Source organism: Bifidobacterium stellenboschense (genome assembly GCF_000741785.1).
GTDB classification, from domain to species: domain Bacteria; phylum Actinomycetota; class Actinomycetes; order Actinomycetales; family Bifidobacteriaceae; genus Bifidobacterium; species Bifidobacterium stellenboschense.
On the sequence record NZ_JGZP01000021.1, the window covers coordinates 1 to 56,323 of the forward strand.

Sequence of the window (56,323 nt, forward strand, 5' to 3'; positions counted from 1 at the left end):
TGCGGCGGGAGGCGGGGGCGCGGCGCACGGCACCGGTCGGCGCGGACGCGCCAACGGTGCCGTCGCCGGCGCTCGCCGACGTGGATGTCGCGACCGGGACCGTTGCGGAAGGCGCCTTGTCTTCCGTGCCGTGTTCCGCCCGTTCCAACGCGTCACGTAACTCCCGCACGGACTGCATGCGCGCGCTCGGTTCAAACGCGCACGCCTTGGCGACGATGGCGCGCAGCGCGGGCGGCACCGCCGAGACGTCGGCGAGCGAGCGCCCGTACGCCGTCGCGTCGGACGGGCTCACGCCGGTGAGCATGAAGCCGAGCACGCGCCCGATCGCGTACACGTCGGTGCGGGCGTCGGTGGGCGCGAACCCGTATTGTTCGGGAGCGGCGTACCCCCATGTGCCGAGCGTGGTCGTGTCGCGTGCGCGCGCCGTCGCGTCGCCTGTGGCGGCACCGACGTGTTCGCGGGCGATGCCGAAGTCGATGAGGTGCACGCCGTCCGTGGCGATGATGATGTTCGCGGGCGTCACGTCGCGGTGGATGATGCCGTGCGCGTGGAGTTCGCCGACCGCCTCGCACAGTTGGACGGCGATGCGCGTCGCCTCGGACGCGTCCAGCCGGCCTTTCCCGGTGACGTGCCGTTCGAGCGTGACGCCGGGCACGTAGTCGTAGACGACCACGAACCGGTCGGGCAACTCGTAGGTCGCCTCGACGCGGGGCAGGCGCGGCGACGTGCAGTCGGCGAGCGTGGACCAGAGGCGTCGGCGGGCGAGACGCAGCGGGATCTTCTTGCGTACGAACGGTCCGGTGCCGTCCAACGTCACGAGTTCGGTGACGCCGGACGGCCCGTCGGCGAGCGTGCGTTCGACGCGGTAGGCGTCGTCCAATCCCATGGCGTGCAGGGTCTGCGTGTCGTCCATATGACCGCTCCAGTCGCTCCCGTTCCCGTTCAGTCCCGCGGCGTGAGCGTCGGCTCGTCGAACCGGTAGAGCTCGTCGTCGGTGGCGGCGAGGCCGAGTCCGTTCGTGATGCACCAGATGACGATCGCGTCGCGGCGTTGCCGACACCACAGTTCCGATACGCCGGCGAGACGCAGCAGGCGTTGCGTCTCGCGCAGGTCACAGCCGAGGCCGAACGCGAGCCGGATCGCATGGTCGCGGCCGGGGCGGCTTTTGCCTGAGAACACGTCGTAGACGACGGTGGGGTTGATGCCGGAGGCGCGCGCCACGTCGGCGCGTTTGAAGCCGTGCCTGTCCAGCAGGAACTTCAGGTAGTCGACGAGGCGATAGTCCCGTGGGCGTTCCTCGTCGAGATACGCGTCGATGCTGCCGCTGGCGAGCAGACGGTCCAACAGTTCCTCGGTGAGCCGCCGCTCCCCTCCCGTTGCGTTCATTGCCATATCTCCTTTATACCGTGCGTGGTCATGCCCGCGGCGCATCGGCGCGGCCTGGCGGCAGCGTTGCTGCGCCATCATCCGATCGCGTCCAGACACGTCCAGACTCATCCGGCCACATTCAGTCGGCGACTGAGGACGGGCGACGAGCCGTCCGTGATGATGGCTTTGCGGGAATCGTACGCCCCACGTGGCGTAGACGGCGATTCACCGTCATCCACGTATGCCAATTTGATAACACTACGCCAATTTGATTACGTTTTCACATTGGATTACATTGAAGGGGACGCATGGACGCATCGCATGCACGAGAGAAGGAAGGGCAGTCATGAGCGAACGTTGGAGAACCGCCATCGCGGTCGGTTTGACGGTGACGGTCGCCGGGCTCGCCGCCTCCACCATCACCATGCTGCTGTTGAAGAAAAGGAACCGGATATGACCAACCCCACGGACCAGCCCACCCAGCCCATCGAGCCGACTCCGGCATCGCTGCCGGAGCAGCCGACGCAGCCCATCGAACCGGCCACGCAACCGCTGCAGGCCGCCGCGCCCGCGCGCCCGCGGCCGACCGCATCTACCAGGCCGCCCCGCAGCAGGTGTTCCAGGCGGCGCACGACCAGTTGTCCACGGGAGCGACGTTCACGTTGGATTCGGAGGACGCCCGCACCGGCACGATCACTTTCCATGACTACGAGGACGCGCGCTTCACGCTGACGTTGACGCCGACGCCGGAAGGCGGCACCGAGGCACGGCTGGTCACCGAAGGCGACGGCAACGGCAAACGCGCCGGCGAATTCTACACGGCGCTCGACGCGGCCGCGTCCGCGCTGCCCGCCCCGTCCCCCGTCTCCGCGGCAACGGACGCGTCCGGTGCCGCAGGCACCGGAGCCCCCGCGACGCCGGTCATCCCCGCCAAGGGGACCGCGCACGCGGGACCGGCGAAGAAGACCTCCAAGCTGGCGGTGTCCGGAATCGTCATCGGCGCGCTGTTCCTCATGGGCGCGTTCACGACCCTCAAGGAATGGTCGGACGTGGTGGCTTTCGCCGTGTTCAACGGCCTGCTGTCCGGTTTCGCCGTATACGCGACGCGCAAGGGCGGCAAGGTCCAGGGCCGGCTCCTCGCATGGGTCGCGGTCGGACTCACCGTCGCGGCGTTCGTCGTCGGCGGCGTGCATGTCCTGATCGCCGCGGGCCAGGAGAAGGCGGACCACGCCGCCCTGGAGCAGTCGTTCAAGGAATCCCAGAAGGTCACCTGCAAGGACTTCGCATGGCCGACGACGGGACTCGCCACGCAGCTGCCGAAGCCCGCTTCCGCGTCCGGAGAGGTCAACAACGAGAGCTCCAGCTCGTTCTCCGTCTCCGTGTGCGACACCGACGCCTCGCAGTACGCGTCCTACGTCACCTCCGTGCAGGAGAAGGGCTTCACCGTCGACTACTCCAAAACCGACACCGCGTTCAACGGCAAGAACGAAGCCGGCTACAGCGTGCACGTGTCCGTGAACGAATACAACAAGAACGTGATGGACATCGCCATCTACCCGCCGGACGACGCCACCGACGACTCCGCGACCACGGATTCCGGCTCCACTGACGGCACCGACGGTTCCACCGGCACGGATTCGGGCGCGGACACCTCCGGCCAGTCCTCCACGCAATCCGGCGCGTCCGACGATTTCAAGACCGCGATGGACAGCTACGAGCAGACCATGAACGGCTACGTCGACTTCATGAACAAGTACAATGCGGCCGGCCAGCCCGCCTCGATGCTCGTCGACTACACCAAGTGGCTGAAGCAGTACACGGACACCGCGCAGAAGCTCGACGCGATCGACGAGTCGACGCTCAGCCCGGAGGACCAGCAGTACTTCATCGAAGTGCAGACGCGCATCAACCAGAAGCTCGCCACAGTGCAGTGACGGCCGCATCGGACAGAACGGCAATCGAACAGGACAGGAGCGAAAGACCGATATGGGACTGATCGACATCGTCGGCAAAGGGCGGAAGCCCGGGTTCTCGCGCGCCATCCCCGGCGCCGAGGAACTGGGCAGCACGTTGAAGGACACGTTCGGCGCGTTCCGCACCGGTCTCGGCGTCCCCGAATCGAAGTCGACGGGCGTGTGCGAGGGATGCGGCGCGCCGCTGTCCGGCGCCCGCCACGAGACCGTGCAATGCCCGTACTGCGATCGGCAGACGCGCCTGCCCTGACCGGCTCTCCAACGACAAAAGGAACATCGAACATGGCAATCATCAGGGCGTTCTCTGGCGCGCTCGGCGGCACGTTCGCCGACCTGTGGAAGGACATCATCACCGCCGGCGGGTTCGCCGAGCATACGGTCGTCTTCCCCGGCGTGCCGCGCGGCACGAACAACGGCCGCGGCTCGAACGATTCGGGCTCGGACGGCGTGATCACCAACGGTTCGCGCATCTACGTGCCGGAGAACACGGCCGCGTTCATCTTCAGCCAGTCGGGCATCGAGAACGTGATCCGCGAACCCGGCGGCTACGAGTACCGCAACGGGGAGAAGAGCGTCCTCGCCGGCGACGGGTTCGGTTCGCTCATCGACCAGGTGGCCGACCGGTTCACGTTCGGCGGACAGCCGGGCGTCACCAAATACGTGGCGTTCATCAACCTGCGTGAGATTCGCGGCGTGAAGTTCGGCACCCCGTCGCCGCTCGTCTACCATGACCGCTTCTACGACACGGATCTGGAGATTCGCGCCCGCGGCGCCATGTCGCTCAAGGTCACCGATCCGGTGCGCTTCGTGCGCAATTTCGTACCGGCGAACGTCACCTCGTACTCGTTCGACGATCCGGGCGCGCGACGGCAGATCCTGTCCGAGTTCATCCAGTCGTTCAGCGTGGCCGTCAACTCGCTGTCCGACGACTACCGGATCTCCCAACTGCCGGCGCAGTCGAACGCGATCGCGCGCACCGTGCGCGCCGACCCGGCGAACGCGGGCACCTGGGGTCCGCGGTTCGGTTTCGAAGTGACCAACGTGGGCATCGAGAGCATCGAGTTCACGGACGAATCGCGCGAACTGGTGAAACGATTCTCATCGAACCGCATGGACGTGACCGCCTACGAGGGCGTGTCGGCGCAGGCGGGGAACATGGCCGCCCAGCAGCGCATCGCCGCGGGCATCGGCGAACACGGGTTCGGCGACGGCGGCATGCTGCTCGGCATGAACATGGCGCAGGCCATCAACCCGATGAACGCGGCACCTGCGGTACAGCCCGCGCCCGCGGCGCCCGCCGCCGCGCCGGCTCCGTCATCCGTTCCGCCGACGCCGTCCGCTCCCGCCGCACCGTCCGCAGCACCGTCCCCCTCCCCCGCACCGTCGCCGGCTCCGTCGCTGTCGTTGGACGAGCAGCTGGACGCGTTGAAGAAGCTCAAGGAGCTGCTGGACGCCGGCATCCTCTCGCAGGAGGAGTTCGAGGCGAAGAAGAAGGAGATCCTCGGGCTGTAGCCGATGCCGCCGCGTCAGCGCTTGCCGAGACCGCCGTCGGGGAACATGAGGAACGTGAGCGCGCCCGCCGCGGCGCCGCTGGCGAGCGCACCGGTCACGACGGTGAGGATGCGCATGGCGGCGCCGGGCGTCATGCGCCCGTTCTTCGCCGCGGCGCGTGACGTCACGCCGGCGGCGCCGCGCTTGTGCGACGTGTCCGGCGACGGCGCGCGTCCGACCGTGTCCGGAGCGTCGCCGCCGTCCGTCGTCGCACCGCCGTCGCGCGCATCGTCGCCACTTGTCTTCTCGTCTTCCGTCGCGTCGTCCGTGTCGTCGCCGTCCGTTTCGCCCTGCAGCGGATCGTCGACGAGCGTGGTGATGACGCGGGCGAGGTCGCGGTTGTCGTGTTCGGCGATCTCCGCGTTGAACACGGTGCGCAGGGCGAGGTATTGGAGTTTGCTCATCGGCGTCTTGCCGGTCTCGAGGTTGGAGACGGTCTGGCGGGCCACGCCGAGTTCGTCGGCGAGCTCCTGTGTGGTCCATCCGGCGACCTTGCGTATGATCGACAGGTTCTCCTGGAACTTGCCGATCCACCGGCGTTCGATTTCGGGTACCGCCATGACGTGTTCTCCTTCCGCGCTGCCACCCATCATACGCAATGGCCGCGTGCCGCCCCCGGTTCGGTGGGGCGGCACGCGGCCATTCGCGTTTCGGTCGGCTCCGGGCGCGGCGTTCGGATCGGCCGGAACGTCGGCGCGTCAGAAGCGGATGAGCGACTTGATGACCTCGCGCCGGTCCATCGCCTCGTACGCCTCCTGGATGTGGTCGAGGTCGTAGACCCCGGTGAACACGCGGCCGGGGTCGATCTCGTGGTTCACGACCGCGTCGAGCAGGCCGGACTTCAAGTCGTAGTGGCGCACGGGCGCGGGGCCTCCCTTGATGCCGATGTTGCCGTAGAACGTGCCTTCGGCGCTGATCTCCACGTCATGCGGGAGGCCGACGCGGCCGATGACGGCGCCGCGGCGGGCGAGGCCGATGGCCGTGTCGAACGACTGCTTGGAGCCGACGCATTCGAGCACCGCATCCGCACCGTAGCCGCCGGTCATCGAAAGCACCTTGTCGACGGCGGCCTGATCGCGTTCGGCGACGACGTCGGTCGCGCCGAATTCGCGGGCGAGGGCGGCGCGGTCCTCGTGACGGCTCATCGCGATGATGCGCGTCGCGCCGAGCATCCTCGCGGAGAGGACGCCGCACAGGCCGACGGCGCCGTCGCCCATGACGACGGCCGTGTCGCCGGGCTTGACCTCGGCGGAGACGGCGGCATGGTAGCCGGTGGACATCACGTCGGCGATGGTCAGGAGCGACGCGAGCGTCTCGTCGTCATAGTCCTCCGGGGAGCCGGGGACCTTCACACACGTGCCGTCCGCTTCGGGCACGCGCACGTATTCGGCCTGGCTGGCGCCGAAGTAGCCGCCGTGCGGGCACACGGATTCGAAACCGGCTTCGCACACCGGACACTTGCCGCAGCTGTACGGGAACGGCAGCACGACGAAGTCGCCGGGGGCGACGGTCGTGACGGACGCGCCCACCTGTTCGACCACGCCGATCGACTCATGGCCGATCTGGCTGTTTTCGGGATGCGGGGAGAGCCCGCGGAAGTACCACAGGTCGGAGCCGCACACGCAGGCGCGCACCACGCGCACCAAGGCGTCCGTGTCCTGTTCGACGCGCGCCTTCGGGACCTCGCGCACAGCCATCTCGCCGGGCTTCACGAAGATCGCGGCCTTCATCGTCTCGCTCATATTCGTCTCCTTCATCGTTGCCGTCGTCCGATACGCGGTTTCGCATCGTGCCGACGGCTCCCACCGTACGCGCCTGAAGCGCTTGAAGGGCAAACCGCGACACGCCGTCGGGGCGTGGCCGCAGGCCGGTCACCGGCCGCCACGTGATTCATTTCACCCGCGTGATGGCGTTCCCCTTGACCATGAACCCCTTGCGGGCCATGTCGATCATCGGCTGGTCGAACGCGCTGTCCGTGTAGAACTCGTCGATGACGGCGTCCGCGCCCAGCACCTCGCGCAGACGCTTCGGCTTGTTCGTGTTGAAGTTGAGGTACGTGACCTCGAAGGTCGCGGGATCGATGGTGGAGGCGATGAGACGCCTGACGCCGAGCCTGCGGCATGCCTCCCCCACGGTCACGTCGAACGAGGCGGTGAGGATCACGTCGTCGGGCCGCGGCTCGTACCACGGTTTGATCTTGCTCATGTTGCGGTCCCAGAACGCGCTGACCAGCGATCTCAGTCCGCCGGTCAGGTCGTCGGCGCCGACCACCGAGGCGTCGGCGGCGAGGATGTCGTCGCCGAGTCCCGCCTTCGCCGCGTCGTTCAGGGCGCTCACGCGCAACGCGTCGACGCCCTTCGACGAGGAGAGGTCGCTCAGGTATCTGCGCGCCACCTTGCCCACGCCGTGCTCCATCTGCTCGAGCGTCGCCTTGCCCAGCTTGTATTTGACGGCGTAGCGCAGCACGGGGGCGAGATGGCGGAACACCTTCATGTCGTATCGCGCGCTGAACAGGTAGAGGTCGAACAGGCTCTCCCCGTCGTAGATGGTCCCGTCGAAATCGAACACACGCATACGCCCCTCCGCAATCATCGTCCGGCTCCATGGTCCACTATAGACGTGACTGCCGCGGCCGCGGAGCCGGGAGCGGAGGGGATGTCACTGGTTGAGACTGGTGGTCACCTGCTGTTCGACGCGGTCGTACGCCTGTGAGAGCAGCATGTTGCCGGGCACGGTGGTCAGCAGGAACGCGAGCACGGCGGCGATGACCGACGCGATGATGCCTTTGATGAGCCTGACGACGATCCTGAACACCACGTAGGCGATGGCCGCGCCGACGGCGACGGTCAGGCAGGTGCGTACTTCGGCGGGCAGGCTCCCGTACCACAGGGCGATGCGGTCGAAGACGGACAGGTCGAGGCCGCTGAGGTCGATGTTCGTCAGGTCGATGGCTGGGAACATGGGTTTCCTTTCGAATGTCTGATGGATGCGCGGACGGACCGGGTGGTCCGTCCACGGGCTGGTCACGCCTTGTGCGGCATATCCGTCTCGGTGTCGATGACGATGGTGACCGGCCCGTCGTTGACGAGGCCGACGCGCATGTGCGCACCGAAACGGCCTTCGCGCACCGGCACGCCGCCGGAACGCAGCGCCTCGTTGAAGCGGATCCACATGAGGTCCGCGTGTTCGGGCTTGCCGGCCTTGATGAAGCTGGGGCGGTTGCCCTTGTGCACGTCCGCGTAGAGCGTGAACTGGGAGATGGACAGGATCTCGCCGCCGACGTCCTGGATGGACCGGTTCATCTTGCCGTGCTCGTCCTCGAAGACGCGCAGGTTCAATACCTTGTGGGCGAGCCAGGCGATCTCGGCGTCGCCGTCCGCGTCGGACACGCCGACGAGGATCATGTAGCCGTGGCCGATCTGCTGCGGCTCGAACGTGGGGTCGATGGTCCCGAGCTCGTTGACCACGTCGACGCTCGCCTGGGAGACTTTCTGGATGACGATTCGCATGCCCCCGATTATGCCACGTGTTTGTTCACCGGAACCTTGCGGCCGGCTGGGAGCCTGCGCGCGGAGGGAGCAGCGGCCGCCGCGTGGCATGCGCCGCGGATACGCGAAAGGCGGGAGGCCCCGGTCGTGGACCGGAGCCTCCCGCCTCGTCGTACGGCTGTCGGACAGCCGTCATACGGCCGTCACGCCATCGCCCGCGTCACTTGATGATGACGTCCTCGGGCTTGATGTCGGAGGTGAAGCTCGGGGCGAGCTCGCTCTCGTACGCCTTCTCGAAGAAGCCGTCGTCGGTGAGGGTCTTGATCTCATTGTTCATCCAGTCGAGCAGGCTCTTGTTGCCCTTCTTCACGGCCGGCGCGATCGTGGACTCGTCGCCCAGGGTCTTGATGCCGACGGTGTAGCCCGGGTTGTCCTTGGCCCACGCGTACAGGTACGTGTTGTCGTCGGCGAGGGCGGCGACGCGGCCGTCCTTGAACGCCTGGAACTGCTGGGTCTTGGAGTCGAACTTCTGCAGGTTCACGTCAGGGTAGTTCTGGGTGAAGTAGGTCTCGGCGGTCGTGCCCTTGGTCACGGCCAGATCCTTGCCCTTGAGGTCGTCGGCGCTGGTGATCTTCGCCTTGTCCGGGGAGACGACGCCGATGGAGACCTTCATGTACGGGCTGGCGAAGTCGACGACCTGCTTGCGCTCGTCGGTGACGGTGAAGTTGGCGAGCACGAGGTCGACCTTGTCGGACTTCAGGGAGTCGACGCGGCCGTCCGCGTTGACCTGCACCCATTCGACCTTCACGCCCAGGTCCTTGGCGACCTGGTTGCCGAGCGCCACGTCGTAGCCGGCGCGGGTGCCGTCGTTCTTCACGTAGCCGTACGGCGGCAGGTCGCCGAACGTGGCGATGCGGATCTTGCCGGCCTTCTTGATCTGCTCGACGGTCTGGCCCTGCTGGCCGGACGCGGACGAGCCGCCGGCCGCCGGGTCGGGGCCGTTGCCGCACGCGGCGACGGAGATCAGCGTGGCCGCGGCGAGCACGCCGGCGGCGATCTTCTTCAGGTTGAACATGATGGTTCCCCTCTCTCTGTTGGTTGATGGATTGGTAAATCTTGATGGTGAGGCACCGGCGGTCCGGGTCTTCCGGGAGCCGGCGCCCGGCATGTCACTCGTCGCCGACGGGCGACATGCTGTCGAGGAAGTTCCTCGCGCGGTCGGTCTCCGGGTTGGTGAAGAAGTCGGAGCCGGACTGGCGTTCGAGGATCACGCCGTTCTCGAGGAACATGACGGTGTCGGCGACGCGACGCGCGAACTCCATCTCGTGCGTGACGACGATCATCGTCATGTGGCGCTTGGCGAGACGCAGCATGAGCTCGAGCACCTCGCGCACCATCTCCGGGTCGAGCGAGGCGGTGACCTCGTCGAACAGCATGAGCTCCGGGTTCATGGCGAGCGCACGCACGATGGCGATGCGCTGCTTCTGGCCGCCGGACAGTTCGCGCGGGTACGCGTTCTTGTATTCGGAGAGCTGCACGTCCGCGAGGAGCCTGTCCATCTGCTCGTCGACCTCGGCCTTGGGGCGCTTCTGCACCTTGGTGGGGCCGAGTTCGATGTTCTTCGCGACCGTGAGGTTCGGGAACAGGTCGTAGCTCTGGAACACCATGCCGATCTCGGTGCGCAGGCGACGCCACGCCTTCTCGCTGTTGTTGGGCACGACCTCGCCCTTGAAGCGGATCTCGCCGCCCTGGATGGTCTCCAGACCGTTGAGGCAGCGAATCAGCGTGGACTTGCCGGAACCGGACGGGCCGAGCAGGACGAGCACCTGGCCGCGCCTCACATCGAAGCTCACGTCCTTGAGCACCTCGTGGTCGCCGTAGGATTTGCGCAGATGGCGCACGGAGAGCAGCGGCTCCTCGCCCTTGGCGGTGGTTTCGTTGTCGGCTTCAGCCATTGTTACGCTCCTTGGCTCGCTTCTCCAAGGCCTTGGCGATCATCGCCAGCGGCCAGCAGATGATGAAATACAGGAAGAAGATGAATCCGTACACCCAGAAGGCGGCGTCCGGATGGGTCATGCGGTTCGCCTCCATGATCTGCTGGCCGACGGTGATCACGTCGATGACGCTGATGAGCAGCAGCAGCGACGTGGTCATGATGACGCGGGCGGCCAGGTTGATGGTGGCGGGCACCATGAGGTTGACGGACTGCGGGATGCGCACGTACCACAGAATCTGCAGGCCGTTCATGCCGAGCGCCTTGCCCGCGTCGACCTGATGGTCGGACACGGAGATGAGGGCGCCGCGCACGATGTCGCTGATCTCCGCCGCCACCCACAGGCCGAAGGCGACCACGGCGACGGTCACGCCGTCCACCTGCACGCCGAGTTCGCGCGGCAGGATGTAGTAGGACAGGAACAGGATGACCAGCGTGGGCACGATGCGGAAGAATTCGAGGTAGAGGCGCAGGATGGCGCGCAGGAACGGATTGTGCAGGATGCGCAGCGCGCCGAGCACGATGCCCAGCGGGATGCCGACAATCAGCGCGAGGCCTGCGACGGTCACGGACGTGCCGAGACCGGAGAGCAGTCGCGTGAGATTGTCTCCCGTGAAGATGACGCCCGCGCCGGAGGCCACCGTGACGTATGCGGCGCCCGCGGCGTCAGTTATCGCCAAAGGTTCCACGACGGACCCTCCTTTCGATGAGCGTGAGGATGACGGACAGCGGGATCAGGATGATCGCGTAGGCGACGACCAGCATGAGCAGGTACTCGTCGCTGCGGTAGTACATGCCGATCAGGTCGCGCGCCGTGTTGGTGAGCTCCGGCACGGCGATCACCGTGAACACGGACGTCTCCTTGACCATGAAGATCACGTTCGCGGCAACGGCGGGCACGCTTCGCGTCAGGCCCTGCGGGAGGGTGACGTGGCGGATCATCTGCAGCGGCGACAGGCCGAGGGCGCGCGCCGATTCGTTCTGCACGCGCGGGATTCCGGTGAAGCCGCCCTCGAACGCGCCGCACATGTAGGCGGCGCCCAGGATGGACATGCCGACGACCGCACAGGTCTCGGCGCTCCACTTGACGCCGATGGACGGCAGTCCGTAGTACAGGAAGAACAATTGGATGAGCAGCGGGGTGTTGCGGAACAGCTCCTGGAACACGGTGCTGATCTGGGCGAGGACGGGCACGCGGTATTCGCGCAGCAGCGCGAGCACGAGCCCGAGCAGCGTGGCGAGCACGACGCTGACGGCGGAGAGCCTGAGCGTCAGGACGAACGCCTTCTCGAACAATGGGAGCGCACGTTGGATGACTTCCCAGCTCACTGCCGTCCTCCTTCCCTGGTCTTGGTTTGCTTTGATGTCATGGTCATTGTTGTTCGCGGGTGCGCGATTCTGTCTTGCGGTTTCTTCTTGTCTTGTTTTCGTCCCCGGCGGGCCCGACATGTCGTGCGGAACCGGATCCGATCCGCCCGGTCGGGGCGAATCCGTTTGCTACCCATAAGAATAACGGGTAACAGACCAGCCGATTCTACCAAATATCGAACATTTGCAACCATCATCTCACACTCGGTTTCGATTTGCGAGATGTCGGAACAATCACGAAAACCTAACATCACCTCTGGAAAACCAATGGTTCCAACACCTGAGGCAAGGTCACGACGTCACACGGACCACATCGGAAACCCTTGCGGCGGGAATGTCGCTATGAAGATTGCTTATACCCCGCTATCGGATAGTCGGAAATCGGAAATGGACATGCGTGCACAGACGGCGCTCCCCCGCCCCGCCACCCGGCTCGCGCGCGCCGCGGACGGACGCGCGCCGCTGCGCCGGCGTTGTCGCTTTCGCCCTTAGACTGGAGGGCATGTCTCTAACTATCGGAATCGTCGGACTGCCGAACGTCGGCAAGTCCACCATGTTCAACGCACTGACCCGCAACAACGTGCTCGCCGAGAACTACCCGTTCGCCACCATCGAGCCGAACACGGGCGTCGTGCCGCTGCCGGACGACCGCCTGCCGGTGCTCGCCAAACTCGCCCACACGGAGAAGATCGTGCCCGCCACCGTGACGTTCGTCGACATCGCCGGCATCGTCAAGGGCGCCTCCGAAGGCGAGGGCCTCGGCAACAAGTTCCTCGCCAACATCCGTGAGGCGGACGCGATCTGCGAGGTCGTGCGCGCCTTCGAGGACGACGACATCGTCCACGTCAACGGCAAGGTGGATCCGGCCGACGACATCGACACCATCAACACGGAGCTAATCCTCGCCGACCTGCAGACCATCGAGAACGCGCTGCCCAAGCTGGAGAAGGATCTGCGCGGCAAGAAGATCGAACAGGAGTACTTCGACGCGGTCAAGGAGGCAAAGACCATCCTCGAAGGCGGCGAGACGCTCGACAAGGCGGCGCGCGAGGGCCGCTTCGACAAGGACTCCGTCTACGACCTGCACCTGATGACCGCCAAGCCGTTCATCTACGTGTTCAACGTGGACGACAACGAGCTCGCCAACGACGAGCTCAAGACGAAGCTCGCCGCCTCCGTCGCCCCCGCGCCGGCCGTGTTCCTCAACGCCCAGTTCGAGGCCGACCTGACCGAGCTCGACGAGGCGGACGCCCGCGAGATGCTCGAGGACGCGGGTCTCAAGGAGTCCGGTCTCGACCAGCTGGCGCGCGTCGGCTTCGACGTGCTCGGCCTGCAGACGTTCCTGACCGCGGGCGAGAAGGAAGTGCGCGCCTGGCAGATCCACAAGGGCTTCACCGCCCCACAGGCCGCCGGCGTGATCCACACCGACTTCGAGAAGGGCTTCATCAAGGCCGACATCGTCTCCTACGACGACTTCGTCGCCGCCGACGGCTCGATGGCCGTCATCAAGGAGGAGGGCAAGCTCCGCCAGGAAGGCCGCGACTACGTCATGCAGGACGGCGACATCGTCGAGTTCAAATTTAACGTGAGCAAGTAGACGCTAAGCAGCATGCAGCAGTAAGGGTCTTGGGATCCCAGTGATTCCATGGCCCTTACTTATTTTGAATGATGTCATCGCTTGAGAGACACAACTCTCTTCGATTCGGTGTTGGCGAGATTGGATGTCGCCGTCAAGCACGATGCCGGTGCGCTTGATTGGAATATACTCGGAATACGGTCTTCCCCTGTATGGGATATCGGATTGGAGGTGCGGCATGCCGGAGCTGAGTCGGTTCTTCGGAATCATCATTCGCATGATGTATCAGGACGAGAGCGAGCATCACAAGCCGCACGTTCATGTGTATTAGGGCGACTTCAAAGCATCCATCGGCATCGACGGCGAGCTGCTGGCCGGCTCCCTTCCCGCCAAGCAATACAAACTGGTGGTCGCATGGCTGATCCTGCATGAGGATGAACTGTACAAGGCGTGGAACGAGGCCGTGTCCGGACGCCCGTTCGATCGCATCAAGCCGCTTTCGTGAGGATTCGTAAGGGAAAGGAGCCCGTCATGTTCGAAGTGAACGGCATCCTGTATGCGGATGAACCTGTTCGTGAGTTGGAGGTCCGGTCGGCCCGCGTCACGGATGACCATGTCATGCTGGTGACGTTCTCCACGGGTGAGACTCGTCTGTGTGATTTCACTGAAATGTACGACGATGTTCCCGCTTTCGCCCCGTTACAGGACGAGAAGGCGTTTGAGAACTTCCATATCGACCACGGAATCCTGACTTGGCGCAACGGTGCTATTGACATTTCTCCCACGTATCTATACGAGCACTCATATGAATATACCGTTCACGGTGAACTGGTTTCGGCTTGATGTCGTATAGCGACATCGTCGAGTTCAAGTTCAACAACGTGAGCAAGTAGTTGTCGAATAGGGCGTAGCGTCGAGGGCCTTGGAATCCCAGTGATTCCAAGGCCCTTACTGATTTTGGACGACGCCATCGTTTTGAGGGACAAGGCTTTCTTCGATTCGGTGTTGGCGAGATTGGATGTCGCCGTCAGGCACGTCACTTCAAATCAAATATTTGATACAATAATGATTCAAAAAGGTGCTGATCAGCAGTAAGGAGTGGCTATGAGCATGCAGATTGCCACGCGGGTTGATGACGAACAGGCGGCGTTGTTCAAGGAGACCACCCGACAGTTGGGTACCACTCCGGCCGATGCACTGCGCATGTTCATCATCGCGTTCAACGATTACCGCGGGTTCCCCTATGAGGTGCGGTTGCCGCGAAATGACGTGGAGCCGTTTGCGTCCGAACGGGAGGCCACCGAATACGCCGGCCGTCTCGCCTTGAGGATGTCCGATGAAACGAGGTGAGATTTGGACATTGCAGGCCGACGGCTACGCCAGTAAACCTCGACCGGTCGTCATCGTACAGAACGACGCCGTCGACCGGTTCGACTCCGTCATCACCTGCCTGCTGACCTCATACGATTCCTCCGACATCGACACGCGAGTCCGATTGGAACCAAGTCCGGAGAATGGCCTGAACAAGGTGAGCTACGTGATGACGGACAAAATCGTCACCGTCGACCGCAAACTGTTGGGATACAGAATCGGCGCGGTCGATGATGCAGCCATGACGAATATCGGACGCCAGCTCATGCGGGTTCTGGGTTTGCTGTGATGTTTTAACGGTGAGTGAACGTGCGTCTACTTGTGACAATCGTTTATGCGCCCTTGAGACCGTATGGCGACATCGTCGAGTTCAAGTTCTCCCCAACATCTAAGAAATGATTGTCAGGTAGCGTCGAGGGCCTTGGGATTCCAGTGATTCCAAGGCCCTTGGTGTTTGGGGCGACGTCATCGCCATGAAGACACAGCTTTCGATCTGAATATTTGGATTCGCACGAGTGGCTTTCGCGGGTCCTTTACCATTCGCGCCTTACGGGCCGGACATTCGCCCATGGCTTGCTGGCTCTCATTCATCCAAGCCCATTTGCAGCAGGTAGATTTCCTCACGTATGGCTTTCGCGGTCTTTTTGGCGATATCTCCCCGGGTTGCCGCCTGCCGAACCTCCTCCAACTCCATACGTAGCGCTTCGGCATACAGGTCAGAAGCTTGCGCCATCATGCGGCGGACCTCGTCCTTCGTCAAGCGAACGGGGCCTGTTGGCATCGTATTACGTCGTCCGAATCTCCGTTTGGATACATCGATGCCTTTTTCGGCCCGATTCCCACGGTCTCGCCACACGCGCATCTCACGGATGTTCGCGATGTGCATCTGGTTGTCGGAGATCTTCAAGTCCTTGAGAGCGGCGATTCGCGTATCGTAGCCGTGCAACACCAAGCCCAGCGCACGGGAGTCCCGCGAACCGACATATCGCTCCTCCATGCGATCGTGCACACGCTGAAGGATGGCGGCGTACGCGGCACGTTCGTGCCGCCCCTTCGACTCGTCCTTCTCGGGGGCAACCACGGGCATCAGGAAGTTGGCCAGCAGCAACGTGATGAGCACGACCACGGAAGCGATGCAGATGATCGTCTCACGATAGTCGGAGCCGTTCACCATCACCTGCGGAATCGTGAACATGATGGACAGGGTGACCGCGCCTTTGGGGCCGGCCAACGTGGTGACGAACGCATCGCGGGCGAGTGTCTTCGAGAATCCCTGTGGCTTGTGGGTGGTTTCGTCCCGATGGCAGGCTTCCATCAGCAGCACCCACATGAAACGCGCTGCAACAAGAACAGCCGCAATCGCGGCCGTGGCGCCGATGATCGCCGCATTGCCGACATCGTCGCCGCCCCGCCAGCCGGGCACGATGGCTTCGGGAAGCTGCATGCCGAGCATGACGAACACAGCGCCGTTGGCCACGAAATCAAGTACCTTCCACACGGCGGAGGAGGAAATCGACAGCTTGGTGGCGTATGCGCTGATCGGGCGTGGTGCCAGTGATATCAGGAGACCCGCCGCGACCGTGGCAAGAATGCCGCTGACTCGCAGATGCTCGGCTGTGAGAAACACCACGAACGGGGTGAACAGTTCGAAGGTGATGTGTGCGGTCAGGGTTTCCGTGCCGTGCTTGCGAATGACGTTCGTACACAGGAGAGCCGCCGCGCCCAGCACGAGACCGATGCCGATGCCACCGAAGAAGCTGACGGCAAAGGATCTGCCGGCATCGATCAGCGAGAACGTGCCTATGGTCACGGCGGCGATGGCGAACTGGAAGGAGACGACTCCGGATGCGTCGTTGAACAGGGATTCTCCGGAGAGCAGTGATTCCTGACGTTCGGAAAGCGACACCGATCTGGCCATCGAGGCAACGGCGGCCGCATCGGTGGGGCCAAGGGCCGCACCGAATGCGAACGCGATGGCAAGCGGAATCGATGGCTCGATGACACGCAACGTGAAGCCCACGGCCAGCACCAGCACCAATACCAAGCCTATCGCAAGCGAGAGAATCGATGCCCTATTCTTCCACAGGGCGACCTTGTCGGCGTTGCGGGATTCATCGAACAGCAGCGGGGCGATCAGTAAAACCAGAAACAGCTCGGAATCAATCACAAAACTACGGCCGCCCTGCATGCACAGGGCGATGACGACGCCGATTAGAATCTGCGTGAGCGGTAGGGATACGCGCGGCAGCAGCTGGGTGACGATGGTGGAAACAAGCACCGCGGCAAGCAGTACCAGAAACAGTTCAAGTAATTCCATAAGACGATCCTCCAATCGTGATTACATGGGCAAAACACGCCTTTGCCAAATACGAGGCGGGGGTGGAATCCGCAAGGCCACCGGCCATATCGTCCGAGCCGGGGACATGTCAATGGTGATCGCCAATCACACGTACCGTAGGCTATCCGTGGGAAGCGGCTTCCTGTAAAGCAACAGTTTCAACCCGTCATACGTGATCTCGGTGGGTTCCATGGGCGCATCATCGCCGCGAATCGCGCCACAGTGGACGATACGGCGATCGGGCCGGAAATTGAGTCTGTGATCCCCGATGACAATGGTCGCCGCAGTGCGTTCGTTGAGTTGTGCCAGAAGACGTCTCTTCCATGCCTTATCGTTCCATGCAACCAATAGAAAACTTAGGGAATGGATTATTATTCGCCCCATGGTCGACTCCGGATTCGCCCCTGCGGTCCCTCCTGCCGATGCGACCGTTTTCCTGATGTAGTGGAGGTCTCTTCTTATCGACAGGATCAAAGTGGAACCAGGCCTTCGCATGATTGTGCTTCGTCGTCATGCTATTCTCCTCGTGCATTACTTGGTCGTGAAACGGGTTCGGTACCATAGCGAGCTCCTTATTACGTACGTAAAATTCAATATCATGGTATTGAATTGCGCATACGAATGTTTTCATGCAATATGTCCACTGCTTTTGGCGCAAGATATCCTGCGCTGCATCATTGATTCATGCCGTCCCACACTTTATCGAGGAGGTGTTCCAGCTCCAGATGCTCGCCCGACGCAAGACCGGAGAGCATACGTTTCACGCAGGGCACCGTCACGAGCCGGGCTTCGCGAAGTATACGACGTCCCTCGTCGGTGATTGCGGCGATCTTCACACGAGCGTCATTCGGATCGCCATAGGTGAGAACAAGCCCCCGCTTTTCCAGCCGATTGACCAGACCAAGCGTCACCGACTGCGACGTATGACGCAGGCGCTCCAACTGCTTCATCGAAGCCCGCCCACCAGGCAGTTCATCAATGGCGGAAAGCGCACCCGCCATGGCGATGGTTATACCCAAAGGCTTCAGCGTGGCGTTTGCCGTGCGCGTATAGGCGTCGACAATATAGTGCATCGTCGCCAAGAAGTCGCCGGGCATTACCGCCCGTGGAGTCTTCGCATCTTGGCGCGCCGCGGTCGCCTTGTTTTCCATCACGTCTCCTTTCGAATGATTATTTAATACCATGATATTGAATTTGGCAAGCCTGATTCCTGAAGGAATCGTGAGACACCTGTCTATCCGCGCGTTGAAGTAACATCCGATCCCGGCCGAACGGCTCGTGATCTCGTCGTGCTGCTGCGGTGCGGGATAATCACTATGCAGTACCACTATTTTCCAGCGAAATGCGACGCAGCCCGGCGGCATAGTCGAGTTCAGGTTCTCCCCAACGCCTTGAAGTAGGGTCTTCAGGTCCTGTAAAACGGCTTGATTCCAAAGGTTCCTGGATGTCAAGGGAGGGGGCGGTCGCCTTCGGAGGAGGCGGCCGAGGTTCGACTACCGCTCTTCGACGGAATTCTCCGTTCCCGTCGCGAGGACGCTTCTCACCGATTCCGACACCCGTATCCTCAACGGGCGCTTCCCGGACTGGGTCACGAGTCCGGCTTCTAGAAGCTCCCCCACGTATTTCCTCGCGCTCTGCTTGGACAGTCCGATCTGGCTGGCGGCGTCCTCCAGCGACATGGACCTGGACGAATCGAACAGCTCCTCTTGGATCACACCGTATAGAATCGAAGACGCCTTCGCAGACAGGTCGTGTTCCCGTTCGAACCGTTCACAGACCGCGCCGCCCTTGTCGAACCGGTCGACCCTGACCTCGAGTTCGTCGATCAGTTCATCCTGGGCCTTCCTGATGAATCCGAGGATGGCGTTCACGAAGAACGTCAGTTCGCCACGGTTCAGCTTGTCCTCGGCTTCGGTGAACGCCTTGTAGTAGGCGTTCTTGTTGCAGGCGATGGTCCTGGACAGGGACAGTACCGTGGGCACGGTCAGATCGTGGTTCAGGTACAGGGCCAGAAGATACCTGCCGGTCCGGCCGTTGCCACCGTAGAACGGATGGATGTATTCGAACAGGAAATGCGACATGATAGCCGCCTGCAGGCGGGGCATCTCGTCGGACGTCGCGAGATGAATCATATCGGCAAGGAGCGCACCGATGGTGCCTTCGCCGCGGACGCCGTTGTGAATCGCGAGACCGTGCGGCCCCTGTATCTCCACGTCGTCTTTCCGGAACAGTTCGCCGTCGGGCCTGTCCTTGTCGTCGATCTCGTCAAGCACGACCTTGTCGTAGATGCCGCGGATGTCCGCGATTCCCGATGGCAGCGCGGTTTCCTTGTCGGTGAGGTTCAGATACAGTTTGGCGAACTCGCCGAACCGCGCTTTGGAAGCGTCTCCATCCTTCATCGCTTTGTCGGCGGCCTCCACAGCGTTACGCATTTCTCCGCGGGTGCTGCGCACGCCTTCCATCTCGTTAGTGGCGAACAGCTCCTCGCTGACGGCGTGCCGTATATAGTCCCAGCGCATAACGCCCGGAATCTGGTTCCAGAGCCGGGATACGCGCCGTTCGGCGAGGAGTATCTTCTCCGTGAGCATGGACGTCTCGCGTGGCGTGGCGATGAACAGCTCGCCCAGGGGCGTGACGATGCCGGTACGGAACGTGGAGTCGGCTTCAAGGCGTTGCCGGGCGAGTTTCTCATGGTTGGTGAAAGAGTCGGTCGACCGGTCGGCATGGAACACTCTTACCAGACTTCTATATTTCATATCCATTGATAATACCTATCGCATCAAATGCGTTCATAATGATAAAACCTATAAGATAGGATACGCAGTAAGTCAATACACGACTTCAAGAATATAGACTCCATAGGATTGTGTGACGCCGCACTCTATGCGATGTTGTCGTCGAATATTGTTCGCGGAAATGCAACTAGGCCGCATACCGCGCCCGCAAAACGGGCGGGAGGGTTCCGATGGCCAGGCCGAAGGCCATGCATCGGCTCCCGCCGCTGCCGGACGACAAGCGCCGGGAACTGGAGGCGACGCTGGGACGACTGACCAAGGGGTATCAGGATGATCTCGAGGCGCTCGCCGACGCGGCCTCCGCCCGCTACACCATGGAATACAACCTCTCCCACGATCCGACCGGCCCACGCTGGGCGCGAGTCACCGGAGGCGCGAGACCATGCGCGTTCTGCGTCATGCTCGCCGGACGCGGCTTCGTCTACCACAGTGAGGAGACCGCCAAGCTCGGCGGCTCGTTCCACGACGGACACTGCCATTGCACGGCGATCCCCGGATGGAAGGACGACGTGCTCACCCCGTCGCAGCGCGAGTCCAAAGCCATGTACGAGGCGGGCAAGGCCGCGGCCGGCGAGGACGCGCCACGCAACGCCGAACTCGCCGCCATGCGCCGCATCTACCCCGACAAGCTCAGCGACGGCGTCACCCCGACCCCGAACATCCGCTGGAGCCACAAGCCCATCCCCCCGACCGCCGACGAGTTGGAAAGGCTCTCGGACATGAGCATCACCAAACCCGGAGACCGGTACACGCCGGCAAGAAAGAAGGACGCGCTCGTCCACTGGTCCGGCGACGACTACACGCAGATCAACGGCCATCTGTTCGGCTTCCTCGACGAAACGCCGGAAATCCGCTCATGGATTGACCGCATCGACGAGGCCATGCACGACCACGAGACCCGACGCGTGTTCACCGTCGACCGCCTCATGCGAATCGACTTCTTCAAAATCAATTCCGTCGACGACCTCGTGAACGTCAAACGTGGTGATATATTCCCCCACGCCGGATATGCCGCGGGCACCACCAACATAGGCGGTGTGGCAGCCGGCGACGGCGACCGCATCGCCACCCGGATCCTTGTCCCGCCCGGCAGCCACGGCGTATACTTGGAACCGTTCACACAGCATCCGGGCGAGAACGAGGTCCTTCTGCCAAGAGACATGAAGTTCATGGTCGACGGTCTCGGCACGCTCCCGGATGGCTCGCCGCTGGTCTATCTAAGGATGGTGTGACATGCCGATCGCCCCCGACAGGTTGGACAAGTTCACGTTCCAAGGGGAATTCCATCCCATCACCGACCCGGAAGAAATTGCCGCCATCCATAAGAAAATCGGTTTTGTCCCACCGTCCGACGAGGAATGGGCATGGGTATCGGCCCAGTGGAAGAAACGCTGGCGCAACGAACCGGGCTTGTCCACGGACAAGCTGCAGGAAGAGTATGCGCGTAAGAAGGCCCTCGGACAGCTCTGATTTGGCCCTATAGCCATTTTTCATGTTCATAACCACCCGCACGGGTGGTTTTTTTATGCCCGCAACGGGCCCCAACCCCAAAAGGAGAACACCCATGTTCAACACGAGCCTGCCCTGGTATCTGCGCATGCCGAACCGCCTTCGAACAGTCGCCCCCGGCACGGACGCGGGCGGCACCGGCGGCGAGAACGGCGGACAGTCCGGAACGGACGACACCGACGACGGCACCGACTGGAAGGCCAAGTTCGAAGCGGAACGCGCCCACTCCCGCAAGTGGGAGCAACACGAAAGAAGCGGCCCAGACACCGGTGACATAACCCCGGTAGGAATCCGCTCCATTCAAAGAATATCACGATTCCCCGTTTCAGTGGGGTGAACATAGCTTTGCGGTGCTTGATGTGATTTAAGCCGGAATCAATGACTATCCGGCCAGCCAGTCTCGGCGATATGCACCATCTGCATTCTAGGGCGAGGCATGCTCCCGGATATTATGGTTCAAAGGACAGACCATATGCTCAGGTTTCGGAAGCCTTCGCCGAAATGCTGACAGCTCAGATTGCCGACGAGGAATCATGGACGTTGATTCAACGTTATTGCACCATTTCGGCAAACCTGTTTCCCAAAATGATTAAGGACGCGCACTGATGGTGGACAACAACAGCTCGGGAATCAAGCTTTCATCACTCACCGACAAGCAACTGGCCGACCTATATTACGATACATTCGGGACATGGTACCCCCCTTTACCCCAGACGCATTCCCCGTGTTCTTCAAATATGGCGGAATCGACTGCGACCCGCATTTTCGGGATAAGGCAATAACCGCCATCGCGACAAAGACCTCATTACCGGAAATCCCATTCAAGGATGATCCGTCGGTACTTTACTGACCTTTTCTGTTCTCAACCACACGCACGGGTGGTTTTTATGCCTGAAACGGGCCCATATCAGCATCCATAGGCGGAACACATGCCGAGGAAGCCACCGACACCACCATCCCACAGCAGGACGCGGGCGAGCCGCACGGGCGAAGCCACGCCCACGGACTGGGAAGCCAAATACCGCGAAGCCGTATCCCGCTCGCGCGAGTGGGAGAAACGCGCCAAGGACAACAAAGCCGCGGCCGACGAGCTGTAACAGCTCAAGGAATCGCAGAAGGCCGAAGCCAAAACCGCGAAACTCCAGAAGGAACTCGACTAACTCAAGACCGAGAAGCAAACCGCTGAAGGGCGCACGTTAGAGCCATCAACGCCTAATCCCCACCTGTACGGCCGATTCTATGCCTGTAACGGGAAACGCCGACGCAATCCGCCGATGCCTGACTCTCACCTCGACACCATGCGGGATATCAGTGCGACGGTTCCGAGAGTGACGATGATGATTGCCGTCGCGGCCGCGAAGCTGCCGGTCATCGCGGATTCATAGGCGCGGGAGGCCACCTGCCTCATCTGGTCGCCCATAGTCCCCACGGATCCGGCCGCCTGCCGGAAATCCAACGTCACGGAACCGGCGGACCGCAGGCCCAGTCCGACGGACCATGCGAGATCACGGAACCTCTCAGTCCGAGTTCCATCAGCGGGTTGCGGGATGCACGATTATGCAGCACGAACCCCGTTATCGGCATGATGCCGGCCGTCATCGGAATCCGGACGTCCACAGCCAAGACACCGTGCTGAACATCAGGCACGGGCCGCGGCCGGCAGGTAACGCATCGACGGGCATCCGGCGAGTCACGCGACTACAGTGGAACGGTATGGCGGATACGGTACGTGTGATCTTCGAATTCCCCGATGAGGAGGCGGCGCATGCGTGGCTCGACGCGCTCGCGCTGCTCGGATCGGGGACGCCGACTCCCCTGATCGACGGCGCCACCGTGACGGGCACGAAACGCAACGGCCCGCAGCTGGCCAAATGGCTGACCGCGAACCCCGGATGGCATCGCGTCGCCACGCCGGCGAACCGTGCCGCGGCGTTGAAGGCCGCGTACAAGATCAACCGGGGCGACCGACGCGGCTTCGAATCGGGAGAGTTCGAGGCGCGCGCCCGGCTGGTCGACGGGGCGTGGATCGTCGAGGCGCGCCTCATCCCGAAACGGCGCAGGGCGGCGACGCCCGAAGGCATGTCGCCGCTGTTCGGGGAATGACCAATCGGGGAACGGTCCGGCCGCTCCCCTACGCCATGATCGCGTCAACGCCGTCGATGACGGCGCCGCGGAACCCGTCCTTCTCCAGCTTCGCGACGCCGCGGATCGTGGTGCCGCCGGGTGAGCAGACCGCGTCCTTCATCACGCCCGGATGGTCGCCGGTGGCCATGTAGAGCGCTCCCACGCCTTCGACCATCTTCGCGGCGAGCCGGTAGGCGGTGGCGCGTTGCAGACCGTAGGTGACGCCGGCGTCGCCGAGCGCCTCGATGTACATGTCGGTGAACGCGGGAGCGCAACCGGCGATGACCATCGCGATGGTCATATGCGCGGTGTCGACGCGTTCGATGAGGCTGATCGGCGAGAACAGCGCCTCGAACGTCGCCGTCTCATCCTCGGTCAGCGTGTTCGCGGTCTCGGTGACGAGCACGCCCTTGCCGACGGCCATCGGCGTGTTCGGAATCGTGCACTGGACGTGCACGTCCGCGCCGCTCTCGCCATCCGCACTGCCGGCGAACAGGTTCCGGTACTTCTCCAGATCCCAGCCGGCGGCGATGGACACGACGATTCTGCCGGGCTTGGCGAGCTCCCCGGCGAGCGGTCCCACGACCTCCTCGATCTGGTACGGCTTGACCGCGACGACGACCACGTCGGCCGCGACGGCGACCTCGAGCGCGTTGTGCAACGGGCGCGCACCCAACTCCGCCGTGGTCCGCTCCAGCTTGTCCCAGTGGGCGGCGCAGGCGACGATCTGACCGCCGCGCACGACGCCCGCGTCGACGAGCCCCCGCGCGATGGCCTGTGCCATGTTGCCGTAGCCGATGAATCCGATGGTGATGTCGTTCAGATCGGTCATATCCGTCCGTGTCCTTTCCGTAAGTACCGCGCCATGGATGCCGTGCCGCAGGTATCATGCCGCATGCACGCCATCATAGCGCCGTCGATGTTTCGGGAGATCAGAACAACTCCTTGAGGTCTCCCCTGTCCAGCGCCTCGTTCCACAGGCGGCGGAACACGACCGGGCCGTGCAGACCGTCATGCTCGAACTCGTTCGTCGTCCAGTAGTGGCTGTTGCCGACGCGCGACAGCGTGTCGAGCTGGAGTCCTGAATCGACGTACATGTCGTCGAAGTAGACGGCCGCCTGCAGCGGCACCTCGTTGCGGGCGAGCTGCGCCTCGTCGTAGATCACACCGAAGCGCGTGTCCTCCATGAGCACATCCATCGCCGCCTTGAACGGGCGCAGCGCCGCCTCCTGTTCGAACATCCACGGGAACATCGCCTCGCCGGTGAACGTGAGCGGCCGCTCCCCCGCGCCGAATTCCGGCTTCGTGTCGCGTACGCGCTGCGCCGCCCAACGGATCGGCCGCTCCAATTCGCCGTTCGCGTAGATGAACTCCTGCAGCGGCCAGTAGAGCGGGCGCGACGAGGTGGCGTTCATCACCTTGGTGAGGAATTCGTCGGACAGCGTCTCGTCGCCGCCCGCCGACGTGGAGCCGTCGCCGTCGGCGAACGCGTCGTCGAGGATCCAGTGGACGCGTTCGAAGCTCGGCTTCATGCCGAAATCGGAGCCGAGGCATTGCAGCCGTTCGACGGTCAGCGGGTCGCCGTTGGGCAGCAGCGGGAACCCATGCGCGGCCATGCCGGCGATCATGCCGAGCCGTTGCCCGAGTCCGTCGGCCGCCATCGTCTCCGGCACGCTGTCGGCGAGATGCGTGGTGAAGCCCTTCACGTCGGCGACGGTGGGCAGCATGTCGGCGAGCGCGGCGACGCGTTCGCGGTCCTGCGGGTAGCGTTCGTAGAATTGCTGGGTTTTGCGCGCCATGCGCGGGAACGTGTGTTCGTAGACTTCGGTGGCGTCGGCGGGCACGTGCGGGATGCCGCCGGTGGTGAAGCTCGCGGTCACGCCCTGCGGGTAGAGGGACAGGTAGGTGAGGGTGAGGAATCCGCCGTAGCTCTGTCCCAATGTCACCCATTTGCGTCCGCCGAATGCGGTGCGGCGCAGGTGTTCGAAGTCGCGCACGATGGAGTCGGCGAGGAACTTCTTGAGGTAGTCGGCCTGTTCTCGTGCGATGGCGGTCTCGGCCCCAGCTCCGTCGCCGTCATGCGCGGCGGCGATGCGCGCCATCGTGTGCGTGTCGACGCGGTTGGAGCGCCCGGTGCCGCGCTGGTCGGGCAGGATGACGCGGAAGTGCTTCGTGGCCTCTTCGATCCATCCGTCGCTCGTCGGGTTCAACAGGCGCGGGCAGGCGCCGCCGGGGCCGCCTTGCAGGAAGACGAGCAGCGGCAGATCGTCGTGGATGTGCTCGGGGGTGGTGACGACGCGGTAGAAGAGTCTGATGCTCTCCCCGTCGAAGCCTTTGCCGGGTTCGTGGCCGGCCCAGTCGAGCGGCACGTCGATGGCATGGTCTTCGACGTGCAGTCCGGGCACGTAGTATTCGTTGAGCAGCGTCATGCGCAAGTGTCCTTTCCGATGTCCACCGTACCCGGAATGGCACGGCGGAGTTCCTTCTCTCATTCCACGTGTGCGGGCGGACAACGGTCTGAGAGACGATCCGACGCCATTACCGATTGCTTTCCATATGAGAGGAGGGCGATGAGGGCACCCTCGTGGCACGGTTTATCGTAGCGCTCGTTCAATCTCCTCGCGTAATGCGTAACGACGCGGGTATTTCGCCATGACCTCCTTCGCGAGCTTTTCGGCTCTGTGAAGACCGAATACGTGACGGTATCGTTCTATCCATACCGCGATGCCGCGGTATTCGGTACGGTTGCCTTGACGCAAATCGTGGGTCAGTGGGAGTCTTTCTCGCACGTATGTTTCGGCAAGCTCCTCATGGTCGATGCCGATGACGTACAGCAGCTCGGGGAGCAGATCCGGCCGTAGCGTGACGAGATGCACGGCTTCGTCGGACAGTCCTTCCTCCGAAATAAGTCGTGCCAAGGCACGGCCGCCGAAATCCGCGTCATGGTAACAGCCGAGAATGTTCCGTACACATTGCGGCCAACATCCGTCCCCCACCATCGCCTTCAATAGGGGGATGTAACGTTCATCCGAGGGTGAATCACCGTATGCCACATATCGTTCATACAACCGCCCAATGCCTTCGCGGTCGCCCATGCGCTCGTAGCAGGCTTCAAGCACGGTAAGTTCCCCGTGCGGAAGATCGACGGCGAATCTCCACCGTGCGGCGTTCTCCCGGACCTTGTCGTCCGTGATTGTCTTTTCGATGAGGGCGGCGAGGTCGGCGTACCGTTCATCCAGAAACATGTAGGCGAACAGTATGCTGCGGCATACCGGGGCATCGATATTGTCATGCAACAGGGAATCGGCTTGCTTCCCCTCCCCGCGATACAGCAGGTAGTCGTAGCGAACCTTGGCTACAAGCTCTCGAAACCCGTTCCACGTGTCGGATGATGCGACGACTCCCTCATGCGGTCCACGATGGGGAACCACCCGCTTCTCCATGCCGTCAAGGAAGCGCGCCGCCTCCGCGGCATGTCCTTCAGCGGCATCGTCATGCCGACGTGGCGCGTCGCCCGCCGTGTCCCCACGTGGAAGCCCTCTGCCATGTATGTCCGCGAACGGGATGACGCACGCCAATGGCGGAGCCTTCCAATAGGACATCTCATCCATCGGAATATCATCGATCAGCATCCCTATCTCGTCGAGCATACGTTTCTCCTGTTCGATGGAAACCCGTGGCGCAACGACGTAGCAATAAGCGAGAAGACGGTCACAAAGCCGATCGACATACTCCTGCAGGACGCCGTCCTCGTCATCGTCGATCTGCCTGCCGAACCACCAGGTCTTCCGCAGCGCCGCGCACATGTGCGCCACCGCCCGTGGATAATCGGTTGATCGTTCGGCCTCCTCAAAAACGTCCATGACCCCATTGAGAGCCGAATCACCCCATTCGAATCGCCACCCGTAATCGCCGTCAAGGTGACGGCGTATGGGTGCTTCCATCACCCTCTTCATGGTTTCGTCAGGCATCAATGCGTCATTGGTGGAAGCGAAATCAGGATTCGCCTGGACGATAGCGGAAATCTCAGTCTGATCCCACACGAGATAGACACGCCGCCCCCGACTCCAAGCATCTCCCTCTGCTAGGCCGAGAACCTTGCGCATATGCCCCTGCACCCGATCGAACACCCGTTCGCAACGCGTCGTGACCCGCTTCGCAGGCCCCGCATGAACAGCCTTCCCCTGCCCGCCGCAATCACGCAATTTCAACAGGACCGCGCCGACATGCTTGCAATATCCGTCGTAATCGTATGGACAAGTGCATGAGGCGAACACGATACCGTCGTCACGCAGCCTGATGTCGACGTCATAGCGTTCGGCACCATCCACTTCGGCATGGAACAGTCCGGCGGAGACTTCCTCCAATAGATGGATGCGTCGTTCATCCACATAGTCGTAGGCATATTCGAGACTACGCGACGTCATCTCGTTTTCGAATGTCCCCAACGGAACAATCAACGTGCTCTCCTTCACAAATCGAGTCTCATTACCGACCATCCACTGAATCACAGCATCATGTCGCGATGCCTACGCCAATGGAACAGGCGTTCACGTTGCTTGTCGAGCGCGAATCTGTCCCACCTCTGCTCTCTGGCCCAAGCGGCCATGTCGGCGAATTCGTCGGTATCCGGATCGGCTATGACCGTCATGAACCGTTCGTATCCGGGGATTCCTCCGACATCCTCGGGAGGGGCGTCTCCCGCACCGTTCCATAGTTGCGGATCGTTGATTCTCGTACCGCGATAGGTTCGCACCAGTTTGACGTCGTGAATCCAATAATCGCCGTAATCGTAGTAGTAGCGTGCCGTCCGCGTCTTCGGAAACGCGTCTCCCAATTCCGTTTCCCTGGATACCAACAGTTCGGGGAACGGCTCCACAGGCATGAAACGCTCATACCTGCCTTCACGATATACGGGATCCTCTCCCCAAGGGTCCGGCTCCCCCATCTGGACTTGTCTACCGCCCGGAAGCGTCGCACAGAAGCAGAACAGGTGAGCCCCATACCACATGAAGCACTCCTGCAATACCACGTGGAAATCGAAGAACGTCATCGAGGCGGGGACAAGCACCTCACGCCAACATTCACACCCATCAAGACGCAATGAAACCCGGAATCTGAAGGCGGTGGAATCATTCGAGACCATGACGGCTCCTCGTCGTGTCGGCGGTGTTATCGCAAATGTAGCAGATTAGGCAAGCGGACGGTTCACGCCACGCAATCTCATGTGGCTCTACATCGTTCGTGCATGGTTCGACACCGTTCCTGCATGGTTTCCGGTCGCTTGTGCATGGTTCGGAGCGCAACCTGTATGGTTTGCCGCCATTACTGTAGGATCGGAGCCCCTATCTGCATGGCTCCCTCAGACAGACGGCCTGATTCTCCGATGATGCTCGATGCCGTATCGGCCATTTTCCGCGGGTCCGCGTGATTGTCTCCACCGCCGCGACCGATCTCTTCAGCACCGCACCATGCAGGTTCGACCGAAAAACCTACAGGTTCGTCCTCGAACCGTACACAACCATTGCCAAACCATACAGGTAGTCTCCCGAACCGTACAGGTCCGCTCCTGAACCATGCAGATCGCACCTCGACGACCGTGCATCCCGTGTATTCCGTCGTGCATCTCCTTTCCCGGCTCATCCTCAGGCATGATGGCGAGGGAACCCGCCCCGCGATAGCCTTGGGCGTATGGGTGTTGTGATGGGACGTATCGTAGCGTGGGGCCGCTCGCATGTGCTGGTCGTGGATGCGTTGCTCGCGGCGGCGATGGCGGGGTTCTGCCTGCTGCTGACGGGCGACACCGACCCGGGCACCGTCCCGGAGCTGTTGTTCCCCGCGACCATGCATGCCATGCAGGTATGGTCAATCGCCATACTCGTGCCGGCGGCGATGCGTCGGTGGCGGCCCGAGATGGCCGCATGGCTGTTCGTCGCGCTGTGCGCGGCCCATCTCGTGTTCGGCCCTGCGGTCGCGTACACAGATCTCGTTTCCCTGCTGATGCTGTATTCGGTGTTGCTGCACGGCGATCCGCGCCACGCCCCGCGTTTCATCATCGCCGCGTTCGTAATGGGTGCGGTCGCTTCCCTCGCCTGGTCGCTGGCGTTCAATCTAGGACCGTTGCTCAACGGGGCAGGAGGTCCGGCCGCCTGGCCGCCGACGGCATCGTCCACGCCGACGTGCCGTTCGTCGACCAGCGGCGTGTTCGGCGCGCAATCGGCGAGCTGTGCCGGCAGGATCGCGATTGACGCGGGACTCCTGCTCCTGCTTGTAGCGGCGTGTCTGGCCAGCGTGATCATCATGGCGTTCTGGCAGCGTGCTCGGCTGGCCACGCTCAGGGCCATTCGCGAGCGCAACGAGTCGATCGCCGCACGCGAGGTCGAGGAGACGCGCATCGCACGGCTGGCAGAACGCGCCCGCATCGCCCGCGATATGCACGATGTGGTGGCGCATACCCTATCGACGATCATCGTCCAGTCGGATGGGGGACGGTACGCCGGCGCGCACGATCTCGCCGTGGCGAAACGTACGATGACGACGATTCGCCGCGAGGCGGCGCACGCCCAACGCGACATGCACCGCCTGTTCGACGTGTTCGGCGGACGGGCGGGCACCGGCTACGCGGATATCCCCGACCTGTTCGACGGCCATCCGCCGGTCGTGCGTCACGTGCGCGGCGACGCGCGTCCGGATCGTCTCTCCCCCGATGCGGACACCGCCGTGTTCCGTCTCGTGCAGGAATCGTTGTCCAACGTGCGCAGGCATGCGGGCGACGGCGCCCATGTGACGATGGACGAGACCTGGGGGTCGGATTCGCTGGAGGTGGTCATCCATGACGACGGCGTGGGAGCGTCCTCCGCCGTCGACGGCCATGCGCCCGGATATGGTCTGGTCGGCATGCGCGAGCGCATCGTCGCGACGGGAGGCGGCATCGAGGCCGGACCGTCGCCCGCAGGCGGGTTCACGGTCGCCGCGACGGTTCCGCTGCTGCCTGACCGCCGCTCCTCCCCCGACCGTTCCGGCCGTCCCACCCACGTCGGTTCCGTCGGCTCCGTCGATTCCGCGAGGCCCGACGACGCCGTGCCGGAGATCCTGTCGAAGCTGCACGCCGGCCTGTCGTCGCTGCGCTCCCGCCTGTCCGGCATCGATGTGGGTTCCGATGGCGACGCGTCCGCCGGCGTGGCGCGTGGGTCGCGCATCGGACGGGTGGCGTGGTGGACCGAACGGCATTATCTGCTCATGGACATGCTGGCCGCGGTGCTGCTGACGCTCATGTTCCGCTCTGCGACGTTCAACGATTCGGGACTGGCCTCCGCCACGTTCGCCTCGCTGCCGGCGAGGCGCGCGGTCGCCGTGGCCGTGACGGCCGCCCTGCTCGCGCCGTACGCGTTCCGCCGCCGGTTCCCGGAGTCGGCCGCCCTGGCGATGGCGGTCATGTCCGCCGTGGAGTTGCTGTTCGCCCCCTCGATGCTCGCCGTGAACGTGTTCGCGTTGGCGTCGGTGTATTCGGCGGTGTTGTACGGGCACGACAGGGCCTGGCGCTGGGTGTTGTGTTGCGCGGCGTTCGATTCGTGGCTGTTCGGGGCGCGGTTCGTGGCCGGACGGGCCGGCTATGATTCGCTTGTTCACGCGCTGCTGCGGGGTGATGGCGGCAAGCCGGCCTGGGAGGTGGCGCTCGGCGGGCTGCTGGCCGGCGGCGTGATGTTGTTGTTGTGTTTGGCGTGCATGGCGATGGCCGCGTGGCGTCGTTCGAGCGGCTCCGATGTGTTGGTGCTGCGCCAGCGCGAGGAGGCGCTGCGCGCCGAGGAGGATCGTCGGAAGGTGCTTGCGGCGAGTATGGAACGCGAACGCATCGGCGCCGCCATGCGTTCCGAGGTCGCGGCGACGCTCGACACGGTCATCGACCGCGCCGACGAAGGACTGGCGATGCTCGATGGGAAGCCCGCGCCTTCGCCGGAACGCATCGCCGCATCGTTCGCCGGCATCGGCGCGCAGGGGCGCGAGGCGTTGGCGCACATGCGCGGGCTGCTCGCCGTGCTGCGCGAGACCGGATTCAGCGATGCGACGCACGAACATGCCGAAGCGGATATGCTGCTCACCCCGATGGCGCCGTTGGACGACCAATTGGGCAGGCGTTCGGGCGAACGGGAGAACGGTCGACTCCGGGATGGATGTGACTGATCCAATCGACCCGGGGAGGAATCGGGGACCGAAACAGCCCTCCGTATACCCTCCGACCGCCCGCCGGATTCGGGACACCGGGTAGGGTGGTTCGGTATGAGTGGGAACGACAGGATTCGAGTGGTCATCGCCGACGATCAGGAGCTGGTGAGGGCCGGGTTCGCCATGGTCATCGGCTCGCAGCCGGACATGGACGTGGTCGGGCAGGCCGGCGACGGCGGCCGCGCCGTGGCGTTGGCCGAACGGCTGCACCCAGACGTGGTGCTGATGGACGTGCGCATGCCCGGCATGGACGGCATCGAGGCCACGCGTCGCATCATCAGCACCGACACCAGCACCGACACCGATGATGCCGGCGCCGTGGCGGGTTCCGGCACGTCCGACGCCGGCGACGAGACTCCGCGAGCGCATGCGACGCGCGTAATCATCCTGACGACGTTCGATCTGGACGAATATGTGATGGCGGCGATCAACGCCGGAGCCTCGGGGTTCCTGTTGAAGGATACGGAACCGGAGACGCTGCTCAATTCGATCCGCACCGTGTTCCGCGGGGACGCGGTCATCGCGCCGTCCGCGACGAAACGGCTCATCGAGAGGATGTTCGCTGATGGTCGGGCGTCGGGCCCCGCGACCGGCACCGCCGCGGCCGACCATGCCTCGGCCGGCTCCCAGACGCCCGACGACTCCGACGGGTCCGACGCCTCCAATGGTTCCGACGCCCATGCGCGCCCCGTCTACACCGATCCGGAACTGGAACTGCTCACCGACCGTGAACGCGAGGTGCTGGTGGAGGTCGCCCACGGTCTGAGCAATCAGGAGATCGCCGACAAGCTGTTCATCAGCCTGCCGACCGTGAAGACCCATGTGGCGCATATCCTCGCCAAGATCAACGCGCGTGACCGCGTGCAGGCGGTGGTGTTCGCCTATGACAACCGGCTGGTGTGAGCGATTGGCCGGTGCGGACGAATCGGCGGCATGACGCGCCGGGAAGACGCTACGAGGCGAACGACGAACGGCCGGGCGACCCATAGCTATGGGTCGCCCGGCGGCTCCGGTTTCCCGTCAGGCTTCGGCTAGCGCCTCGACGGGCGGGGTGTTCGCGGCGCGGCGCGCGGGCAGGAGACTGGCAAGAAGGGCGGCGAGCGCCGAGACCGCGAGGACGGCGCCGTTGGTCTTCCATGCGAAGGGCATGGCGACGGTGCCGTAGAGGCTGAACACCATGTAGGAGCCGAGCCATCCGAACAGGGTACCGATCGTTACGCCGGCCACACCGGAGACGAGCGAGAGCAGGAGCGCTTCGACGGCGAGGGACCGGCGCAGTTGGCCGCGGGTCATGCCGATGGCGCGCAGGGTGGCGGATTCGCGGGTGCGTTCGATGACGGACAGGCTGAGCGTGTTGGCCACGCCGATGAGGGCGATGAGCACGGCGACGGCGATGAGACCGACGAGCAGGGCCATCATGGCGTCGATGCTGGTGTCCCACATATTGCGTTCGGCGATGGGGCCGGTGACGTTGGCGTCGGGTGTGGCGTTCAGGGCTTCACGGACTCCGTCGATGATGCCGGCGACGCCGTTGGGGTTGGCGTCCGGGTCGGCGGTCATGAGGAGGATGCGCCCCTGTTCGGGCAGGTCGCCGTCGGCGAAGTGGCTGGCGGTAACGAAGGCGACGGCGTCGTAGACGGAGGAGACGCGCCGGTAGTCGGCCTGGACGACGGTGAGATCGAGTCCGGACACGCCCGCGGTCGCGGCGGGATTGGTGACATCGTTGCCGGCGGCGACGTCCGTGGCGGTGAGATCGGCCGTGTGGGTGCGGCCGAAGTCGATGCCGGCACCGCCGAAGTCCTGCCGGGGCATGAGGATGTCGCGGTCGCTCAGGGTGACGCCGGTCAGGTCGGCGTGCATGACCTTCGCGAGGCTGTCGACGCCGGGGACGCCGACGATGAGGACGTCGAGGCCGTGGCCTTGGTCGTCGGTGACGTGGCGCAGGGCAGTCGGCGCGTCTAGGACGCGTCCGACGCCTTTGACGTGGCGTACCTGCCGGCTCTGTTCCTCGGTCATGCCGGTGCCGGTGGCGATCATGTCGACGCTGTAGCGTGTGGCGAGCGCGTCGGCCATGGTGGTTTTGGCGCTGGCGGCGCCGGTGGCGATGGCGGAGACGAGGGTGATGCCGATGAGGAGGGCGGCGCCGGTGGAGGCGATCCTGCGCGGGTTCTTCTGGATGTTGGCGTGGGCGATGGCGGCGCTGGGGCCGGTCGCAGCGGCGAGCGCGCCGGCGCCGCGCATGAGGGCGGGCATCCAGTGGACGGCGGAGATGATGAGCGCGATGAACGTGAGCGCGCATCCTCCCATGGTGGCGAGCAGGACGGCGGGATAATGGTCGTCGACGAGGGATGCGTGTCCGGTGGCGGACAGGCGCGTCTGCCATGTGCCAAACGCGCATAACGCGATGCCGACGACGAGCATGATGGCGGAGAGGACGGCACGTGCGCGTCCGCGATGTGCGGTTTCGGTCAGTTCGATGGGACGCAGCGCTTCGAGCGGCGTGACCGAGGTGGCGGCGTGTGCGGGGCCCAACGAGGCGATGACGGTCATGAACAGGCCGAAGGCGACGGGTACGGCGATGACGGGCCATGTGACGATGAGGCGCATGGGCGCTCCGGTGGTCTTCATGACGCCGGTGGCGCACAGCAGTGCCATGAGTCCGATGCCGAGCATGACGCCGAGCAGGGAGGCGATGAGGCCGAGGATTCCGGCCTCGCAGAGGACGGACGCGTACAGTTGTCGGCGGTCGGCGCCGATGGCGCGCAGCAGGGCGAGGATGCGGCGGCGCTGGGCGACGAGCACCTGGAACGTGTTGGCGATGACGAGCGCAGCGACGAGCAGGGCGAGTACGCCGAAGCTCATGAGGAACGTGGTGACGACGCTGGTGCCGTTGGCGCTGAGGGATTCCACGGCGAGCCGGTTTGCCTCGTCGCGGTCCACGAGCCGGCTGTACCGGGGCAGGAGACGCCTGATGGCGGCCGTGTCGGCGTGGGCGTCGAGGTCGAGGTAGACGGAGGTGGCGTTGACCTGGTCGAAGTCGGCGACGCCGTTGACATAGGCCATGAGATCATCGGAGAGGATGGAGGCGCCGCCGTCGTACGCGTAGGCGCCGTTGGGGTCGTCGGTCAGACCAGTCACGCGCGCTTCGACGCCGGCGGTGATGTTCCGGTTTCCGCCGGTATCCCCGCTGTCAGTACCTCCGCCGCCGGTGTTCGAGCGGGGCGTGACCCGTACCGTGTCGCCCACATGCAGGCCGAGTTGTCCGGCGACATGTTCGGGCAGGGCGATCCCATGGCCATCGATGGGTCGCTCGCCGTGCGTGACGGTCACGGGCAGCAGGCTCGTCTCACCCGTGTTGATGGCGTAGCCGGTGGCGTGGCGGGTGCCGTGGGACAGTCCGATGGTGGCGGATGTGACGGCGCGTGCGCCTTCGACGCCTTCGACGGCGCGCATGCGGTCGAGATGGTAGTCGGCCACGGTGCGCGAGTACGCCTCGTCGCTCTGCCTGTCGGTGGGATGTTCGGGCAGGTCGGTCAGGACCATCGCATCCGCTCCGGCGTAGATGGCGGTCTGCTGGCGGATGAGGGAGTCGTTCATGGCGTTGCCGAACAGGAACGTGGAGGCGATGAACGCGGTGCCGATGAGCACGGCGATGCCGGCGGGGATGAGCATGCGGGCGGTTGCGCGCATGAGGTTCACGGTGATGCGGAACATGGGTTGTCCTTGCTTGCGTGGGTCGGTTCGGTCAGCGGGCGTGGCGGCGGGAGCCGGCACGGTGCGCGCCGGCGTGGGCGGCGGCATGGGTGCCTCGGATTGTGGAGGGCCGCCGCGGCGGTGCCGGCGGTTCGGTGGCCTCCGATCGCTCTTCGGCGGCAATCGCGGCTTGGCGTTCCGCCATGAGCAGCCGGTTCATGCGGTCGGCGGTGGGGTGGGGTTCGTCGGCGACGATGCGGCCGTCGGCGAACACGATGGCGCGGTCGGCGTATGAGGCGGCGACGGCGTCGTGCGTGACCATGATGATGGTCTGGCCGAGCTCGTCGACGGAACGTCTGAGAAACGCGAGCGTTTCGGCGCTGGACACGGAGTCGAGGTTGCCGGTGGGTTCGTCGGCGAACACGAGGGAGGGTTTGGTGATGAGCGCGCGGGCGATGGCGACGCGCTGCTGCTGGCCTCCGGACAGCTCGTTCGGACGGTGGTCCAGGCGTCGGCCGAGTCCCAGCGTGGTGACGAGCAGGTCGAACCATGCGCGGTCCGGTTTGGCGCCGGCGAGCGTCAACGGCATGAGGATGTTCTGTTCGGCGGTGAACATCGGCAGCAGGTTGAAGCTTTGGAAGATGAAGCCGATGCGGTCGCGGCGCAGCAGGGTGAGCTGCCTGTCGTCCATGCGGGTCAGGTCGCGGCCTTCGAAGATGACGTGGCCGCCGGTCGCCGAGTCGAGTCCGGCGAGCGTGTGCATGAGCGTGGATTTGCCGGAGCCGGACGGTCCCATGATCGCGGTGAACCGTCCTTGTTCGAAGCTCGCGTCCACGCCGCGCAGCGCGTGCACGACGTTGTCGCCTTCGCCGTAGTCCTTGGTCAGTCGGATCGCCCGGATGGCGGAAGTCGCGGTCTCGTCCATGTCGTTGCTCCCATATGTCGGGCCGGGCACCTCGCCCGGCGTATGGGTCTCCACGATATGGGTGTTGTCCCACGCGCCCCATCGTGCGCGGGGATGGTTCCGGCTTGGTGCGCGTCATCCCTGAGGATGATGCGCGGGCAGGGCCGGTGCCCGGACGCACCGTGTCCTGCCCATATCGTCTCGATGCGCGTCGTCGCGCAACGCAAAGGGGCGGTGCACGACGTGGAATCGTCGTACACCGCCCTTGCCGGGTTTGCCGCCCGGGAGCCTTCCCTGAAGAATCACCCACCGTCACATCGCCGCGTCATGACCCGTGGCGACGCCCCTTCATACGGATGGGGGTTCCCTCATGCGCGGCTCACTTGGCGAGACCGGAGGCGCGGACGGCCTCGAAGCCGCCCTTGAGGTCGTCGAGGATGTCCTCGATGTTCTCGGTGCCGATGGACAGGCGGATGGTGCCCTGGTGGATGCCCTGGTCCTCGAGCTCCTCCAGCGTCTCCTGGGAGTGCGTGGTGGAGGCCGGGTGGATGACCAGGGACTTGGCGTCCGCCACGTTGGCGAGCAGGCTGAACAGGTGCAGGTTGTCGATGAAGACGCGCGCCGCGTCCTTGCCGCCCTTGATGTCGAACGTGAAGATGGAGCCGGCGCCCTTCGGGAAGTACTTCTTGTACAGCTCGTGGTCCGGACGGCCCTCGATCGCCGGGTGGGAGACGGACTCGACCTCCGGCACGGTCTGCAGGTACTCGACGACCTTGAGCGCGTTCTCGACGTGGCGCTCGACGCGCAGGGACAGGGTCTCGGTGCCCTGCAGCAGGAGGAACGCGGCGAACGGGCTCAGGGTGGCGCCGGTGTCGCGCAGCAGGATGGCGCGGATGCGGGTCACGAACGCGGCACCGCCGAGCGCCTCGTAGAAGTTCAGGCCGTGGTAGGACGGATCCGGCTCGGTGAGGGTCGGGAACTTGCCCGGGACGGCGTTCCAGTCGAAGTTGCCGCCTTCGACGATCACGCCGCCCAGCGTGGTGCCGTGGCCGCCGATGAACTTGGTGGCGGATTCGACCACGACGTCGGCGCCGTGCTCGAGCGGACGGAACAGGTACGGGGTGGCGAACGTGTTGTCGACGATCACCGGCAGGTTGTGCTTGTGGGCGATCGCGGAGATGGCCTCGAAGTCCGGCAGGTCGGCGTTCGGGTTGCCGAAGGTCTCGAAGTAGACGAGCTTCGTGTTGTCCTGGATGGCGTCCTCGAACTCCTGCGGGTTCTCGGCGAAGACGAAAGTGGTGGTGATGCCGTCGCGCGGCAGGGTGTGGCGCAGCAGGTTGAAGGTGCCGCCGTAGATGTTCTTCGCGGCGACGATGTGGTCGCCGGACTGGGTGATGTTGCGCACCGCGTATTCGACGGCCGCGGCGCCGGAGGCGACCGCCAGGCCGGCGGTGCCGCCTTCGAGGGCGGCGATGCGGTCCTCGAACACGCCCTGCGTGGAGTTGGTCAGACGACCGTAGATGTTGCCCGGGTCGGCGAGGCCGAAGCGGGCCTCCGCGTGGTCGAAGTTGTGGAAGACGTAGGAGGTGGTCGCGTAGATCGGCACCGCGCGGGAGTCGGTGGCCGGGTCGGCCTGCTCCTGACCCACGTGCAGCTGCAGCGTCTCGAAACGGTAGTTCTTGTTCTTCTCGGCCATGATGTCGTGCTCCTTGTCGGTTGGTCGCGAGGTCTTGTTTCTTCGTCACCCGCCGGCCGTGTTCGGCGGTTGGCGAGGTGTTGGTTATGAAGGTACGACCCGTCCCCCGCGCGCCGCAAGCCCGACGTTATCGGGGTTGCCTATAGGGGCTTATCATCCGTTGGCATCATTGGCGTCGCGGGGTGTCGCGATCGCCGGATTCATCGCCGCGAACCGTGCGACACGCCGTGACGACCGTCACGCGGGGTCGGGTGTCGTCCACCCGCAATGTGGATGGCGCCCGCTCCCCCGCCGCCGACGCGACTACGCTCGTCGATGCTGCAAGTTTTTTCGTCCGATTGTCGATTGGAGTTCCCATGACCGACGTCACCCTGTATGACCGCGACCCCCTGTATATCCCGCGCGTGGCCGCCGTGCACGACATGTGCGGCTACGGCAAGTGCTCGCTGACCGCCGCCATCCCGATCCTGTCCGCCGCCGGCTGCGACGTGTGCCCGGTGCCGACCGCGCTGTTCTCCGCGCACACGCGCTACGAGGTGTTCACCTTCCATGACACGACGGAGATCCTGCCCGGCTACCTCGACGCGTGGCGCAAGGAGAACGTGGACCTGGACGGCGTGTACTCCGGCTTCCTCGGCTCCGCCGAGCAGGTGGCGCTGATCCAGCGCCTGTACCGCGAATACCCGAAGGCGCTGCGTCTGGTCGACCCGGTGATGGGCGACGCGGGCCAGATGTACCCGACGTACACGCCGGAGCTGTGCGAGGCGATGGGCGCGCTGGCGGACGGCGCGGACGTGCTCATGCCGAACCTGACGGAGGCGTCGATCCTCACGAAGCGCGACTATCCGGGCCAGGATCTGGATGACGCGGCCGTCACCGACCTGCTGGACGCGCTGCTGAAGCTCGGTGCGAAGAACGTGGTGCTGAAGGGCATCGACCATGGCGACGGCAGGATCGTCAACTACGTGGCGAGCGCCTCCACCGGCGCGGAGAACAAGATCGAGCTCGCGCACGAGAAGCTGCCGTACATGATCCACGGCACGGGCGACGCGTTCGCCTCCGCCCTGTGCGGCGCGGTGCTGGCAGGCCGCGGTCTCGCCGAGTCGGCGAGGATCGCCGGCGAGTTCGTGCGCCATGCGATGGAGAGCACCCGCCACCAGCCGAACTTCGAGGAGCGCGGCGTGAGCTTCGAGCTGAACCTCGGCGAGCTCACCGGTCTGGTGAAGTGACCGGATGGAGTGGACGGCGACCGGCTTTCCGCCATGGAAGCCGGTCGCCGTCCACTCCGCCCCTGACGGTTCCTGAAGGGTCGGCGCTTGTCCCCTCGTCTTCGTCCGATGCCACCGTCATTGATGCAGCGGGTCTTGCTGGCAGGCCCAGAATTGCTGGCCCTGCACTGAATTCTGGTCGTATTTGTAGTTCGGATTGGGTTGGCCGTCGAACGTGGTGCTCATGTATTCGCCGAAGAACTCGTGCCAACGTTTGAGATTGGCTTCGGACCGGCTCTGGTCGGTGAGACCTACCGTGCTCAACGTACTCATGTATTCGTTCTCGCTGATGGGGCTCGGAAGCAGGTCATGCTTGACGAAGCATTGATAGACCTTGCGCTCGAAGGCGACCTGGTCGATATGGTCGGGATTGCTCTGTATGTCGGCATACAGGCTGGAGATGTTGCCCGCACCGGTTTCGGCATGGCATTGGTCCATGACCTTGAGCTGTTCGTCGTCGGACATCGACCCACGGAATTGGATCATGGATTCTCCTTGTTCCACGCTCCAGGTGGCCTGCAGTCCGTATGGTTCAAGGCACTTGTTGTAGGAGTCGTAGGCCTCCTGCACTTCGGCTTGCGTGATCTTGCCGTCCTTGAGGATACCGCGTGCCAGGTCGGTGGGAGCCTTCTTGTACTCCTGCGTGAATTCGGCGGCATATGGCCCAGAGAAGGTGGGCTCGCCGTTCGCGGCGCGTGACTCGATGGTGCTTCCGCCGATGCTCGACGGCGAACCGCAAGCCGCGCAGGACGCAAACAGAGCTGCGGATACCAGCAGTGCAAGCGCATGACGGACATCGTGTCGCATGCGCTTCTCGTCCATTCCCCGACCGACCATGATGACCTCCCTGCTCGATGATGACCTCCTCGTTCGTTTCCAGCATAGGTATGGAAGCCCGGAAACCATCACATTGCCGTAGTCCACGCGGTTACGCGCCGGCCAACGGCGCCAGCCACCGGTAATCGGATTCGGTGCGGCATTGGTCGATGACGGCCGATCGCCGCAGGCCGTCCATCGAACCCCGGACCGGTACGACGCTCTCGCCGATGGGTTCGCCGTCGCCGTCCGTGATCGTCTTGGCCTGCATTCCGTAGACGGACAGGCACGCGTTGTAGGCCTTGCGCACTTCGGCGAGTTCGTCCGGCGTCACCACGCCGTCTTCGAGTATGCTTCGCCCGAGTTCGGTGTGCAGGTTGTTCCATGCGTCCAACATCTCGTACTTGTGTGGACCGGTGAATTCGGGGTGGTCGCTGCCCGTGGCCAACGTGCGGCTGGCCCCGTCGCGCGCGTCGGCCGCCACGCCGCTCCACGGCTGCGGAAGCGATGCGGCCAGCGGCACGGCTATGGCGATGCATGCGACGAGGAACGTGACGGCCGTCAGCATGCGACGATGCGGACGATCGAGGCCGGCGACGAGGCTGTGAAGCCGTGTCCGATGGGCGCGCCTGCGTGGTCGGTCGTCGCCGTGGGGCCCGGTCATGATGCACGCTCCCGGTGACGTGCCGGACCTGGGCGCGTGGGGATGCGGGCGTACAGTATCCAGTCGCAGTCTTCGGCCGTGGTGTTGAGTTCGCCTCCCATCCCCCGGATGATGCGCCGGTGCAAGGCGAGTCCGCTGCCATGCGGCCTGGGGGCGTCCGGCATGCCGTCACCGGCGTTCCGTGCGGCATCGTTTTGCGGGGCGATCGGATTGGTCTCCATGATCTCGACGGCGTTTTCGCCGAAGGTGATGACGCAGCGGTATTCGCCTGCATCCGGGCTCATGTGCCGGGTGATGTTCGCCGCGATCTCGTCGATGAGGTTGGCTGCGGCCGTCAGCGACTCCGCGGAGCAATCGTCGTCCGTTTCGCCGTGCAGGTCGAACCGGCCATGGAAGCCGAGACGCGCGAGCCTGGCTTCGGCCGCCCGTGCGGCGGTCGATACGTCCTCACGCCGGTGGGAGGCGGTGCGAGGTGTCGGAGGGAGGTCGACGTCCGGCGAAGCGTGACGATCCGGTGCCGCCGGAACCTGCCGCCCATCGCCATCGGAGGATAATGGCCGCTCGAGCAAATCGATGACATGGTGGATCTCGTCGAGCACGGACAGCGCCTGCTCGTTGACGAACCGCCAATCCTCGCGTTCGCCCGCATGCGCCGCGTCGTCGCCGATGCGCCGCAGCTCGCGTTGCGCGGTCAACGCGATGTAGGAAAGCCCGCCGGACGCGGAATCGTGGATGCGCGAGGCGAGCCGCGTGTTGCGCTGCAGCGTGTCGAGCTCCCATTGCCGGCGTTCCAGGGCCACGGCCCGTTCACGCATCTCGTCGCGTTGCCGGCGCCATCGGAACGACATGCCGCCCATCGCGGCGAGCGTGAACATGCCGATGTAGTTGACCATGCCGATCCATGTGGCTGACAGCGCGTTGAACGTGTTCAAGGCGACCGGCACACATTCGGCGATGATCACCGTGAGCAGCGCGCCGACGGCCACGGGGATGGCGCTGTCGTATCCGATGACCGCGAGCGCCAGATACGCGGCCCACAGCGGGTTCGGTCCGGACAGGTCAAGCACGAACAGTCTGGCCACCACGGTCATGATGATGAACCAACCCGAGATCCGCGGAAGGAACGGCGAGAGCACAATGGCGATGACCGAAAGCCCCGAGAACAGGAAGTTCAACGGGTAGACCGGCGGGATCGCCGCCCATTCGATCAGCGTGGTGGCGAGGGTGAACGCGGCGATGGCCAGGCGGAACCAATGCGCGCGCAGCCAATGGAACGGACGGGACGGCACGCCGCCGGAATCCGCGTCCCTTTCCGGCACGGCGTTCATCGTTCGTCCTCCATCGAGCCCGTCCACAGGGCAACGGCCTGGCCGCGTGTGGAGACGCCGAGCTTGTGGATGGCGCGTGTCAGGTAGGTTTTGGCGGTGGAGACGCCCACCTGCATGTCGGCGGCGATCCGGACCGTGTCGAGGCCGCGCGAGCACAGGTTCATGGCTTCGGCCTCCCGGTCCGACAGGAGGAAGCGGCGTGGCATGCGGCTTCCGGCGAGACGAGCGTGCGCGGCGGCGGCCGTCTCGAATGTGGCGTCCGTCGCGCCGGACGGCCATGTGCCGCCGGCGGCGAGCGTGCGGATCGCCTCGACGATCGGCGTTTCGACGGCTTTGGGCACGATGCCCTGTGCGCCGGCATCGGCGGCTTTGGACGCGTAGACGGCGAGCGAGAACGAGGTGACGGCGAGGATGGCGACGCGTGCGGTCTTCACGCGGATGGCACGGCAGACGGCGGGGCCGGACAGTTCATCCATGCTCATGTCCGTCAGGAGCACGTTCGGCGCGGTGTCCGGGGAGAGGCAGCGGGCGAGCGCGTCGCGTCCGGATGTGGTCTTCCAGATGACGCGCGCCTCGCCCATGAGTTCGGTGATCGTGCGTTCGAGGAAGGCGAGCGCGAACGGGTCGTTGTCGAGCAGTCCGATGGTGACGATGGGACGTGTGTCGTGCGCGGGTGCGGCGGATGCCCGGTCGTCGGCGTTCATGGTGCTTTCCCCTCCTTGGGTTCCTTCCGGTCGCGCGTCGGTGCGCGGCGTTCCGGCTCCCGTTTTCACGGTAGCACCGGACGCGCCGCGGCAACGGTATTGTCGTCGTCCGTCGGATGACAACCGGTCGTGTTCCGTCGTGTTCCGTCCCGTCGTGCCCCGTCCCTGCGCCGTTCCTCCGGATGCGATGCCACCGGCCGTAGACTGGAGGGCATGGGTTCCTCTTCGTTCAATGAACGCGTGTACGCGGTGGTGCGCCGCATCCCGCGCGGCATGGTCGCCACGTATGGGCAGGTGGCGGCGTTGGCGGGCGCGCCGCGCAACGCGCGCATGGTCGGTTACGCGCTGCACGCCAATCCGGAGCCGGGCGTGATCCCCTGCCATCGCGTCGTGTTCCGCGATGGTTCGCTCGCGCCCGGGTTCGCGTTCGGCGGCCCGGACGAGCAGCGTGTCCTGCTCGAGGATGAAGGCGTCGTGTTCGTCCCGCCGGCGGCGAAGCCGGCGGGAGCACCGGGTTGGCGGGTCGATCTCGATCATTGCCAGTGGCGGGAGTAGACGCCGGAGACGGGTCGTCCGACATCGTCTGCGGTCTTTCCCCGACTCCGGCCGCGGCCATGCCGATCATGTTCCCGCCGTTCCTCGAACCAGCCTCACCTCCCCCTGTTCGCGTCGGATGAGGCCAAGCGCCTCCAGTTCGCCCAGGTCGGCAAGCAGCCGCGGCATGGCGGCATCCGGATCGTCCTCGCGAAGACGCGCCAGCAGCACATCCGGCGTGACGGGCGTGCGCCGGCGTCTGCATGAACGGATGGCCGTCAGCACGGCCCGTTGCGATGCGGCGAGCGCATCCTCCCGTTCCGTGGCCGAGTCACCGTCGGCTGCGACTCCCCCTCCTGCATCGCTCGCAGGTTCGGGCGCCCTGTCGGCTTTCCCGTCTCCGTCCGTACCGTCTCCGTCCATACTGTCTCCGCCGGTACCGTCGTCTCCCGCCGCTTCCGGCTTCTTCCACGGCTCCTCCCCCAGCTCGGGCCGGTGCGCGGGGTGGACGAGTTCGTCGATCTCCTCGACGGAGGCGAGCAACATGGCCTGATGGTCGGCGATGATCCTGTTGCATCCGGCGTTGTGCGGCATGGTGATGAGGCCGGGCACGGCGATCACCTCCCGGTTGAGGTCGTTCGCCCAGTTGGCGGTGCTGAGCGCGCCGGAGCGCAGCCTCGCCTGCGCGACGACGACGGTGGAGGCGAGCGCGGCGATGATCCTGTTGCGCAACAGGAACCGTCGCGCCTCGGGGATGGTGCCCGGGCACAGTTCGCTGATGAGCACACCGCCCTGTTCGACCATCCGTTCGAACAGGAGCAGGTTCGTGGATGGGCCGATGTGGTTGAGCCCGCCCGCGAACACGGCGACGGTTCGCCCTACGCCGCGCGCGGGATCCGCATCATCCGGATCGGTCATGTCGCCGCGGCTTCTCCATGCGCGTTCGTCCGCCGCGGCGAGCGCGCCCCAATGGGCGGCCGCGTCGGTGCCGAGCGCTCCGCCGGAGACGATGAGATGTCCGGCGGCCGCGCATCGCATCGCCACTTCGCGCGCCACGGCGCGCCCGTAGTCGGTGGCACCGCGCGAGCCGACGACGGCGATGGGTTTCGCGCAGCTGACGAGCGCGCGCACGTCGCCGACGCCCCACAGGCAGAGGGGCGACGCCCAGTCGCGTCGCGTGGACAGATCCTGCAGCTGGTGCGGCCAGTATGGGCTGGCCGGTCCGATGATCCATTGCGCGCCGTCCATCGTGAACCAGCCGTCGAGATGCTCCCAGTCGAGGGTGGGCAGGGTGTCGAGGCGCGCATGCCATCCGGCGAGCGCCTTGCGGAACGCGCGCGTGCCTTGCGGCGTGATCCTGCTACCCCATCTGGCCAGGCCGACGGCGAACACGTGGTCGAGTTCTTTCCTCGCCGTCGTGGCCGCCGCGCCGGCGTTGCCGGGTCGTGACCCGATGATGAGCTTCAACGCCTCCGTCCCGCTGCCCGCCCCTTTGATGGTGGCGTACATGATCGCGTCCGCCCCATCGAGGCAGTAGGTGAGCGTGGCACGTGCCAGCGTCTCCCGGTCGGGCGGCGGGTAGCGTCGCGTCATAAGGGAATGTGGTGTCTCCATGACCGTGTCCTTCCATCAGTGCCATGACCACCGGTCCCATGATTCCCATGGGATTCCTGTGATCCGTCGGTTCCGTTCCGATGCCGTCCATGCCGGCTCCTTTCCGTATGAGTCGCGTTCGCGCCGCTCATATCAGCCGCGTGCGCAGGGCGATGCCCTGCAGGGTCTCCTCGCGGCCGGGGGACGTCCGTCCGGCCAGATCGGCGAGCGTCCAGGCGAGGCGCAGCGCCCGGTCCGCGCCTCTCAGGCTCAGCCGTTGCGTCTCCAGCGCGCGGTTGACCGGTTCGAGCGCGGATTGGGCGATGTGCTCGCGCATCCACGTGCCGGACGCCTGCGCGTTGCATGTCCACCCGTGCATCCGGTAGCGTTCGGCGGCGGCGTGCCGCGCCTGGATGACGCGGCGGCGCATGCCTGCGCTGTCCGGTCCGCGCCCGTACTGTTCGCCGCCGATGATGCGCGGTACGGGCGGCACCTCCACCTGAATGTCGATGCGGTCGAGGATCGGTCCGGAGAGCCTGCCGAAGTAGCGTTGCCGTTCCTTGTGCGTGCATACGCAGCGCTCCCCCGTGCCGTAGCTCATGCCGCATGGGCATCCGTTCGCCGCCATGACGAGCTGGAACGCGGCCGGATAGTAGGTGGTGCCCTTGGAGCGGGACAACGCCACGTACCCGGATTCCAGCGGCTCCCTGAGCGTCTGCAACGCGCGCGCCGAGAATTCGGGGGCCTCGTCCATGAACAGGACGCCGCGGTGGGCGCGCGTGATCGCCCCCGGTTCGGCGAGCCCGGTGCCGCCGCCCACGAGCGCCGCCGTGGAGGACGTGTGGTGGGGCGCCTCGAACGGCGGCACGTCGCTGATGCCATACGTGTTGAGCGTGCCGCACAGGGAGCGGATGGACGCGACCTCCAGTTGTTCGGCGTCGGTCAGAGGGCACATGATGCCGGGCATGCGCGAGGCGAGCATCGTCTTGCCCGAGCCGGGAGGGCCGACCATGATCATGTGGTGGCCGCCGGCCGCCGCTACCTCCAACGCCCATTTCGCCTGCTCCTGCCCGACCACGTCGGCCATGTCGCCGGTCTTCGGTGACATGAACGTCTCATGGTCCCGCGGCGAGGCGGACGCGGACGCCCCGCCGCCGAGCGCCGGCTCGTCCGGCAGCCGGTAGCGCGCGGAGCCGCCCATGAGTTCGATGAGCTCGCCCACGTGGCGTACGCCGAGCACGTCCACCCCGTCGATCAGATGCGCCTCCTCGAGATTGCCGGCAGGCAGGATCACCTGTCTGACGCCGCGTTCGCGCGCATGCAGGAGGATCGGCAGCACGCCGTTGATTGGCAGCACCGTGCCGTCGAGGTTCACCTCGCCCATGACGACCGAGTCGATGAGACATTCGTGCGGGATTGCGCCGGATGCGCCGAGCACGGCGGCCGCGATGGCCAGATCGTGCGACGAGCCGCGTTTCGGCATGCTCGCCGGGCTCAGATTCACGGTCACGCGCGTCTCCGGCCAGTGGAATCCGGTCGCCTGGCAGGCGGATTTGACGCGTTCGCGCGCCTCGGACAGCGAGGCGTCCGGCAGACCGATGATCGAGAAGTACGGCAGACCCGGGCTGATGAACGCCTGCATGGTGATGATGAACGCCTTCAATCCGATCAGCCCGATCGACAGCGCGTTGCCGATCGCCATCAGAACGCCCCCGGAATGAGATGGACGAGCGGTCTGCCGCCGCGCACGACCACGGTGACCACGTCGAAGCGCACGCCGGTATGCCCGATCCGATGCTCCGGTTCGAGCAGCCATTGCACGCCCGCCCGGCGCAGGTTCGCCTGCTTCGTGTACGTGACCGCCTCCTGCGGCAGCCCGTGCTTCATGGTGCGCCGCGTCTTCACCTCCACGAACACGATCCGCCGTTCGGGAGACAGGGCGACGATGTCGAGCTCGCCGTAACGGGACCGCCAGTTGCGGTCGACGATCGTCCAGCCGCGTTCCGTGAGCCACGCGGCTGCATAGTCCTCGCCGAGCGCGCCCAACGCGCGCGTGGCGAGCGTGCCGTCCTTGAGCCGTTCGGCGATCCGGTCGAGCGGTTCGAGAGCGGGTAGGCCGGACGTCAGGGCCTCCGGCGGCGCCATCTGCAATGCTGTGGTATCCATGCGTCCACTGTGCCCGCCGGCACCCGGTCGGGGCCAGCCGTGCGGGGAATGTGGACGGAGCCCCCGGCCCCGCGCGTGTCGTGGACAACGTGTGGACGGCAAGCGGGTTATCCACCATTCGTCAAGGGCCTTGACAACAGGAGCCGGCGAAGTCCGCCCTTATGGAACAATGGGGTGATATGAGTCCGAAGCAGTTGGAAGACATGTATGACGCGGTGATCGTCGGCGCGGGCGCGGCCGGCCTGTCCGCCGCCCTGGGTTTGCTCCGCTCCCCCGAAACCAGGCAGATGCGGGGGAACGGCATCGACCCGAAGATCCTGGTGATCTCGAAGCTCCAGCCGTTGCGCTCGCACACCGGATCCGCCGAAGGCGGCATCGCCGCATCGCTCGGCAACATCGAAGCCGACGACTGGCATTGGCACTACTACGACACCGTCAAGGGCGGCGACTGGCTCGTCGACCAGGACGCGGCGCAGCTGCTCGCCGAATACGCGCCCGAAACGGTCATCAACCTGGAACGCGGCGGCGTCGCCTTCTCCCGCACCGACGACGGCCACATCGCGCAGCGCCGCTTCGGCGGGCACACGCGCGAATTCGGCGGCGCCCCGGTCAGGCGCGCCGCCTACGCGGCCGACCGCATCGGCCACCAGATCCTGCACGCCCTATGGCAGCAGTGCGTGGCCGCCGGCGTCGCGTTCGCCGAGGAATGGTACGTGACCGACCTGGTCCTCACGGACGACGGTTCGCGGGCCGCCGGCGTCGTCGCCTTCGACACGCATGCGGGCAAGGTCCACGCGGTCAAGGCGCGCAACGTGCTGTTCGCGACCGGCGGCGCGGGCCGCCTGTTCCACACCACGTCGAACTCGTGGGATCTGACCGGCGACGGCATGGCGTTGGCGCTCGCCGCCGGCCTGCAATTGGAGGATGCGGAGTTCGTGCAGTTCCATCCGACCGGTCTCGCGCATACGGGCATCCTCCTGTCCGAGGCGGCCCGCGCGGAGGGCGGCGTGCTGCGCAACGCGGACGGCGAGGCGTTCATGGAACGCTATGCGCCCGGCCACGCCGATCTGGCCGCGCGCGACGTGGTCTCCCGTTCCATCATGGCGGAGATCGACGCGGGCCGCGGCGTCGCCGATCCGAAGGATCCGGACGGTCGCAGGGACTGCGTCTGGCTTGACATGACGGGCATCGACCCGGACCATATGCGCGCCGTGCTGCCACAAGTGGTCGAGACCATCGAGAAGTACGCGGACATCGACCCGTCGAAGGATTTCGTGCCGATCAAGCCGACCGCCCACTACACGATGGGCGGCATCCCGATCACCGTGGACGGCGAGGTGTACCGCTGGAACGCGGGCGATGCCGAAACCGACGGGACGGACGGCGCGACCGGATCGCGCGGCGTGGTCGACGGCCTGTTCGCGGCCGGCGAGTGCTCGTGCGTGTCCGTGCACGGCGCGAACCGTCTCGGCGGCAACTCGCTGCTCGACGCCTGCCTGTTCGGCACGCGCGCCGGCCGCGCGCTTGCCGCGCGCGTCGCCGCGCAGCCGGTCGACGATCCGATGGCCGTGGACGATCCGGACGTGCAGGAGATCGACGACGCGATCGCCGCCGCCGCGGACGCCGCGTCGGACGCGCGCGAAAACGAACTGAAGGACCTGCTCACGCCGCGCGCGGACGCCGCGGACGATGTGGACGATGTGGACGGAACCACCGCCGCGGACGAGACCGACGACAACCCGTACCGGCTCATGGCCGATCTCGGCCAGGTGATGGAGCGCGCCGCCGCCGTACGCTGCGACGCGGCGGGTCTCGAAGCCGCGCTGCGTACGATCGACGAGCGCCTCGCCCCGCGCGCCGAGGCGCTCGTCGCGCACGACAAGACGGCCGCGTTCAATCAGGAGGTCACCGCCATCTGGGAGGTGCGGCATCTCATCGGACTGGCGCGTGTCGTGCTCGCCGCGTCGGATGCGCGCCACGAGTCGCGCGGATCGCTCAAACGCAACGATTTCCCGGAACGCGACGACGAACGTTTCCTCGCCCATTCGATGACCGACGCGTCCGGCCGTGTCGCATGGCAGCCGGTGCACATCGTCGACATCCCGCCGAAGAAGCGCGAATACTGAGCCGCACGACCGCATGCCGTGAAGACCCCGTATGAACCGTCGCCCTCCGACGTTCCGTACGGGCACGGCTTATGTCACAATGGAGAGTTGTTTTGAGACCGATTCAGGAGGCGCGCGCATGACGAATTCGAACGTGACGACGGTGACGTTGAAGGTGAACCGTTTCACGCCGCGTCCCGAACGCGAACGCGACCGTGCGCGCGGAGGCAGTCCGTTCGCCCGCACGCGCAAGAGCTCGCCGTTCGGCGGCAAATCGGATGCGCCCGCGCGCCGTCGCCCCCGTGGCCGCCAGTGGGTGCAGGAATACACGATTCCGGCCCGTCCCGAGGACACGGTGCTCGACTGTCTGCTGGCCATCAAGCGCACCGTCGACCCGACGCTCGCCTTCCGCTACTCGTGCGGCCACGGCATGTGCGGTTCGGACGCGGTGGCGATCAACGGCACGCCGAACCTGCTGTGCACGGCCACGCTCAAGGATTGGGTGAAGCCGGAATCCGGCATGCCCGTGCTGGACGACGACGGGTTCCGCCGCACCGGCGACGACGCGGCGGATGCGGATGGGGCGAAGGGATCGGCTCTGCCCGAGTCCGGCAGTCTCGGCGTCATCGAGCTCGGCCCGCTGCCCGGCTTCCCCGTCGAACGCGACCTCATCGCCGACATCGACCCGATGCTCGACCAGATCAGAAAGCTCAAGCCGTATCTCGAAGCGGACGGCGTGCTCGCCACCACGCATGAGGGCAAGGTGGACGTGTTCGAATACCTGCAGCATCCGGACGAGCTCGCCAAATACGAGCAGTTGAGCAACTGCATCGCCTGCGGCGTGTGCGAGGGCTCCTGCCCCGTGTTCGCCGGCGGCGACGCGTTCATCGGCCCGGCGGCGCTCATCTGGGCGAGCCGTTTCGTCAACGATTCGCGCGACACGATCACGATGGACCGTCTCGACGCGATCGACACGGAGGACGGCGTGGCCGCCTGCCAGTCGGTACGCGCCTGCACGCGCCAATGCCCACGCGGCATCGACGTCGGCGAGGAGATGTGGCAGATCGTCGCCAAGGTGCGCGAACGCTGACAGGCCGGCACGTGGCCGCCGGAACGCGGCCATGCCGCTTGGAATGCGCGGATGCCGCATGGGACCCGCACGGCATCGGGCCGCGGGCGATTGCGGTCGGTCTTTAAGGACCGGCCTCACGAGGACTTCAGAGGATTGTAAAGGACGTGTTCATGGATAGGACGCAGTACACGAATCTCGCACAGGCATGGGGATTCGTGGAGAATCACGCGCTTTCCCGCCAGACGCCGGCTATGGCGCAGATCCGGGCCGCCACCGAGAAGGCGGGCATGCCGCAGGGTTCGGCCGCTCAGGCGGAGGTTCTGTCGATGCTGGCCCATCTGACCGGCGCGAAATCCGTGATCGTGGTGGGCACCGGCTCGGTGATGGAGACGTTGGAGCTGGTGCGCGGTCTCGACGGCACGGGCCAACTCACCGCCGTGGACTCCTCGGCGAAGGGCATCACCGTGATCCGCAAGGCGTTCGACGTGGTGCAGGATTCCACGGCGACGAAGCTGCGCGCGGTGAACGCGCAGGCCGGCGTGTTCCTGCCTCGTCTCAACGCGGGCGACTACGACATGATCGTCGTGGCCGGCGACGCCGTCAACTACGCCGCATCGTTCGAGCAGGCGCCGCGTCTGCTGCGCGCCCACGGCATCATCGTGTTCACCGACATGCTCGCCTTCTACGACGGCATGAACTCGGGCGGCGTGCTCGACCCGGCCGACCGCAGCGAGAAGGCGACGGCGATGCGCGAACTGCTCGACACGGTCGAATCGGACGAACGCTTCCGCACCGTCCTCACTCCCACCGGCACCGGCCTGCTCGTCGCCTCCAAGCTGTGACATGCACCTCCCCGGTGCACCGGCACGCCCCCGGACTTAATTGATGACGACGCCGGGGATCGCGCCGGCGGCCACGCGCACGGCCTCGTCCGGATCGTCGGTGATGGTCACCAATCTCGGGTCGACGCCGGAGATCATGCCATGCTCTTTGACGGGCCCCTCCAGCCAGTCGAACAGGCCCTGCCAGTAGTCGCGCCCGACCAGGACGATCGGCATGCCATCGACCTTGTGCGTCTGCACGAGGGTGAGCACCTCGAACATCTCGTCGAGCGTGCCGAAACCGCCCGGGCAGACGATGATGCCGGACGAGTACTTCACGAACATGAGCTTGCGCACGAAGAAGTAGCGGAAGCTCATGCCGAGGTTCACGTAGTCGTTGATGCCCTGCTCGTGCGGCAGTTCGATGCCGAGTCCCACGGATTTGCCGCCGGCCAGCGCGGCGCCCTTGTTCGCCGCCTCCATGATGCCGGGCCCTCCCCCGGTGATCACGGCCACGCCCGCCTGCGCGAGCCGTTCGCCCATGTGCCGTGCCGCCTCATAGGCGGGGTCGCTTGCCGGGGTGCGTGCGGAGCCGAATACGGCCACCGCCGGGCCCAGTTCGGCCAATGCGCCGAAGCCGTCGACGAATTCGGATTGGATGCGCAGCACGCGCCACGGGTCCATGTGCAGCCAGCCGGTGCCGTCGTCGGGGCGCAGCAGGTTGGCGGTGGTGTTGTCGGCGGGGATCATGTCCCCGCGCATGATGATCGGTCCGCGATGGTAGGTCTGTCCCAAGGGCGCGTCCGCGTCGTTGTCATTGCTCATACCGCACGATTCTAACGCGCGACGGACGCGTATGACGGACATGCGTACCGGACGCGAATCAGGCGCGCGACGCCGCTTCGCGCGCATCGCGTTGTTCGTAACGTTTCGACTGGCGGCTCAGCAGCACGCCGGAGATGGCGGCGGCGATGAGCGAGCCGACGAGCACGCCGAAGCGCGCCTCGGCGGACAGTTCCGGATTGTCGTAGGCGAGGGAGGCGATGAGGAACGCGACGGTGAAGCCGATGCCGCACGCGCATGCGGCGGGGAACATGTCGCGCACGCGCAGCCCCTTCGCCATCTTCAGGCCGAACAGGTGCGTGGACAGCCATGCGGTGGCCATGATGCCGAGCGGCTTGCCGACGACGAGCGCGACGATCAGCGCGATGACGATCGGCGAGAGCATGAGCGCGGGCGTGAGCGATTCGAAGTGCACGCCGGTGGCGAACAGGGCGAACACGGGCAGGGCAAGCAGCGCGGAGAACGGCTGGAGTTTGCCCGCGTACCGGTCGGCGCGGGGCGTCGATTCGCCGTGCACCTCACGCGCGGGGGTGAGCAGGCCGACGAGCACGCCGGCGAGCGTCGGGTGCACGCCCGCCTCGAACATCATCACCCAGGCGAGGATGCCGACGACGGCGACGAGCGGCCACGGCACGCGCCTCATGCGCACGAGCACGTACCAGACGACGGCGCATGCGGCGATGCCGATGAACCAGTACCATGCGTTGAGCGCGGAGAAGAACACGGCGATGAGGATGATGGCGAGCAGGTCGTCGACGGTGGCGAGCGTCATAAGGAACGCGCGGATCGCGCCGGGCAACGCACGCGCGAAGATGGCGAGCACGGCGAGCGAGAACGCGATGTCGGTGGCGGTGGATACGGCCCAGCCGCGCGCCATCTCGGCGAACGGGATCTCGCTGCCGGTGGTGGTGAGTACGAGGGAACCGGCCGGTCCGGGACCGTATTGCGCGAGCAGCGCGGTGACGGCCGTGAACAGGATGGGAGGCGTGACCATGCCGCCCACGGCGCATAGCATCGGCACGGCGGCGGCCTTCGGATTGGCGAGCGAGCCGGTGGTGAGCTCCTGCTTCAAGTCGAGACCGACGGTGAGGAAGAAGATGGTGAGCAGACCGTCCTGCGCCCAATGCCCGACCGGCAGGTCGAGGTTGGTGCGCGGCACGGCGATGTGCGTTTCGGCGATGGTTTCGAACATATGGGCGGTGGCCGGTAGGTTCGCGAGGATGAGGCCGAGGAACGCGAAGGAGAGCATGATAAGTCCGGCGAGGCGGTCGGACGCGGCAACGTGGCGGATCGTGCCCCACACTCCCCTGCGGCGTGTATCGTTGCCGTTCGTCATTCGTCCTCCCCTGTGCCGATGCCTGATGCTGATATTGGAAAAGCCCCTGTCACATACATGAAAGGGGCTTTATCGTGCGCGAGACAGGATTCGAACCTGCGACCTGCTGATCCGTAGTCAGCTGCTCTAATCCGCTGGGCTACTCGCGCATACCGCCTGGTTTACCTCGTGCGGTCCGAGGTGGTGCGCCGAGACAGGATTCGAACCTGCGACCTGCTGATCCGTAGTCAGCTGCTCTAATCCGCTGGGCTACTCGCGCATGTTGTCTTGCTCAGGCAACTCGACATATATTACCCATCGTCCGCAGATTCGCAAGGTCGGCGTGTCGCACTATGCGGCGCGACGTCGTCTGCCTGTCGTGCGCGACGCGACCGGGTGCAGCTCCTGCGTGTCCACGTTTTCGCTGGAACGCACCATCTTCGGCACACCCGCGCCGGTGACGGACGCCTTGTCGACGATCACCTGCGTCACGTCCGGCATGCTCGGCAGCTGGAACATCGTGTCCTGCAGCGTGCGCTCGATGATGGACCGCAGTCCGCGCGCGCCCGTCCCCTGCCGTATCGCCGTGGCGGCGATGGCGCGGACGGCCTCGCGCGTGAACGCGAGATCGACGCCATCCGCCGCGAACAGCTTCATGTACTGTTTGACGAGCGCGTTGCCCGGTTTGGTGAGTATGGCCGCCAGATCGTCCTCGCCAAGCTCGTCGAGCACGCTGACGACGGGCAGACGGCCGATGAACTCGGGAAGCAGGCCGAATTCGGCGAGGTCGTCGGCGCTCACCTGCGCGAGCAGCTCCTCGTCCGGCACCTGATGGTCGTGCCATGCGGCGCCGAAACCGCTTTCACGCGCGCCGAGACGCGTCTTGATGATGTCCGTAAGACCGACGAACGCGCCGCCGCAGATGAACAGGATGCCTCGCGTGTCGATCTGCACGGTCTCCATGTCGCGGTGCTTGCGTGTTCCCTCGGCAGGGACGGCTGCGACAGTTCCTTCAAGAATCTTGAGCAACGCCTGCTGCACGCCTTCGCCCGACACGTCGCGCGTGATAGACGTGTTCTCGCCGCTCTTGCGCGCGATCTTGTCGATCTCGTCGATGTAGACGATGCCGTGCTCCGCCTTGGACACGTCGCCGTCGGCCGCCTGGATGAGCCGTTGCAGCACGGTCTCGACGTCATCGCCCACATAGCCGGCTTCGGTGAGCGTGGTCGCGTCGGTGATGACGAACGGCACGTTCATCACGCGGGCGAGCGTCTGCGCGAGATACGTTTTGCCGACGCCCGTGGGCCCCAATAGGAGGATGTTCGACTTGGCGACCTCGACGTCGGCGAGCGGGTCGCGACGACGCCCGCGCGCCCGCTCGTGCGTCTCGTCGAGTTCGCCGGCACGTTCCGCAAGCTCCATGTTGACGCGCTTGTAATGGTTGTATACGGCGACGGACAGGGCGCGTTTGGCCGTCTGCTGGCCGACCACGTACTTGTCGAGATACGCGTTGATCTGCACGGGCTTGGGCAGTTGCAGCGCGTTGACCTCGGCGTCCTTGTGCCGTTCCTCGGAGATGATGCCGACGCACAGTTCGATGCACTCGTCGCAGATCGCAGCCCCTTGGCCGGTGACGAGTTTGCGCACCTGATGCTCGGTCTTGCCGCAGAACGTGCACTTCGGCACGTCGTCGTCGTAGCTCACCACATGCCCCATCGCATCTCCTTCACTGTGTCGGCGCGGGTTCCGCCCGTCCTTTTTCGCCGGAAAACAAACAAAAGGCTCCCTTTCCCGTATGGCGGGAAAGGGAGCGCGCCACGCCTACTGGCGGTGTTCGAGCACCTCGTCGACGATGCCGTAGTCCTTGGCCTCGGCGGCCGTGAGGAACGTGTCGACCTCGATATCCTTGGCGATCTTCTCCTGGGACTGGCCGGTGTGCTTGGCGAGCGTCTTCTCAAGCCATTCGCGCATGCGCAGCATCTCACGCGCCTGGATCTCGATCTCCGTGGCCTTGCCGAAGCCCTGGTCGATGGCCGGCTGGTGGATGAGCACGCGCGCGTTCGGCAGCATGAGACGCTTGCCCTTGGTGCCGGCGGCGAGCAGGATCGCGGCGGCGGAGGCGGCCTGGCCGAGGCACACGGTCTGCACGTCCGGCTTGATGTACTGCATCGTGTCGTAGATGGCGGTCATGGCGGTCATCGAACCGCCGGGCGAGTTGATGTACATCATCACGTCGCGGTTCGGATCCTGCGATTCGAGCACGAGCAGCTGCGCCATGATGTCGTCGGCGGAGGTGTCGTCCACCTGCACGCCCATGAAGATGATGCGGTCCTCGAACAGACGCGTGTACGGGTCCTGCCTCTTGAAGCCGTACGGGGTCTTCTCCTCGAACTGCGGCAGGATATAACGGTTCTGCGGCGCGAACGCGGCTTCACGACGCGCGGACGGCATGAAGCCGACGACTCCCGCGGGACCGGCCAGACGGTCGGCGCGCGCGGCGAACTTCGCTTCCTCGGATGCCATGCTGGTCACTCTCCCTTCGTCATCGAATCGTGCGTGGTGATGATCTTGTCCACGAAACCGTACTCCAGCGCCTCGGTGGCGGTGAACCAATGGTCGTACTCGTTATCGCGGTAGATCTCCTCGACCGTGTGGCCGGTCTGTTCGGCGGTCAGCTCGCTCATGGTCTTCTTCATATCCATGATGAGTTCGGCGTTGATGCGCACGTCGGTGGTGGTGCCGCCGATGCCGCCGGACGGCTGGTGCATGAGCACGCGGGCGTGCGACGTCAGGAAGCGCTTGCCCTTGGTGCCGGAGCTCAGCAGGAACTGGCCCATCGAGGCGCACATGCCGAGGCCCACGGTCGCCACGTCCGGCTCGATGAGCTGCATGGTGTCGTAGATGGCCATGCCGGCGGTGATGGATCCGCCCGGCGAGTTGATGTAGAGCCAGATGTCCTTCTTCGGGTCCTCGGCCGCCAGCATGAGCATCTGCGCGCAGATGCGGTTGGCCATGTCGTCCTTGACCTCTTCACCCATCCAGATGATGCGGTCCTTGAGGAGCCTGTTGAAGATCGGGTCGGCGAATCCGGCGGCCGGTGCGTCGTCGGCCATGACCGGGAGGG

At 65.0% G+C, this 56,323-nt stretch carries 53 protein-coding genes, 2 tRNA genes and 1 pseudogene (1 of these 56 cut by a window edge); 20 read left to right on the forward strand and 36 right to left on the reverse strand.

Annotated elements, in window-relative coordinates; all coding sequences use genetic code 11:
• Both BSTEL_RS09390 and BSTEL_RS09395 read right to left on the reverse strand, forming a co-directional pair.
• Positions 1-913: serine/threonine-protein kinase (locus tag BSTEL_RS09390; protein ID WP_156963265.1), on the reverse strand; the 913-nt coding region annotated here is incomplete at its 3' end.
• A 29-nt stretch (positions 914-942) separates the two neighbouring features.
• Positions 943-1,392, reverse strand: a complete 450-nt coding sequence (locus tag BSTEL_RS09395) for a helix-turn-helix domain-containing protein (protein ID WP_238567689.1) — start codon at positions 1,390-1,392, stop codon at positions 943-945.
• Positions 1,393-1,982: 590 nt separating this feature from the next.
• Here BSTEL_RS09395 and BSTEL_RS09400 point away from each other — a divergent pair.
• Genes BSTEL_RS09400 through BSTEL_RS09410 form a run of 3 tightly spaced genes read left to right on the forward strand, consistent with a single transcriptional unit; the run spans position 1,983 to position 4,853 of the window.
• Positions 1,983-3,302 (forward strand): DUF6591 domain-containing protein, encoded by a 1,320-nt coding sequence (locus tag BSTEL_RS09400; protein ID WP_051923045.1) that lies wholly within the window; start codon positions 1,983-1,985, stop codon positions 3,300-3,302.
• A 52-nt stretch (positions 3,303-3,354) separates the two neighbouring features.
• Complete coding sequence (locus BSTEL_RS09405) at positions 3,355-3,591, forward strand: hypothetical protein (protein ID WP_034529948.1); 237 nt, start codon at positions 3,355-3,357, stop codon at positions 3,589-3,591.
• Between the two features lie 32 nt (positions 3,592-3,623).
• On the forward strand, positions 3,624-4,853 hold the full coding sequence (locus BSTEL_RS09410; RefSeq protein ID WP_034529949.1) for an SPFH domain-containing protein: 1,230 nt from the start codon (positions 3,624-3,626) through the stop codon (positions 4,851-4,853).
• A 14-nt stretch (positions 4,854-4,867) separates the two neighbouring features.
• Here the strand turns inward: BSTEL_RS09410 and BSTEL_RS09415 are convergent, their stop codons facing one another.
• From BSTEL_RS09415 to BSTEL_RS09455, 9 genes are all read right to left on the reverse strand, one after another.
• Complete coding sequence (locus BSTEL_RS09415; RefSeq protein WP_034529950.1) at positions 4,868-5,452, reverse strand: helix-turn-helix transcriptional regulator; 585 nt, start codon at positions 5,450-5,452, stop codon at positions 4,868-4,870.
• 138 nt (positions 5,453-5,590) lie between these two features.
• Positions 5,591-6,634, reverse strand: coding sequence for a zinc-dependent alcohol dehydrogenase family protein (locus BSTEL_RS09420; RefSeq protein WP_034529951.1), 1,044 nt, complete (start codon positions 6,632-6,634; stop codon positions 5,591-5,593).
• A 148-nt stretch (positions 6,635-6,782) separates the two neighbouring features.
• A complete protein-coding gene (locus BSTEL_RS09425) occupies positions 6,783-7,466 on the reverse strand; it encodes an HAD family hydrolase (protein ID WP_034529952.1) in 684 nt (227 codons plus the stop codon).
• Positions 7,467-7,550: 84 nt separating this feature from the next.
• Positions 7,551-7,853: a hypothetical protein gene (locus BSTEL_RS09430; RefSeq protein WP_051923046.1), complete on the reverse strand. Its 303-nt coding sequence runs from the start codon at positions 7,851-7,853 to the stop codon at positions 7,551-7,553.
• A 62-nt stretch (positions 7,854-7,915) separates the two neighbouring features.
• Positions 7,916-8,401 (reverse strand): D-aminoacyl-tRNA deacylase, encoded by a 486-nt coding sequence (dtd, locus tag BSTEL_RS09435; RefSeq protein WP_034529953.1) that lies wholly within the window; start codon positions 8,399-8,401, stop codon positions 7,916-7,918.
• Between the two features lie 199 nt (positions 8,402-8,600).
• Complete coding sequence (locus tag BSTEL_RS09440) at positions 8,601-9,455, reverse strand: transporter substrate-binding domain-containing protein (protein ID WP_034529954.1); 855 nt, start codon at positions 9,453-9,455, stop codon at positions 8,601-8,603.
• Between the two features lie 94 nt (positions 9,456-9,549).
• On the reverse strand, positions 9,550-10,335 hold the full coding sequence (locus tag BSTEL_RS09445; protein WP_051923047.1) for an amino acid ABC transporter ATP-binding protein: 786 nt from the start codon (positions 10,333-10,335) through the stop codon (positions 9,550-9,552).
• Positions 10,328-11,053 carry an amino acid ABC transporter permease gene (locus BSTEL_RS09450; RefSeq protein WP_238567690.1) on the reverse strand — a complete coding sequence of 242 codons (726 nt, stop codon included), beginning with the start codon at positions 11,051-11,053 and terminating at the stop codon, positions 10,328-10,330. The genes BSTEL_RS09445 and BSTEL_RS09450 overlap by 8 nt, the downstream gene beginning before the upstream one ends.
• Entirely contained in the window at positions 11,040-11,702 is a 663-nt protein-coding gene (locus tag BSTEL_RS09455; RefSeq protein ID WP_034529955.1) for an amino acid ABC transporter permease, read from the reverse strand. The genes BSTEL_RS09450 and BSTEL_RS09455 overlap by 14 nt, the downstream gene beginning before the upstream one ends.
• A 541-nt stretch (positions 11,703-12,243) precedes the next feature.
• Between BSTEL_RS09455 and ychF the strand changes: the two genes are divergently transcribed.
• The 5 genes and pseudogenes from ychF to BSTEL_RS09480 all read left to right on the forward strand — a co-directional run bounded on the left by ychF (position 12,244) and on the right by BSTEL_RS09480 (position 14,977).
• Entirely contained in the window at positions 12,244-13,338 is a 1,095-nt protein-coding gene (gene ychF, locus BSTEL_RS09460) for a redox-regulated ATPase YchF (protein ID WP_034529956.1), read from the forward strand.
• A gap of 325 nt (positions 13,339-13,663) precedes the next feature.
• Positions 13,664-13,822: pseudogene (locus tag BSTEL_RS12915) on the forward strand (DUF4160 domain-containing protein); the annotation flags it as partial.
• Positions 13,823-13,848: 26 nt separating this feature from the next.
• The gene (locus BSTEL_RS09470; RefSeq protein ID WP_034529957.1) at positions 13,849-14,160 is read left to right on the forward strand and encodes a DUF2442 domain-containing protein; all 312 of its coding nucleotides are present in this window, start codon (positions 13,849-13,851) and stop codon (positions 14,158-14,160) included.
• A gap of 261 nt (positions 14,161-14,421) precedes the next feature.
• A complete protein-coding gene (locus BSTEL_RS09475; RefSeq protein WP_034529958.1) occupies positions 14,422-14,667 on the forward strand; it encodes a type II toxin-antitoxin system RelB/DinJ family antitoxin in 246 nt (81 codons plus the stop codon).
• Positions 14,654-14,977, forward strand: a complete 324-nt coding sequence (locus tag BSTEL_RS09480) for a type II toxin-antitoxin system PemK/MazF family toxin (protein WP_034529959.1) — start codon at positions 14,654-14,656, stop codon at positions 14,975-14,977. Before BSTEL_RS09475 ends, BSTEL_RS09480 begins: the two co-directional genes overlap by 14 nt.
• A gap of 294 nt (positions 14,978-15,271) precedes the next feature.
• On the opposite strand, the gene BSTEL_RS09485 is transcribed toward BSTEL_RS09480, so the two are convergent.
• From BSTEL_RS09485 to BSTEL_RS09500, 3 genes are all read right to left on the reverse strand, one after another.
• Entirely contained in the window at positions 15,272-17,005 is a 1,734-nt protein-coding gene (locus BSTEL_RS09485) for a cation:proton antiporter (RefSeq protein WP_051923048.1), read from the reverse strand.
• Between the two features lie 695 nt (positions 17,006-17,700).
• Positions 17,701-18,477, reverse strand: a complete 777-nt coding sequence (locus BSTEL_RS12520) for a MarR family winged helix-turn-helix transcriptional regulator (RefSeq protein ID WP_084686244.1) — start codon at positions 18,475-18,477, stop codon at positions 17,701-17,703.
• Positions 18,478-18,519: 42 nt separating this feature from the next.
• Positions 18,520-19,788: a Fic family protein gene (locus BSTEL_RS09500; protein WP_034529961.1), complete on the reverse strand. Its 1,269-nt coding sequence runs from the start codon at positions 19,786-19,788 to the stop codon at positions 18,520-18,522.
• Positions 19,789-19,991: 203 nt separating this feature from the next.
• Here BSTEL_RS09500 and BSTEL_RS11565 point away from each other — a divergent pair, with 203 nt between their 5' ends.
• The 4 genes from BSTEL_RS11565 to BSTEL_RS12380 all read left to right on the forward strand — a co-directional run bounded on the left by BSTEL_RS11565 (position 19,992) and on the right by BSTEL_RS12380 (position 22,427).
• Complete coding sequence (locus BSTEL_RS11565; protein WP_051923050.1) at positions 19,992-21,053, forward strand: VG15 protein; 1,062 nt, start codon at positions 19,992-19,994, stop codon at positions 21,051-21,053.
• A gap of 1 nt (position 21,054) precedes the next feature.
• On the forward strand, positions 21,055-21,291 hold the full coding sequence (locus BSTEL_RS09510; RefSeq protein ID WP_034529962.1) for a hypothetical protein: 237 nt from the start codon (positions 21,055-21,057) through the stop codon (positions 21,289-21,291).
• A gap of 94 nt (positions 21,292-21,385) precedes the next feature.
• Positions 21,386-21,667, forward strand: a complete 282-nt coding sequence (locus tag BSTEL_RS09515) for a hypothetical protein (protein ID WP_034529963.1) — start codon at positions 21,386-21,388, stop codon at positions 21,665-21,667.
• Positions 21,668-22,259: 592 nt separating this feature from the next.
• Positions 22,260-22,427 (forward strand): hypothetical protein, encoded by a 168-nt coding sequence (locus BSTEL_RS12380; protein ID WP_238567691.1) that lies wholly within the window; start codon positions 22,260-22,262, stop codon positions 22,425-22,427.
• Between the two features lie 188 nt (positions 22,428-22,615).
• Here BSTEL_RS12380 and BSTEL_RS12920 read toward each other — a convergent pair whose 3' ends face one another.
• A complete protein-coding gene (locus tag BSTEL_RS12920; protein ID WP_274518546.1) occupies positions 22,616-22,750 on the reverse strand; it encodes a hypothetical protein in 135 nt (44 codons plus the stop codon).
• Positions 22,751-23,043: 293 nt separating this feature from the next.
• Between BSTEL_RS12920 and BSTEL_RS09520 the strand changes: the two genes are divergently transcribed.
• On the forward strand, positions 23,044-23,433 hold the full coding sequence (locus BSTEL_RS09520; RefSeq protein ID WP_034529964.1) for a hypothetical protein: 390 nt from the start codon (positions 23,044-23,046) through the stop codon (positions 23,431-23,433).
• 28 nt (positions 23,434-23,461) lie between these two features.
• Here BSTEL_RS09520 and proC read toward each other — a convergent pair whose 3' ends face one another.
• The 4 genes from proC to BSTEL_RS09540 all read right to left on the reverse strand — a co-directional run bounded on the left by proC (position 23,462) and on the right by BSTEL_RS09540 (position 28,600).
• Positions 23,462-24,286 carry a pyrroline-5-carboxylate reductase gene (gene proC, locus BSTEL_RS09525; protein ID WP_084686246.1) on the reverse strand — a complete coding sequence of 275 codons (825 nt, stop codon included), beginning with the start codon at positions 24,284-24,286 and terminating at the stop codon, positions 23,462-23,464.
• A gap of 100 nt (positions 24,287-24,386) precedes the next feature.
• Entirely contained in the window at positions 24,387-25,883 is a 1,497-nt protein-coding gene (locus tag BSTEL_RS09530; RefSeq protein WP_034529965.1) for an alpha/beta fold hydrolase, read from the reverse strand.
• A gap of 165 nt (positions 25,884-26,048) precedes the next feature.
• Complete coding sequence (locus BSTEL_RS09535; protein ID WP_238567692.1) at positions 26,049-27,929, reverse strand: SWIM zinc finger family protein; 1,881 nt, start codon at positions 27,927-27,929, stop codon at positions 26,049-26,051.
• Positions 27,930-27,961: 32 nt separating this feature from the next.
• A complete protein-coding gene (locus BSTEL_RS09540) occupies positions 27,962-28,600 on the reverse strand; it encodes a plasmid pRiA4b ORF-3 family protein (protein ID WP_034529966.1) in 639 nt (212 codons plus the stop codon).
• Positions 28,601-29,157: 557 nt separating this feature from the next.
• On the opposite strand from BSTEL_RS09540, the gene BSTEL_RS09545 reads away from it, so the two are divergent.
• Both BSTEL_RS09545 and BSTEL_RS09550 read left to right on the forward strand, forming a co-directional pair.
• Entirely contained in the window at positions 29,158-31,635 is a 2,478-nt protein-coding gene (locus BSTEL_RS09545; protein ID WP_051923051.1) for a sensor histidine kinase, read from the forward strand.
• Positions 31,636-31,731: 96 nt separating this feature from the next.
• On the forward strand, positions 31,732-32,580 hold the full coding sequence (locus BSTEL_RS09550; protein WP_034529967.1) for a response regulator: 849 nt from the start codon (positions 31,732-31,734) through the stop codon (positions 32,578-32,580).
• Positions 32,581-32,697: 117 nt separating this feature from the next.
• Here BSTEL_RS09550 and BSTEL_RS09555 read toward each other — a convergent pair whose 3' ends face one another.
• The 3 genes from BSTEL_RS09555 to BSTEL_RS09565 form a co-directional block, all read right to left on the reverse strand.
• Positions 32,698-35,391, reverse strand: coding sequence for an FtsX-like permease family protein (locus BSTEL_RS09555; RefSeq protein ID WP_034530021.1), 2,694 nt, complete (start codon positions 35,389-35,391; stop codon positions 32,698-32,700).
• Between the two features lie 31 nt (positions 35,392-35,422).
• A complete protein-coding gene (locus BSTEL_RS09560) occupies positions 35,423-36,295 on the reverse strand; it encodes an ABC transporter ATP-binding protein (protein ID WP_084686247.1) in 873 nt (290 codons plus the stop codon).
• 358 nt (positions 36,296-36,653) lie between these two features.
• The gene (locus tag BSTEL_RS09565; RefSeq protein WP_034529968.1) at positions 36,654-37,970 is read right to left on the reverse strand and encodes an O-acetylhomoserine aminocarboxypropyltransferase/cysteine synthase family protein; all 1,317 of its coding nucleotides are present in this window, start codon (positions 37,968-37,970) and stop codon (positions 36,654-36,656) included.
• Between the two features lie 356 nt (positions 37,971-38,326).
• On the opposite strand from BSTEL_RS09565, the gene BSTEL_RS09570 reads away from it, so the two are divergent.
• Positions 38,327-39,199 carry a pyridoxamine kinase gene (locus BSTEL_RS09570; protein WP_034529969.1) on the forward strand — a complete coding sequence of 291 codons (873 nt, stop codon included), beginning with the start codon at positions 38,327-38,329 and terminating at the stop codon, positions 39,197-39,199.
• A 117-nt stretch (positions 39,200-39,316) separates the two neighbouring features.
• On the opposite strand, the gene BSTEL_RS09575 is transcribed toward BSTEL_RS09570, so the two are convergent.
• The 4 genes from BSTEL_RS09575 to BSTEL_RS09590 form a co-directional block, all read right to left on the reverse strand.
• Positions 39,317-40,060 (reverse strand): hypothetical protein, encoded by a 744-nt coding sequence (locus BSTEL_RS09575; RefSeq protein ID WP_034529970.1) that lies wholly within the window; start codon positions 40,058-40,060, stop codon positions 39,317-39,319.
• A gap of 106 nt (positions 40,061-40,166) precedes the next feature.
• On the reverse strand, positions 40,167-40,718 hold the full coding sequence (locus BSTEL_RS09580; protein ID WP_156963267.1) for a hypothetical protein: 552 nt from the start codon (positions 40,716-40,718) through the stop codon (positions 40,167-40,169).
• Positions 40,715-42,046 (reverse strand): sensor histidine kinase, encoded by a 1,332-nt coding sequence (locus BSTEL_RS09585; protein WP_034529972.1) that lies wholly within the window; start codon positions 42,044-42,046, stop codon positions 40,715-40,717. The genes BSTEL_RS09580 and BSTEL_RS09585 overlap by 4 nt, the downstream gene beginning before the upstream one ends.
• Positions 42,043-42,750 carry a response regulator transcription factor gene (locus BSTEL_RS09590; protein ID WP_034529973.1) on the reverse strand — a complete coding sequence of 236 codons (708 nt, stop codon included), beginning with the start codon at positions 42,748-42,750 and terminating at the stop codon, positions 42,043-42,045. The genes BSTEL_RS09585 and BSTEL_RS09590 overlap by 4 nt, the downstream gene beginning before the upstream one ends.
• Before the next feature lie 213 nt (positions 42,751-42,963).
• On the opposite strand from BSTEL_RS09590, the gene BSTEL_RS09595 reads away from it, so the two are divergent.
• The gene (locus BSTEL_RS09595; protein WP_034529974.1) at positions 42,964-43,305 is read left to right on the forward strand and encodes an MGMT family protein; all 342 of its coding nucleotides are present in this window, start codon (positions 42,964-42,966) and stop codon (positions 43,303-43,305) included.
• Between the two features lie 66 nt (positions 43,306-43,371).
• Here BSTEL_RS09595 and BSTEL_RS09600 read toward each other — a convergent pair whose 3' ends face one another.
• The 3 genes from BSTEL_RS09600 to BSTEL_RS09610 all read right to left on the reverse strand — a co-directional run bounded on the left by BSTEL_RS09600 (position 43,372) and on the right by BSTEL_RS09610 (position 47,022).
• Complete coding sequence (locus BSTEL_RS09600; protein ID WP_193788497.1) at positions 43,372-44,898, reverse strand: DNA-processing protein DprA; 1,527 nt, start codon at positions 44,896-44,898, stop codon at positions 43,372-43,374.
• Positions 44,899-45,025: 127 nt separating this feature from the next.
• A complete protein-coding gene (locus tag BSTEL_RS09605) occupies positions 45,026-46,579 on the reverse strand; it encodes a YifB family Mg chelatase-like AAA ATPase (protein WP_034529976.1) in 1,554 nt (517 codons plus the stop codon).
• Positions 46,579-47,022, reverse strand: coding sequence for a YraN family protein (locus tag BSTEL_RS09610; RefSeq protein WP_034529977.1), 444 nt, complete (start codon positions 47,020-47,022; stop codon positions 46,579-46,581). The genes BSTEL_RS09605 and BSTEL_RS09610 overlap by 1 nt, the downstream gene beginning before the upstream one ends.
• Before the next feature lie 200 nt (positions 47,023-47,222).
• On the opposite strand from BSTEL_RS09610, the gene BSTEL_RS09615 reads away from it, so the two are divergent.
• The 3 genes from BSTEL_RS09615 (at position 47,223) to BSTEL_RS09625 (ending at position 51,062) form a co-directional block, all read left to right on the forward strand.
• Entirely contained in the window at positions 47,223-49,169 is a 1,947-nt protein-coding gene (locus tag BSTEL_RS09615; RefSeq protein WP_034529978.1) for an FAD-binding protein, read from the forward strand.
• Positions 49,170-49,287: 118 nt separating this feature from the next.
• Positions 49,288-50,238: a succinate dehydrogenase/fumarate reductase iron-sulfur subunit gene (locus BSTEL_RS09620; protein WP_034529979.1), complete on the forward strand. Its 951-nt coding sequence runs from the start codon at positions 49,288-49,290 to the stop codon at positions 50,236-50,238.
• A 152-nt stretch (positions 50,239-50,390) separates the two neighbouring features.
• Positions 50,391-51,062 carry an O-methyltransferase gene (locus BSTEL_RS09625; protein ID WP_034529980.1) on the forward strand — a complete coding sequence of 224 codons (672 nt, stop codon included), beginning with the start codon at positions 50,391-50,393 and terminating at the stop codon, positions 51,060-51,062.
• A 36-nt stretch (positions 51,063-51,098) separates the two neighbouring features.
• On the opposite strand, the gene BSTEL_RS09630 is transcribed toward BSTEL_RS09625, so the two are convergent.
• The 7 genes from BSTEL_RS09630 to BSTEL_RS09660 all read right to left on the reverse strand — a co-directional run.
• A complete protein-coding gene (locus BSTEL_RS09630) occupies positions 51,099-51,866 on the reverse strand; it encodes an LOG family protein (protein WP_034529981.1) in 768 nt (255 codons plus the stop codon).
• Between the two features lie 58 nt (positions 51,867-51,924).
• A complete protein-coding gene (locus BSTEL_RS09635) occupies positions 51,925-53,220 on the reverse strand; it encodes a Na+/H+ antiporter NhaA (protein ID WP_034529982.1) in 1,296 nt (431 codons plus the stop codon).
• A gap of 75 nt (positions 53,221-53,295) precedes the next feature.
• A tRNA-Arg gene (locus BSTEL_RS09640) sits at positions 53,296-53,369 on the reverse strand.
• A 32-nt stretch (positions 53,370-53,401) separates the two neighbouring features.
• Positions 53,402-53,479 (reverse strand) — tRNA-Arg (locus tag BSTEL_RS09645).
• Positions 53,480-53,550: 71 nt separating this feature from the next.
• On the reverse strand, positions 53,551-54,915 hold the full coding sequence (gene clpX / locus BSTEL_RS09650; protein WP_034529983.1) for an ATP-dependent Clp protease ATP-binding subunit ClpX: 1,365 nt from the start codon (positions 54,913-54,915) through the stop codon (positions 53,551-53,553).
• Between the two features lie 105 nt (positions 54,916-55,020).
• Positions 55,021-55,722, reverse strand: coding sequence for an ATP-dependent Clp protease proteolytic subunit (locus BSTEL_RS09655; protein ID WP_034529984.1), 702 nt, complete (start codon positions 55,720-55,722; stop codon positions 55,021-55,023).
• A gap of 5 nt (positions 55,723-55,727) precedes the next feature.
• Positions 55,728-56,323, reverse strand: the 3' portion of a protein-coding gene (locus BSTEL_RS09660; protein ID WP_101623121.1) for an ATP-dependent Clp protease proteolytic subunit. It continues 19 nt past the right edge of the window; the window shows 596 of its 615 coding nt (coding positions 20-615); its start codon lies beyond the right edge, outside the window; it ends in the stop codon at positions 55,728-55,730.

Bases quoted from the DNA above. Each gene is read 5' to 3' on its own strand.
- BSTEL_RS09440 (WP_034529954.1), bottom strand. From the start codon at position 9,455: ATGTTCAACCTGAAGAAGATCGCCGCCGGCGTGCTCGCCGCGGCCACG.
- BSTEL_RS09585 (WP_034529972.1), bottom strand. From the start codon at position 42,046: ATGAACGCCGTGCCGGAAAGGGACGCGGATTCCGGCGGCGTGCCGTCC.
- BSTEL_RS12920 (WP_274518546.1), bottom strand. From the start codon at position 22,750: ATGGGCGACCAGATGAGGCAGGTGGCCTCCCGCGCCTATGAATCCGCG.
- BSTEL_RS09625 (WP_034529980.1), top strand. From the start codon at position 50,391: ATGGATAGGACGCAGTACACGAATCTCGCACAGGCATGGGGATTCGTG.
- BSTEL_RS09595 (WP_034529974.1), top strand. From the start codon at position 42,964: ATGGGTTCCTCTTCGTTCAATGAACGCGTGTACGCGGTGGTGCGCCGC.
- BSTEL_RS09500 (WP_034529961.1), bottom strand. From the start codon at position 19,788: ATGGATATGAAATATAGAAGTCTGGTAAGAGTGTTCCATGCCGACCGG.
- BSTEL_RS09510 (WP_034529962.1), top strand. From the start codon at position 21,055: ATGCCGATCGCCCCCGACAGGTTGGACAAGTTCACGTTCCAAGGGGAA.
- BSTEL_RS09480 (WP_034529959.1), top strand. From the start codon at position 14,654: ATGAAACGAGGTGAGATTTGGACATTGCAGGCCGACGGCTACGCCAGT.
- BSTEL_RS09655 (WP_034529984.1), bottom strand. From the start codon at position 55,722: ATGGCATCCGAGGAAGCGAAGTTCGCCGCGCGCGCCGACCGTCTGGCC.
- BSTEL_RS09540 (WP_034529966.1), bottom strand. From the start codon at position 28,600: ATGGTCTCGAATGATTCCACCGCCTTCAGATTCCGGGTTTCATTGCGT.
- BSTEL_RS09515 (WP_034529963.1), top strand. From the start codon at position 21,386: ATGTTCAACACGAGCCTGCCCTGGTATCTGCGCATGCCGAACCGCCTT.
- BSTEL_RS09545 (WP_051923051.1), top strand. From the start codon at position 29,158: ATGGGACGTATCGTAGCGTGGGGCCGCTCGCATGTGCTGGTCGTGGAT.
- BSTEL_RS09520 (WP_034529964.1), top strand. From the start codon at position 23,044: ATGGCGGATACGGTACGTGTGATCTTCGAATTCCCCGATGAGGAGGCG.
- BSTEL_RS09600 (WP_193788497.1), bottom strand. From the start codon at position 44,898: ATGGAGACACCACATTCCCTTATGACGCGACGCTACCCGCCGCCCGAC.
- BSTEL_RS09635 (WP_034529982.1), bottom strand. From the start codon at position 53,220: ATGACGAACGGCAACGATACACGCCGCAGGGGAGTGTGGGGCACGATC.
- BSTEL_RS09485 (WP_051923048.1), bottom strand. From the start codon at position 17,005: ATGGAATTACTTGAACTGTTTCTGGTACTGCTTGCCGCGGTGCTTGTT.
- dtd (WP_034529953.1), bottom strand. From the start codon at position 8,401: ATGCGAATCGTCATCCAGAAAGTCTCCCAGGCGAGCGTCGACGTGGTC.
- BSTEL_RS09415 (WP_034529950.1), bottom strand. From the start codon at position 5,452: ATGGCGGTACCCGAAATCGAACGCCGGTGGATCGGCAAGTTCCAGGAG.
- proC (WP_084686246.1), bottom strand. From the start codon at position 24,286: ATGACCGATCTGAACGACATCACCATCGGATTCATCGGCTACGGCAAC.
- BSTEL_RS09445 (WP_051923047.1), bottom strand. From the start codon at position 10,335: ATGGCTGAAGCCGACAACGAAACCACCGCCAAGGGCGAGGAGCCGCTG.
- BSTEL_RS09425 (WP_034529952.1), bottom strand. From the start codon at position 7,466: ATGCGTGTGTTCGATTTCGACGGGACCATCTACGACGGGGAGAGCCTG.
- BSTEL_RS09550 (WP_034529967.1), top strand. From the start codon at position 31,732: ATGAGTGGGAACGACAGGATTCGAGTGGTCATCGCCGACGATCAGGAG.
- BSTEL_RS09470 (WP_034529957.1), top strand. From the start codon at position 13,849: ATGTTCGAAGTGAACGGCATCCTGTATGCGGATGAACCTGTTCGTGAG.
- ychF (WP_034529956.1), top strand. From the start codon at position 12,244: ATGTCTCTAACTATCGGAATCGTCGGACTGCCGAACGTCGGCAAGTCC.
- BSTEL_RS09430 (WP_051923046.1), bottom strand. From the start codon at position 7,853: ATGTTCCCAGCCATCGACCTGACGAACATCGACCTCAGCGGCCTCGAC.
- BSTEL_RS12380 (WP_238567691.1), top strand. From the start codon at position 22,260: ATGCCGAGGAAGCCACCGACACCACCATCCCACAGCAGGACGCGGGCG.
- BSTEL_RS09575 (WP_034529970.1), bottom strand. From the start codon at position 40,060: ATGGACGAGAAGCGCATGCGACACGATGTCCGTCATGCGCTTGCACTG.
- BSTEL_RS09580 (WP_156963267.1), bottom strand. From the start codon at position 40,718: ATGACCGGGCCCCACGGCGACGACCGACCACGCAGGCGCGCCCATCGG.
- BSTEL_RS09475 (WP_034529958.1), top strand. From the start codon at position 14,422: ATGAGCATGCAGATTGCCACGCGGGTTGATGACGAACAGGCGGCGTTG.
- BSTEL_RS09405 (WP_034529948.1), top strand. From the start codon at position 3,355: ATGGGACTGATCGACATCGTCGGCAAAGGGCGGAAGCCCGGGTTCTCG.
- clpX (WP_034529983.1), bottom strand. From the start codon at position 54,915: ATGGGGCATGTGGTGAGCTACGACGACGACGTGCCGAAGTGCACGTTC.
- BSTEL_RS09420 (WP_034529951.1), bottom strand. From the start codon at position 6,634: ATGAGCGAGACGATGAAGGCCGCGATCTTCGTGAAGCCCGGCGAGATG.
- BSTEL_RS09630 (WP_034529981.1), bottom strand. From the start codon at position 51,866: ATGAGCAATGACAACGACGCGGACGCGCCCTTGGGACAGACCTACCAT.
- BSTEL_RS09605 (WP_034529976.1), bottom strand. From the start codon at position 46,579: ATGGCGATCGGCAACGCGCTGTCGATCGGGCTGATCGGATTGAAGGCG.
- BSTEL_RS09555 (WP_034530021.1), bottom strand. From the start codon at position 35,391: ATGTTCCGCATCACCGTGAACCTCATGCGCGCAACCGCCCGCATGCTC.
- BSTEL_RS09610 (WP_034529977.1), bottom strand. From the start codon at position 47,022: ATGGCGCCGCCGGAGGCCCTGACGTCCGGCCTACCCGCTCTCGAACCG.
- BSTEL_RS09530 (WP_034529965.1), bottom strand. From the start codon at position 25,883: ATGACGCTGCTCAACGAATACTACGTGCCCGGACTGCACGTCGAAGAC.
- BSTEL_RS09395 (WP_238567689.1), bottom strand. From the start codon at position 1,392: ATGGCAATGAACGCAACGGGAGGGGAGCGGCGGCTCACCGAGGAACTG.
- BSTEL_RS09615 (WP_034529978.1), top strand. From the start codon at position 47,223: ATGAGTCCGAAGCAGTTGGAAGACATGTATGACGCGGTGATCGTCGGC.
- BSTEL_RS11565 (WP_051923050.1), top strand. From the start codon at position 19,992: ATGGCCAGGCCGAAGGCCATGCATCGGCTCCCGCCGCTGCCGGACGAC.
- BSTEL_RS09590 (WP_034529973.1), bottom strand. From the start codon at position 42,750: ATGAACGCCGACGACCGGGCATCCGCCGCACCCGCGCACGACACACGT.
- BSTEL_RS09570 (WP_034529969.1), top strand. From the start codon at position 38,327: ATGACCGACGTCACCCTGTATGACCGCGACCCCCTGTATATCCCGCGC.
- BSTEL_RS09410 (WP_034529949.1), top strand. From the start codon at position 3,624: ATGGCAATCATCAGGGCGTTCTCTGGCGCGCTCGGCGGCACGTTCGCC.
- BSTEL_RS09620 (WP_034529979.1), top strand. From the start codon at position 49,288: ATGACGAATTCGAACGTGACGACGGTGACGTTGAAGGTGAACCGTTTC.
- BSTEL_RS09565 (WP_034529968.1), bottom strand. From the start codon at position 37,970: ATGGCCGAGAAGAACAAGAACTACCGTTTCGAGACGCTGCAGCTGCAC.
- BSTEL_RS09560 (WP_084686247.1), bottom strand. From the start codon at position 36,295: ATGGACGAGACCGCGACTTCCGCCATCCGGGCGATCCGACTGACCAAG.